Here is a 57,671-nt window from a genome sequence, read left to right as displayed (position 1 = left end):
GATGTTCGACTGCGCGGACTGCTCGCCTTGCTGCAGGACGATCCGCGGGTGCAGACCTTCGCCGAGACGGAACTCAAGAACCTGCTCATCCGTGACGCCGATCACGGCGAGAACGACCTTGCGGTGTTGCGGGGCTTCCTGGAACTGGCAGGCAACAAATCCGCGTTGGCCAAGCGGTTACACATGAGCCGACCGGCCTTGTACAGCCGCTTGGCCGCCATCCAAAGGCGGCTCGACGTGGACCTCGAGGACGGCGAATCGATGACGTCGCTGCACGTGGCACTGTTAATCCTGGATGCTCAACACAGCGCCGAAGCGCGCTGAGTTAGTGTCGTTCGAGGACATTGCTGGGCAACACCGGCACGGCATTGGGAGGCTGGAACACACATGCTGCTCGGCAACGAATCCGCTACTGAATCTGGCGACGTCCCGGCGGAGTTGACGCTGCAGAACTGGCAGTCCGCCGAGCAGCTGCACTGGACCTTCCAGCACGTCGCCGAGTTCCTCCCCACCGCGGTGATCGGACGCGGCACCGGGCCGGTGGCCGACCTGCCCGCCGCCCCCACCGACCTGTCGTCGATCCCGATGTACGACAGCACCAACGCCGTGCAGACGACCGTCGGTGAGGTGATGACCTCGACGGTGACCGACGGCTGGATCGTCACGCAGCGCGGAAAAGTGCTCGAGGAGCACTACTACAGCGGCATGACGCCCGAGTCGAGCCACCTGCTGATGTCGGTCAGCAAGTCGATGGTCGGCATCGTCGCGGGAGCGTTGACGGCCAGCGGTGCGCTCGACGTCGACGCGCCGCTGACCAAATACGTTCCGGCCCTGGAACAATCGGGCTACGCCGGCGCCACGGTGCGCAACCTGCTCGACATGCGTTCGGGCATAGCCTTCTCCGAGACCTACCTGGACCCGATGGCCGAGGTGCGGCTGCTCGAGCAGGCCATCGGCTGGGCGCCGCGCACCGTGCCGGAGCTGCCCTCGACCATGTACGACTTCCTGCTGACCCTGCGGCAGAAGTCGGCCCACGGCGGCCCGTTCGAATACCGGTCGTGCGAAACCGATGTGCTCGGCTGGATCTGCGAGGCCGCCAGCGGCGTCAGGATGCCCGATCTCATGTCACAGCTGCTGTGGAGCAAACTCGGCGCACAGCAGGACGCCACCATCGGCGTCGACTCCGTCGGAACCGGGATGTTCGACGGCGGCATCAACGCATGCCTGCGGGATCTGGTGCGGTTCGGGTCACTCTTCCTGGGCGGCGGCACGTCGCTGACCGGAGAACGGGTGGTACCGCTGTCCTGGATCGCCGACACCTTCGCCGGAGGCATCGACTCGCGGGCGGCGTTCGCCGCCAGCCCGGACGACAACCGCATGCCGGGCGGCATGTACCGCAACCAGTGCTGGTTCCCCGGGCCGGGCAACACCGTGCTGCTCTGCCTGGGCATCCACGGCCAGATGATCTACGTGAACCGTGCGGCGAACATCGTCGCGGCCAAGCTGTCGAGCTGGCCATACCCCCAGGACGCAGCCAAGCTGTTCCCCACCATCGCCGCATTCAACGAGATCGCGGCGCAGCTTTCCTGATCCCACCGCCGCCGGAGACCGCGCCGACGGGCAATACTGGTGGAATGGCTGATCGCAACGTGCTGGGCGGTCCGTTGGACGAATGCGGTACCGATCCCCTGACCGGCTTCTACCGCGACGGCTGCTGCTCGACCGGTGACGGCGACCTCGGCAGGCACACCATCTGTGCGGTGGTGACCTCCGAGTTCCTGGAGCATCAGAAGGTGATCGGCAACGACCTGTCGACACCCGCACCACATTTCCGTTTCCCCGGGTTGATGCCCGGGGATCGCTGGTGTGTCACGGCGAGCAACTGGCTGCGCGCGCACCAGGACGGTTGCGCGGCTCCCGTCGTCCTGGCCGCCACCCATGAAAGCACTCTCGAGCTGGTGCCCCTCGACATCCTGCAGCGCTACGCCGTCGACGTTCCCGACGATCTGGGCAGTCTGTGACGGGCGTGAAGCCGGCTGTCGTCCTCGACAACCGGTTCGCCCGCGAGTTGCCCGAACTGGCCGTCGAATGGCAGGCCGAAGCCGCGCCGTCCCCACGGCTGCTGGTCCTCAACGAGCCTCTTGCCCTCGAATTGGGTCTCGACCCCGCATGGCTGCGCGGCCCGGACGGCGTCGGGCTGCTGCTGGGCACCACGGTCCCCGACGGCGCCAAGCCGGTGGCCCAGGCCTACGCCGGGCACCAGTTCGGCGGCTATGTGCCGCGACTGGGCGACGGACGCGCATTGCTGCTCGGCGAACTCGTCGACACCCGTGGGCAACTGCGCGACCTGCATCTCAAGGGCTCCGGGCGCACCCCGTTCGCGCGCGGGGGTGACGGCCTGGCCGTCGTCGGGCCGATGCTGCGCGAGTACGTCATCAGCGAGGCCATGCACGCCATGGGCATCCCGACCACGCGGTCGCTTGCCGTGACGGCCACCGGCCGCGGTGTGCTGCGCGAAATCCCGCAGCCGGGGGCAGTGTTGGCGCGGGTCGCCGCCAGCCATCTGCGGGTGGGCAGCTTTCAGTACGCGGCGGCGCACCGAGCGGTCACCGGCACGGACCCCCTGGGTCGGCTCGCCGACCACGATCTGCTGCGGCGCCTGGCCGACCACGCCATCGCCCGCCATCACCCCGCTGCCGCCACGGCCGACAATCCGTACCTGGCCTTGTTCGAGGCAGTCGTCAACGTCCAGGCCGAGCTGCTGGCCCGGTGGATGCTCGTCGGCTTCATCCACGGCGTGATGAACACCGACAACATGACCATCTCCGGAGAGACCATCGACTACGGCCCGTGTGCCTTCATGGAGGCCTACGACCCGGCGACGGTGTTCAGCTCGATCGATCACGGCGGGCGCTACGCCTACGGCAACCAGCCCGCGGTGGCGGAATGGAACCTCGCCCGGTTCGCCGAAACCCTGCTGCCCTTGATCGACGAGGACAGCGAACGGGCGGTGGCAGCGGCGACCGATGCCCTCGCCGGGTTCCGCGTCCGCTTCCAGAACGCCTGGTTGGCCGGAATGCGCGCCAAACTCGGCCTGCCCGAAAGTGTTTCGCACGATCAGGCGACAGGCCTGGTCGAGGAACTGCTCAAGCTCCTGCTGGGCGGCCGCGTCGACTACACGTCATTCTTCCGCAGCCTCGCCCACGCCGCACGCGGCGACGCCGGGGCGGTGCGCAACATGTTCGCCGAGCCCGAAGCCTTCGATGACTGGTTGACGCGCTGGCGTGCCCTCGCCCCTGCGCCGGACACCATGGACCACGTCAACCCCGTCTACATCCCCCGCAACCACCTGGTCGAGGAAGCCCTGACCGCCGCGACCGCCGGTGAGCCGGCGCCGCTCGAAGACCTGCTGGAGGCGGTGTCCGCGCCCTATGACGTGCGGCCCGGACTGCAGCGCTACGCCCAACCCGCACCGCCCGACTTCGGCGCCTACCGCACGTTCTGCGGGACCTGAATCGCCCGATTAGGTTGGCAAGGGTGACGACGATCAGTCTCGACACCCCCGACGGCCCCATCGACGCGCTGCTGGACACGCCGGAAGGCGAGGGGCCGTGGCCAGGTGTCGTGGTGGTCCACGACGCCATCGGCTACGCACCCGACAACGAGTTGGTGTCCGAGCGGATCGCCGAGGCCGGCTACCTCGCGCTCACGCCGAATCTGTACGCCCGTGGCGGCCGGGCCCGCTGTGTCACGCGGGTGATGCGTGACCTGTTGAGCCAACACGGTCGTGCACTCGACGACATCCTGGCTGCCCGCGACCATCTGAAGTCCCTGCCGGAGTGCACCGGCACCGTCGGCATCGCCGGCTTCTGCATGGGCGGACAATTCGCACTTGTCATGGGCCCCAAGGGTTTCGCCGCGTCAGCCCCGTTCTACGGCACACCCCTGCCGCGGCGGCTCGACGAGATCCTCGACGCGTCGTGCCCCATCGTCGCGAGCTTCGGACGCCGCGACCCGCTGGGCATCGGCGCCCCGGCGCGGCTGCGCAAGATCGTCGACGCAAAGAACATCCCGTCCGATATCAAGGTCTATCCCGACGCCGGTCACAGCTTCGCGAACCTGTTGCCTGCCCAACCGCTGCTGCGGATCACCGGGTTCGGCTACAACGAGGCCGCCACGGCCGATGCCTGGACACGGGTATTCGCGTTCTTCGGCGAGCACCTGCACGCCGCGGCGCAGTGACGTCCGCTTACTCGGGCAGCCGCAGCTCGGGCTTCTCGACCTCTTCGATGTTGACGTCCTTGAAGGTGATGACCCGCACCTGCTTGACGAACCGTGCCGGCCGGTACATGTCCCACACCCACGCGTCGGCCAACCGCAACTCGAAATAAACCTCACCGTCGGCGTTGCGCGGCACCAGCTCGACGCTGTTGGCCAGGTAGAACCGCCGTTCGGTCTCCACGACGTAGCTGAACTGCCCGACGATGTCCTTGTATTCGCGGTACAGCGAGAGCTCCATCTCGGTTTCGTACTTCTCGAGATCTTCGGCACTCATAAACTCTGCTGTCCTTCGTCTAGGTTGCGTTCCATCATTCCCCACCTGAGCCCATCACGTCGCACCGATCCCGCAACTGCGGGACTCGCCGCATTCCGACAGTCTCCGCGGCCTGCCGCACGTCAGCCGACTGTGCGGCCCGCCGCACGTTCACATACGAGTAGCGGTGCTGCGCACACGGCCCCAGCTTGGCCATGGCCGCCGTGTGCGCGGGCGTGCTGTAGCCCTTGTGCTCGGCGAACCCGTAGCCCGGGTGCTCGCGTTCCATCTCCACCATCAGCCGGTCGCGACTGACCTTGGCCAGCACACTGGCTGCGGCTATGCATGCTGCAGCGGCATCACCACCGATCACCGGAAGGGACGGCACGGCAAGACCGGGTACCCGGAATCCGTCGGACAACACGTAACCAGGCCGCACCGACAACCCGGCGACCGCGCGCCGCATGCCCTCGATGTTGGCGACGTGCACACCGCGGCGATCCACCTCGGTCGACGGGATCATGACCACGTGATAGGCCAGCGCATAGCGGCGGATCAGCGGGAACAGCCGTTCGCGTTCCTTCTCGCCGAGTTTCTTGGAGTCGTCGAGGTCGGCCAGGCTCTCCAACCGGTTGGGGCCGAGCACACATGCCGCCACGACCAGCGGCCCGGCGCACGCACCGCGGCCCACCTCGTCGACGCCGGCGACGGGGCCCAGTCCGTTGCGGTACAGCGCGGATTCAAGGGTCCGCAGGCCTGAGGCCTTCCGGATCACCGTTCGAGGCGGCCACGACATCTTCACCTCTTGAGGCACTGGGGCCTCCGCCTATGAGTCGGTCTGCGGATTCACGCTGCTGACGCCGCCCCAGCGGCCCGGCGGCCAGGCGATGAATCGCGCCTTACCGATCACATTGTCCACCGGTACGGTGCCGGCCATCGGGTCCCCGGTGCAATGCACGCCGCGTTGCACGTCGGCGGGCACATTGGTGCAGTGGATCCGCGAATCGGCCGAATGCGTGCGGTTGTCCCCCATCACCCAGAGCCGGTCCTGCGGCACCGTGACGGGTCCGAACTCATTGCCGAGGCACGGGTAGATCTGTGGGTCGGCGTTCATCGTGGCGGGGTTCAGGTATGGCTCGTTGAGTCGTTTGCCGTCGACCGTCAACCCGGTGTCAGCGCGGCACTCGACCGTCTGACCGCCGACCGCGATCACGCGCTTGACGAGGTCGTTCTCGTCGGGCGGGACGAAGCCGATGAACGAGAGCGCGTTCTGCACCCACCGCACCGCGGTGTTGTCCGACCGGATCGACTTGTATCCGATGTTCCACGACGGCGGTCCCTTGAACACCACCACGTCGCCCGGGCTCGGCTTGCTGAACCGGTAGGTCACCTTGTCGACCATGATCCGGTCACCGACGCAGCCGGTGCAGCCGTGCAGCGTGGGCTCCATCGATTCCGACGGGATCAGGTAGGGACGCGCGACGAACGTGAGCATCACGTAGTACAGGACGATCGCGATGGTCACCAGAATGGCGCCCTCACGCAGCGACGAACGCTTGCGTTTGGGCGCTTCTTCGGTGGCGTCTTCAGATGCGGCGCCGGAATCCGGCTTGGACGTCTCGGAATCGGTGTTGACGATGTCTTCCGATGACGAGTCGGCAGAGTCGGCGGGTCCGGTCACGGCGTCCACAGTAGCGGCGTGTGCCGTCCGGACCGCGCCGGGCAGGACAAGGCGCTCAGCGCTTTTCCTTGATCTTCGCCTTCTTGCCGCGCAGCTCGCGCAGGTAGTACAGCTTGGCGCGACGCACGTCACCGCGGGTCACGACATCGATGTGATCGATGTTGGGCGAATGCACCGGGAAGGTCCGCTCGACGCCGACGCCGTAGCTCTCCTTACGCACGGTGAAGGTCTCGCGGATGCCGCCGCCCTGACGACGGATCACGACGCCCTTGAAGACCTGGATGCGCTCCTTGGAGCCCTCGATGACCTTCACGTGCACGTTGACGGTGTCGCCGGGGCTGAAGGTCGGGATGTCGTCGCGCAGCGACGCCTGATCGACGAAGTCCAGCGTGTTCATCGGTGACACTTCCTTGTTGTTAGCGGCTCCGGGCCGATGCGCGGACGCGCAGCCGAAGCTGGTTTTCGGGTGTATCGGGGCGTATCTGGCAGCGGCCGGGTAGCGATATCCAGCCCTGGGCTGCAGCAGACAACTGCTCAATTGTGCCAGACGAGCCCCGATCCAGTGAAATCCGGGCAGATCCGGCGGTTCGGCTGTGCTGCACACCGTGCGCAACCCCGGAAACGCGGTCACCGACAAGCTACGCGATTTCAGCCGCGAACGGTTAGTCTGAACCCTCCGAAATACGGTTGCTGACGACCGAATCGCACGTGTCGCTCGCTTCCGATGTCCGGATTCCAGCTACCGGGTCTAAGGAGAGGCATGCAACGGCGGCCGTCGAGGCTGATGACCGTAACGGCAGCCGGCGTGATCGGGATGATCTCCATCGCCGGCTGCGAAGCCAGGGTGTACGGAACACCGCCGCCGGTCCCCAATGCTCCGCAGTACACCGTCGTCGTGCCGCAGGGCACCGCCGCGCCGCTGCCTGACGCTCCCCCGGACGAGCCCGCAGCAACCTTCGACGGTCTGCAGAACCGGGCCAGCCTGGCGACCTCGACCGCGTCGAAGGCCGGGGCCGACATCACGGTGCTGGTGCTCGATCGCAGCACCGGCCAGCTGGTCTCCAACGGGAACTCGACGCCGATCCCCATCGCATCGGTGGCCAAGCTGTTCATCGCCGATGATCTGCTGCTGCAGGAGGCGAAGGGCCAGACCACGGTCACGGCCGATGACCGCCAGGCCCTCGACATCATGTTGCGGTCCTCCGATGACGGCGCTGCCGAGAACTTCTGGAACCGCAACGGCGGAAGCGCGATCATCACCCGGGTCACCGCACGCTACGGCCTGAAGTCCACCTCGACGCCGTATGACGGGCACTGGTGGAACACGATGAGCACCGCCGATGATCTGGCGCGCTACTACGACCTGCTCATGAACGGCGGCGGCGGGCTGCCCCAGGAGCAGGCCAACACGATCCTGGCCAACCTCGCCCAGTCCACCGCGAACGGCATCGACGGCTACCCACAACGTTTCGGTATCCCCGACGGGCTGTATGCCGAGCCGGTGGCGGTCAAGCAGGGTTGGATGTGCTGCTGGAACGGCGGCAACTGGATGCACCTGTCCACCGGGGTGATCGGCGCCAACCGTCGCTTCATCATGGTGATCGGCTCCATGCAACCCAGCGACGACGCCACGGCCCGTAAGACCATCACCGATGCGGTCAAGACGATGTTCCCGGGCGGGCGGATCTGACCCACCTTCCCCGCGCGAGCAGAAAACGGGGTACCGCAACACCGGCGTGTCAGGTGCCTAAGTTGGGGGCACCTCCCGCTTGCGGGGGACTGTTGGCGGTGTGTTGTCGAGCAGATCCGGGCGACGTTCCCGGGTGCGCTGCAACGCCTGTTCCCGGCGCCAGGCGGCCACCTTGGCATGATCGCCCGACAGCAGCACGGCAGGCACGTCCAAATCCCGCCAGCTCGGCGGACGGGTGTAGCTGGGCCCTTCGAGCAGCCCATCGGAATGCGAATCCTGTTGGTGTGACGCGGGATTGCCGAGCACCTCGGGCAGCAGGCGTACCACCGCCTCGATCATCACCAGTGCTGCCGACTCGCCACCGGTGAGCACGTAATCGCCGATCGACACCTCTTCGACCCGCATGCGCCGGGCCGCGTCGTCGGCCACCCGCTGGTCGATGCCCTCGTACCGGCCGCACGCGAACACCAGGTGCCGTTCGGCGCTCCACCGCTGGGCCGTGGCCTGGTTGAACAGCCGGCCCGCCGGGGTGGGTACCACCAGAAGTGTTTCGTCAGTGCATATTTCGTCGAGCGCCTGCCCCCACACCGGGGCTTTCATGACCATGCCCGGACCACCGCCGTACGGGGAATCGTCGACCGACCGGTGCACATCGTGGGTCCAGGCCCGCAGATCGTGCACGGCCAGCGTGACGATGCCGGCATCGATGGCCTTGCCCGGCAGCGACTGCCGGATCGGATCCAGGTAGGCCGGAAAAATGGTGACGACGTCAATGCGCACGGCGTCGCCCCGTCAGCTCAAGTCGAGCAGGCCGTCGGGCGGATCGATGACGATCGTCGCGTCCTCTCGAGAGACCGAGGTGACGATAGCGCTGACGAACGGCACCAGCACCTCGCGTCCGTCGGCGTCGGCTTTCACCGCGAGCAACTCCCCTGCCGCGGTGTGCAGCACCTCCGAGACCTTGCCGACGGGCGTGCCGTCGGCGCACACCATCCGCAGCCCTTCGAGCTCGTGGTCATAGAACTCGTCGGGATCGTCGATCGGGGGAAGCTCGGCGGCGTCGACGACAAAAACCGTGCCGCGCAACTCATCTGCCGCATTGCGGTCGGCGACGCCGGTCAGCCTGACGAGCAGTCGGCCGCCGTGCTCGCGCACCGACTCGACCGTGAACGAACGTTCGGCGGCACCGCCCTTGGCCCGGCCCCGCAGTGCGACACCACGGCTGAAGCGGGCGTCCGGGTCATCAGTGCGCACCTCGACGACAACCTCGCCGGTGATCCCGTGCGCCTTGACGACCCGTCCGACAACCAGATCCATATGGAGCCGACGCTACTGGTCGGTGTCCACCACGTCGACGCGGATCCCGCGCCCACCGATGCCTGCGACCAGGGTGCGCAGCGCGGTGGCGGTACGGCCACCGCGGCCGATGACCTTACCCAGGTCATCCGGATGGACGTGGACCTCGACGGTGCGTCCGCGACGGCTGGTCACCATGTCGACCCGCACGTCGTCGGGATTGTCCACGATGCCGCGCACCAGGTGCTCGACGGCGTCGACCACGACAGAACTCACTGCGGCGCTCAGCTCTCGCTGGCGGCGTCAGCAGCCTCGTCGGCCGCGGAATCGGCCGGAGCCTCGGCAGCTTCGTCCTTCTTGGACTTCTTCTTCTTCAGCGTCACGGCCTGGGCGGTGGTGCCGCTCTCGGCCTCGGCGAGGGCGGCGTTGAACAGGTCCAGCTTGGAGGGCTTGGCCTCCTTGACCTTCAGCGTGCCCTCGGCGCCCGGCAGGCCCTTGAACTTCTGCCAGTCACCGGTGACCTTCAGCAGGGCCAGCACCGGCTCGGTGGGCTGGGCGCCGACACCCAGCCAGTACTGAGCGCGCTCCGAATCGATCTCGATCAGGCTCGGCTCTTCCTTGGGGTGGTAGCGGCCGATGATCTCGATGGCGCGGCCGTCACGGCGGGTGCGCGCGTCGGCGACAGCGATGCGGTACTGGGGGTTGCGGATCTTGCCAAGCCGGGTCAGCTTGATCTTGACAGCCACGATGAAACTCCTAAACAGTTGCCACGCTGCAATTCGGCAATCGGGGCGGGTTGCCCGGATCCGGTTTTGCCTTACGTGTGTGACCACCGTGCAGCGCATCGAACGAGTCGCACGGCGGACAGCCGACCATTGTGCCAGAGGCCGTCCGGCCTGCCCAAATCCAGCTGACGGGTCGCCGGAGGCCACTCAGACGACACGTCGCCGGAGGCGACTCAGACCACACGTCGCCCGAGGCGACTCAGACGACCTTGTCGAAGCACTTGGTCTCCACCCGTCGGCTCATCCGCCAGCCGTCGGCGGTGCGGATGAACTCGTCCTCGTACCACAGGCCGCAGAACAGGACCTGTTGCGCCTCACCGGGCAGCACCATCGGGTTGAAACAGATGGTGCGCGAGGACGCCGTGTCACCGGTGATGCGCACGTCGAAGTTGCCGAGCATGTGGGCGTACGCCGGGAAGTTCGGCAGCACCTCCGCCAACCACTGCTTGACCTCCGGGAACTGGCCGTCGATGCCACCCATGGCCCGGTAGTCGATGTAGGCGTCCGGCGTGAAGACGTGGTCGAGGTCGTCGAACTGCCGGCGGTCGATCGCCGACGAGTAGTCGATCAACAGTTGCTGAATCTCCAGTCGGTCCGAAATCTCAGCCAGGCTCAACATGTCTCGATTCAACACGATTAGGCTGACCGGCCATGGTGAGGTTCGTCGCCGCGCTTGCGGTCCTGTTCGCGGCTCTGAGCACAGGTGCGGTCGGTACGCCCGCCGCAAGAGCCGACATGGCCGTGCAGCAGATCGGCTCGGCGCCGATCCCCGAGGGACCTGCCGAAGGCTGGGTGGTTGCCGACCTGGACACCGGCCAAGTGCTGGCGGCGCGTAACGAGAACACCCGCTACGCGCCGGCGAGCACCATCAAGACGCTGCTCGCCCAGGTGGTGCTCGACGAGCTGCCGTTGGACAGCACCATCGTCGCCGACGAGGCCGATTCGAAGGCCGAGTGCACGTGCGTCGGCGTCACCCCCGGCCAGACCTACACCGCGCGCCAGCTGCTGGAGGCGGCGCTGCTGGACTCTGGCAACGATGCGGCAAACACCTTGGCGCACATGCTCGGTGGCCCGGGCGCCGCGGTGGCCAAGATGAACGCCAAGGCCGCGCAGCTCGGGGCTCACGACACCAATGTGGTGACACCGTCGGGTCTGGATGCGCCGGGCATGCCGTTCTGGTCCACGCCGCACGACATGGCGGTGATCTTCCGCGCCGCGATGGCCAACCCGGTCTTCGCCCAGATCACGGCGATGCCGTCGACCGTGTTCCCGACCAAGTCCGGGGATCGGGTGCTGCAGAACCAGGACGAGTTGCTGCAGCGCTATCCCGGTGCGATCGGCGGCAAGACGGGTTTCACCGACATCGCGCGCAAGACGTTCGTCGCGGCGGCCCAGCGCGACGGCCGTCGTCTGGTGATATCGATGATGCACGGGCTGGTCAAAGAAGGCGGCCCGACGTACTGGGATCAGGCCGCCGCCCTGCTCGATTGGGGCTTCCTGCAGGACCACTCCGCGAGTATCGGCACGCTGTGAGCACATTCGCGTCGATACCCGACAGAGATCTGAACGCGCGCTGAACGAGTCCTGCAGACCGTAGCGTCGGCGCACGTGCGCACACTGTTCGCGGCGGCCGCGCTCGCCCTCGGCACGGCGCTGACGGTGCCGATCGCAGCTGCCGACCCGGCAGTGGAACCGGCAGGCGCGCAAGCGTTCGCGAACGGTCCCGCCAAGGCGTGGCTGGTCGCCGACCTCGATACGGGCCGGGTACTGGCGGCCAAAGACCCCAACGGCTCCTACGCCCCGGCCAGCACCATCAAGCCGCTGCTGGCCATGGTCGTGCTGGACAACCTGCGGCCGGACAACTTCGCGCGCGCCAACGACTCTCACACCAAGGTTGAGTGCTCGTGCGTCGGGCTCAAACCCGGTCAGGCCTACACCACCCAGCAACTGCTGGAAGGCCTGCTGATGGTCTCGGGCAACGATGCCGCCAACATGCTGGCCGACATGCTCGGCGGGCAGCGCGCAGCGGTCGCCAAGATGAACGCCAAGGCAGCCGGCCTCGGCGCCCGCAACACCCGCGCGGGCTCACCGTCCGGCCTGGACGGGCCCGGCTGGGAATCGTTGACCACACCACACGATCTGGCGGTGATCTACCGGGCCGCCCTGACCTATCCGTTGATCGCCCAGATCTTCCGGCAGACCACAGCCCAGTTTCCCGGGCGAACCCTGACCAGTCAGAACGAGTTGCTGACCCGCTACCCCGGCGACCTCGCCGGCAAGACGGGCTATACCGACCTGGCCCGCAAGACCTACGTCGGTGCCGCACAACGAGGCAGCCACCGGCTGATCGTCGTCCAGATGTACGGCACCGGCGACCTGTACGGCCAGGCGACCCAGCTGCTGGACTGGGGTTTCAGCCAGTACGGCTGACCGCTAGTAGACGCGGCCGCGCAGGATCACCAGATCGGGGTGGTCGACGCCACCGCTGCGCGGGTCCTCTGCGTAACAGACGAGGTCTGCCGGAGCCCCGTCGGCCAGCCCCGGCCGCCCCAGCCACGCACGCGCATCCCAGCAGCCCGCGCCGAGTGCATCCGTCGGGCTCAGCCCCACGGTTTTGAGGGCCTCGATCTCGTCGCCGATGCGACCGTGCGCGATCATGCCGCCCGCGTCGGTGCCCGCGAAGATGGGAACGCCCGCCTCGTGAGCGGCGCTGACGCGGGCCCGGCACGACGCGTAGAGCTCGCGCATGTGGGCCGCATAGACCGGATACTTGGCCGCGGCGTCGGCGATCCCGGGAAAGTTCTCGATGTTGATCAGGGTCGGCACCAACGCTGTGCCGTTGGCCAGCATCAGCTCGATGATGTCGTCGGTGATCCCGGTGCCGTGCTCGATGCAGTCGATGCCTGCGTTGATCAACCCGGGCAACGCGTCCTCCCCGAACACGTGCGCCGTGACCCGTGCCCCGTTCGCGTGAGCGGCGTCGATGGCAGCCTTGAGGATCTCGTCGGACCACAGCGGGGCCAGGTCGCCGACGCTGCGGTCGATCCAGTCGCCGACGAGTTTGACCCAGCCGTCGCCCCAGCGCGCCTGCTCGGCCACCGCCTCCGGCAATTGCGATTCGTCCTCGATGTCGATCGGCAGACCCGGCGAATACCGCTTGGGCCGGGCCAGGTGTCGGCCGGCCCGGATGATCTTCGGCAGATCCTCGCGGTCGTCCATGCTGCGGGTGTCCACCGGCGACCCGGCGTCGCGCAGCAGCAGCGCCCCTACCCCGCGTTCGGTCTGCGCCTGGGTGACCGCCTCGTCGAATTCGACCGGACCATGCGGTCCGAGGCCGACGTGGCAGTGTGCGTCGACGAGGCCGGGCAGGATCCAGCCACCGTCGAACACCGTCTCGGCCCCGGCGATCGGATCGGCATACAGCACACCGCGTTCGATCCACCATTGCACGACGTCACCGTCGGGCAGTCCCCGACCGCGGACGTGCAAGACCGTCATGGCGGCTACTTCTGGCCCGGGAACTTCAGCTTCGACAGATCGAAATCGGCCAGACCCGGCGGCAATTCGTCCAAGCCCTTGGGCATGTTGGACAGGTCGGGGAACCCGGCGGGCATACCCGGCCCGGCCAGCGGGTTGCGCACCTTCGGCGGCGTCGGGCCCTTGCCCGATTTGCGGCCCTTACCGGCTTGCTTGTTCTTGCCCTTGGCAGCCTTGCGGGTGGCGCTCTTGCGGGCGAACGGCATGCCCATCTGCCCGGCCATCGATGACATCATCTTGCGGGCCTCGAAGAACCGGTCGACCAGCTGGTTGACCTCCGAGACGGTGACGCCCGAACCGTTGGCGATGCGCAGCCGCCGCGAGGCGTTGATGATCTTGGGATCGCTGCGCTCTGCCGGCGTCATGCCGCGGATGATCGCCTGGACCCGGTCCAGCTGCTTGTCGTCGACGGCGGCCAGCGCGTCTTTCATCTGCCCGGCGCCCGGCAGCATGCCGAGCAGGTTGCCGATCGGGCCCATCTTGCGGATGGCCAGCATCTGCTCGAGGAAGTCCTCCAGCGTCAGCTCACCCGAGCCGATCTTCGCCGCGGCCTCCTCGGCCTTCTGCTGGTCGAAGACCTGTTCGGCCTGTTCGATCAGGGTGAGCACATCACCCATGCCGAGGATGCGCGACGCCATCCGGTCGGGGTGGAAGACGTCGAAGTCTTCGAGCTTCTCGCCGGCCGACGCGAAGAGGATCGGCACGCCGGTGACCTCACGCACCGACAGCGCGGCACCACCACGGGCGTCGCCGTCGAGCTTGGTCAGCACGACACCGGTGAAACCGACGCCCTCACGGAACGCGTCGGCGGTGGCGACAGCGTCCTGGCCGATCATGGCGTCGAGCACGAACAGCACTTCGTCGGGGTTGACGGCCTGGCGAATCGCGGCGGCCTGACCCATCAGTTCCTCGTCGATACCGAGGCGGCCTGCGGTGTCGACGATGACGACGTCGAAGTGTTTGGCCTTGGCCTCGGCCAGACCAGCACCGGCGACCGCCACCGGATCACCGTGGCCTGCGTTCTCCAGCCCTTCCACCGACGTGCCCGGATGCGGCGCGAACACCGCAACCCCGGCGCGCTCGCCGACGATCTTGAGCTGGTGCACGGCGCCGGGCCGTTGCAGGTCACAGGCCACCAGCAGCGGCGTATGCCCTTGGCCCTTGAGCCATTTCGCCAGCTTGCCGGCCAGGGTGGTCTTACCGGCACCCTGTAGACCGGCCAGCATGATCACCGTGGGCGGCGTCTTCGCGAACGCCAGCTGCCGGGTCTCCCCGCCGAGGATGCCGATCAGTTCCTCGTTGACGATCTTGACGACCTGCTGCGCCGGGTTCAGGGCAGCCGACACCTCGGCACCCTTGGCCCGGTCCTTGATGCGCGCGACGAAGGCACGCACCACCGGAAGCGAGACGTCGGCCTCCAGCAGGGCCAACCGGATTTCCCGGCTGGTGGCATCGATATCGGCCTCGGTCAACCGCCCCTTGCCGCGCAGCCCCTGCAGGGCACCGGTCAACCGGTCAGACAAGCTCTCAAACACGTCGTAAGCCTAACGGTCCGCGATTGGTGACGTAGTTGCGCGCCGCGAGCCGGCTCCGATGACGTCCAGCGCCCAGCAGATGAGGCATGACAGCACGAAGGAGCTGTACCCGTAATTGGCGCCGTATCCCCCGAATTCGGTCATGTGCCCACGATCGGCCTGCCCCGGTGAACGGTTGCCTGCCCTGGCTCGTGAACAGAACGGGTCGACCCTCTGATCATCACTTCACACATTCAGGAGGTAAGCGGCCATGAACACAACCACTGGGTTCACGCGCCTGCGCAAGTCTGCCGGGTTGACGGTGTTGGCCCTGATGCTGGCCGGTGCCGGACTGGGGCTCGGCGCGGGAATCGCACAAGCCCAACCGACCCATCCTCGGCCACATCCCGTCCTCGTTCGCCATGACCTCGACCGCTTTGTCGACCGTCATTTGCCGAACAGTCCGCTTGACCGGTTCCTCGACCGGCTCTTCCACGACTGACGGGTACCAGGGCAGCCTGCGGCTCAGGGCTCGGCGAGCGTGAGCCGCAGGTAACCGGTCAGCTGGCCTGCTCGGCAGGTTTGGCCGGCTGGGCCGGGGGCGGCGCCGGCAGGATCGCGTACAGATCGCGTTCCAGCTCGTCGCGCAGTGCAATCAGGCTGGAGCCGGTGGAGTCCGGGTCCGGAACGGTGATACCGAACGCGTCGAGCACCGAGGATCCCAGCGTCGTCACCTTCGCCCATGCGATGTCGACGCCGTCGCGCTCGAACACCGCGGTCAATCGGGACAGCAGCCCGGGCCGGTCGGCGCTGCGGATCTGCACGACCAACTCCCCCGGCGCCCCACCGTCCGACCACAGGATGCGCGGTGGCGCGGGGACATGATTGGCCGGCACCGCCGCCAGGATCTCCCCTGCCCGGGTGGTCGGGTACTGAGCGGCCTCGCGCTCGCGCGCCAGCAGCGTGCCGAGCACGTCGAGCTCCCCGTCGAGGGCGAGGATGAACTGCTGCCGCAGCAGCCCGGCCTCCGGCGGCGAGCCGAACAGCGGCGACACCACGAACGTGTTGATCGCCGAGCCCTGATCGCTGTTCACCGAAGCGGAGTGCACCCGAAGGGAATTCAGTGCCAGCACGCCTGCAGCCTTGGATAGCAGACCGCGCCGGTCCGGAGCGATCATCGTGACGTTGTAGATGTGCTGCCCGTCGCCCGCGGCCAGTTCGACATGCACGCCGCCATCGGCGGCCAGCGCAACGAACCGCGGCTCGATCGGATCCGGTTGCGGCAGTGGCTCACCGACCATCACCAGCCGGCAGCGACGCACGAGATCGCCGATGAGCGACGCCTTCCAGTCGCCCCAGACCCCGGGTCCGGTGGCCAGCGAATCGGCCTCGGCCAAGGCGGCGAGCAGCTCCAACAGCACCAGGTCACCGCCGAGCGTCTCGGCGACGGCATCAATTGTCTTGGGATCCTGGAGATCTCGCCGGGTGGCGGTGTGCGGCAGCAGCAGGTGGTGGCGCACCAGCTTCGCGAGCACGTCGATGTCGGATGGCCACAGGCCCAGCCGGGTGCCGATCTGCGTGGCTAGTTCGGCGCCGATCACGCTGTGGTCGCCGCCGCGTCCCTTGCCGATGTCGTGGCACAGCGCCCCGAGCAGCAGCAGGTCGGGTCGCGACACTCTGGTGGTGAAAGCGCTTGCCCGCGAGACGGTTTCGACAAGATGCCGGTCGACGGTCCAGATGTGCACGACATCTCGGGGCGGCAGGTCGCGCACGGCGCCCCACTCGGGAAAGAGCCTGCCCCACAAGCCGGTCCGGTCCAGTGCCTCGATGGTCGCGACCGCGGCGGGGCCCGATGCCAGCAGAACCAGCAGATCCTTGAGCGCCTGCCGGGGCCACGGCGTGCGCAGTTCGGGTGCCCGCTCCCCCAGTCGCCCCAGCGTCGATACGGCCATCGGCAGCCCCGTGGTGGCCGAGGCGGCGGCGACGCGCAAGATCAGGCCGGGGTCACGTTCCGGCCGGGCGTCGCGGGCCAGGATCACCTCACCGGCGTATTCGATGACGCCCTCGTCGAGCGGTCGGCGCACCGGCCTGCGTAAGGCGGCAAAGCCCCGCCGCGGTAATGCGTTGGCGGCAGTGCGAATCCCCGCGTCCACGTAGTAGCTGACCGTACGGGCGGCGTCGGAGAGCACCCGGGCCAGGTCGAATCGGTCCCCGATGCGCAGCGCCGCAGCGATCTCGTCGGCGTGCTGGGCCAGCAGCAGCTCCCGGCCGCGACCGGACACCCGGTGCAGTTCCGTGCGCACATTGAGCAACGCCAGGTGGGCGTCGCCCAGCGTTCCGATCGGCGACGCCAGTGCCTTGCTGGGGTACACATCGGCCAGCTGCGCGATGGCCAGGGCGTTGAGCAGCTGGACGTCGCGCAGCCCACCGCGGCCGGACTTGAGATCAGGCTCGGCGCGGTGCGCGATCTGGCCGCTGCGCTCCCAACGGGCCTGCGCATGCGTGACGAGTTCGTCGAACCGCGATGCGACGCCGATGCGCCACTGCCTGCGGGCGCCGCCGACCAGCAGCGAGGACAGGTCCGCGTCGCCGGCGATGTGGCGGACCTCGAGCATCGCCAGGCCCACCGAGATGTCGTCATTGGCCACCCGCAATGCCTCGGGCACCGTGCGCACGCTGTGATCGAGACGAATGTTCGCGTCCCACAACGGATACCACAACTTCTCGGCGACCTCGCTGACCACTTCGGTCGGCATGTTGTTGTGCAACAGCATCAGATCCAGGTCCGAGTACGGCAGCATCTCGCCGCGCCCGAGCCCACCGGAGGCCACGATGGCGAACCCGCTGTCGGCCGTGACACCGATCTCGGTTGCCTTTGTGACGAGCCAGAATTCGTACAGATCGAGCAGGGCGTCGCGCAGTGCCGACGCGTCGAGTTGATGTGCACCTGACAGCAATTGCGCGGTGGCCGCCGCCAGATCAGTGGCCGGCCGCACCGAATACGGCTCGTCGCGCGCGTGCCCGTAGGCCGACTCTGGTTGCTGCTCAGACATTTTCGACTCCCTCCCCCGGCCAATTACCTACCAGCGCTGCGACGGTGCCTGGCCGGGAGAGTCGGTCGATCGCGCCCTCGACCGCCCGCGGCTACAGCGCGTCGGCGCCGCGTTCCCCGGTGCGCACGCGGACGACGGTGTCCACCGGGCTGACCCACACCTTGCCGTCGCCGATCTTGCCGGTGCGGGCGGCCTGCACGATGACGTCGACGACCTTGTCCACCGCGGAGTCCTCGACGACGACCTCGACCCGGACCTTGGGCACGAAGTCCACCGAGTACTCAGCGCCCCGGTAGACCTCGGTGTGCCCCTTCTGCCTGCCGTACCCCTGGACCTCGCTGACCGTCATGCCGAGAATGCCCGTCTGCTCCAGACCGGTCTTGACGTCTTCCAGAGTGAACGGCTTGACGATCGCAGTGATCAGCTTCATATTTCCTTATTCCTCCCCGCCGCGACGACCGAGAACAGATCCGGTTCCGACTGCAACGAAGTCGTACGCGCTTTCCGCATGTTCGGCCTCGTCAATGCCGGACGCCTCCTGTTCTTTGTCCAGGCGCAGGCCCACGGTGTATTTGACAATCAACGCCAAGATAGCGGTACCTACCGCCGAATAGAGTAGAACCGCACCGGCCCCGACCGCCTGTCGCCACAGCTGGTCGAACCCGCCACCGTAGAACAGGCCGGCAACTCCGGCAGGGGCTTCCTTGGTGGCCACCAGGCCGACCAGAAGCGTGCCGACGATGCCTCCCACCAGGTGGACGCCGACGACGTCGAGCGAATCGTCGAAACCGAACTTGAACTTCAGTCCCACCGCCAGCGCGCACAGCACGCCCGCGGACACCCCGATGACGAGTGCGCCCACGACGTTCACCGATGAGCACGACGGCGTGATGGCAACCAGCCCGGCCACGATGCCCGAGGCCGCACCCAGCGAGGTCGCATGGCCGTCCCGGATGCGTTCGGTGAGCAGCCAGGCGAGCATGGCCGCCGCGGTCGCCACCGTGGTGGTGATGAAGGTCGCGCCCGCAGCCCCGTTGGCGGACACCGCGGAGCCGGCGTTGAACCCGTACCAGCCGAACCACAGCAGACCCGCGCCGAGCATCACGAACGGCAGGTTGTGCGGACGCATCGGAGTGGTCGGCCAGCCGAGCCGCTTGCCCAGGATGATGGCAAGGACAAGGCCTGCGGTACCTGCGTTGATGTGCACCGCCGTGCCACCGGCGAAGTCAATTGCCTTGAGCTGGTTGGCGATCCAGCCGCCGTGGTGAACGATGGCGTCGGTCTTGGGATCCTTGACGTCGAAGTCGAACACCCAGTGCGCGACCGGGAAATACACGACCGTTGCCCACAGTCCGGCGAACAGCAGCCAGCCGCCGAACTTGAGCCGGTCGGCGACCGCGCCGGAGATCAGCGCAACGGTGATGATCGCGAACATCAACTGGAAGCCGACGAACACGGTGGCGGGGATGGTGCCGGCGAGCGCGATGGGCGCGTCGGCCGATCCGTTCGTGCCGATCAGCCCCTTGAGGCCGAAGAACTGGGCCGGGTCACCGATCACCCCGGCGGTGTTGTTACCGAAGGCAACCGAGTAGCCGTACAGCACCCACAGCACGGTCACCACGCCCATGGCGCTGACGCTCATCATGATCATGTTGAGCACACCTTTGGCGCGCACCATGCCGCCGTAGAAGAAGGCCAAGCCCGGCGTCATCAACAACACAAGCGCCGCACTGGCCAGCATCCACGCCGTGTCACCGGTATCCGGTGCGCCCATCAACGGGAATTGCTCCACTCGCAGTTTCCTCCTTCACCACGCCACGGCCGCAAGGATTTACGAACCGTTGACCTGGTTCAAGACAATGCTGAGTGGATGTTTCCGCGACGACGCCGTCGTGTTTCGCTCGCGTGAACGGATGGCCGGGTCGCGTTTCGCCGGTGTTACACCGTGCGCTTTTGACGCCGAGAGCTCAGCCGAGGAGGGCGTCGACGAACGCGCCCGGCTCGAAGGGGGCCAGATCGTCGGGCCCCTCACCGAGACCGACGAGCTTGACGGGAACGCCGAGTTCCTGCTGCACGCGGAACACGATGCCGCCCTTGGCCGTGCCGTCGAGCTTGGTCAACACCACGCCGGTGATGTCGACGACTTCGGCGAACACCTTGGCCTGAGGCAGGCTGTTCTGCCCGATGGTGGCGTCAAGGACGAGCAGCACCTCGTCGACGGCGGCGCGCTTCTCCACCACCCGCTTGACCTTCCCGAGCTCGTCCATCAGACCGGTCTTGGTGTGCAACCGGCCTGCGGTGTCGACGACGACGACATCGGCACCGGTGGAGATGCCCTCATCGACCGCATCGAAGGCGACCGACGCGGGATCGGCACCCTCCGGGCCACGCACCACATCGGCACCCACGCGCGCCGCCCAGGTCTCGAGTTGGTCGGCGGCAGCCGCTCGGAAGGTGTCGGCGGCACCCAGCACCACGCGGCGGCCGTCGGCCACCAGCACGCGTGCGAGCTTGCCGACAGTGGTGGTCTTGCCGGTGCCGTTGACACCGACCACGAGCAACACCGACGGCTTGTCGGCGTGCGGCAGGGCACGAATCGAGCGGTCCAGCTCGGGCCGCAGTTCGGAGATGAGCACATCGCGCAGCACCGTACGGGCTTGCGCCTCGGTGCGCACCCCCTTACTGGCCATCTGTGACCGCAGCGCGGCGACAACGGATTCGGTGACGACCGGTCCGAGGTCGGCGATCAGCAGCGTGTCCTCGACCTCTTCCCAGGAGTCCTCGTCGAGGTCACCACCACCGAGCAGCCCGAGCATGCTGCGGCCGAGCGCGTTCTGAGACTTCGACAATCGGCCACGCAGCCGGTCCAGCCGACCTTCGGTCGGGGCGATCTCCTCCAGCGCGGGCGCGGCGGGCGCCTCGGGTTCGACGGGGGCGGCAGGCGCCTCGGGCTCGACGGGCGCTTCCGGCGCCTCCGGTTCGGCAGCGGGCGCCGGGGCTTCTTCGACGACCGGTTCGGCCTCGGGCGCCGGTGCCTCTTCTACGGGGGGTGCTACCGGGGGTGCGGCCTCCTCGACGGGAGGTTCGGGCAACCGCACGTCGGAGATGGGACGCTTCGGAGCGTCGCGCGGGATCGTGGCATCGTCACCGACCGCGGGCAGTCCGCTGGTGTCGATGCGCTCCACTTTCGGCGGCGCCGCCTTGGGAGGCGCAGGTGGAGCGGTCGTCGATTGGCTGAACGTTATGCCCGAGGACGCCGTGTACCCGCCCGAGCGGTCGATCGGCTTCGCGGCGGTGTCCGGGCCCGACAGGCTGATCCGCCGCCGCCGGTAGCGAACCAATCCGACGACGAGCGCAGTTACCAGCAGAACAGCAATGACCGCTATCGCGATCCACAGACCTTCCGACACGGCAGCCATTGTCTCAGGGGTGCCGCGGCCCGACGATCCGCCCCGCACCAGCGGCCAGGGACCCGTCGCTCAGCCGGAGTTCGACACCAGCTCCTGGCCGCGCATCCGCTGGGAGATCACCGTGGTGATGCCGTCGCCGCGCATCGTGACGCCGTAGAGGGCGTCGGCGACCTCCATGGTCGGCTTCTGGTGCGTGATCACGATCAGCTGCGACTTCTCCCGCAGCTGCTCGAAAAGGCTGATGAGCCTGCGCAAGTTGACGTCGTCGAGGGCGGCCTCGACCTCGTCCATCACGTAGAAGGGCGAGGGACGGGCCCGGAAGATCGCCACGAGCATCGCCACCGCGGTCAGCGACTTCTCGCCACCCGAGAGCAGCGAGAGCCGTTTGATCTTCTTTCCGGGCGGCCGGGCCTCGACCTCGATGCCGGTGGTGAGCATGTCGTCGGGATTGGTCAGCAGCAGCCGGCCCTCCCCGCCCGGGAACAGAGTGGAGAACACCTGCTCGAACTCACGCTCGACATCGGTGTAGGCCTCGGTGAACACCTGCAGGATGCGGGTGTCGACGTCGGCGATGACGTCGAGCAGGTCCTGACGGGCCGCCTTGACGTCTTCGAGCTGGGTCGACAGGAAGTTGTAGCGCTCCTCCAGCGCGGCGAACTCCTCCAACGCCAGCGGGTTGACGCGGCCCAGCTCGTTGAGTTCGCGTTCGGCCTTCTTGGCCCGGCGTTCCTGGGTGGGCCGGTCGAACGGCATGGGCGCCGGTGCGGTGACCTGCTCGCCGCGTTCCTTGGCCTGCTCGTACTCGGCCATCTCCAGCTCGGTGGGCGGCAGCGGCACCTGCGGACCGTACTCGGCGATCAGATCGGCCGTCGGCATCCCGAACTGGTCGAGAACCTGGGCCTCCAGTTGCTCGATGCGAAGGGACGCTTGGGCTTTGGCCACTTCGTCACGGTGCAACGCGTCGGTCAACTGGTTGATCTTCGCGCCGAGCTCGTTGACCTCGTCGCGCGATTTCGCGAGCGCGGCCGCGCGCATCTGGCGCTCGGTGGCCAACCCGTCCCGCGCCCGCCCTGCCACTGCCACCACGGTGCTCAAGCGTTGCGCCACAAGGCGTCCCGATTCAGCGACGGCCGCGGCGACCTTGGCGGCCTGCTCGCGGGCCTCCCGGGCCCGCAGTGCCCGCAGCCTGGCCTCACGCTCGGCCGCGGCTGCCCGGCGCAGTGAATCCGCCCGTCCGCGAACGGCATTCGCACGCTCCTCGGCGGTGCGGACCGCCAACCGGGCTTCCACCTCGACCGACCGGGCGGCGTCGGCCGCGGCCACCGACTCCTGCCGGTCGACCGGTTCGGCCTCGAACATCGGCGCCTGTTCGGCCCCGTGCAACCGGGCCTCGAGTTCGACGAGCTCTTCGACGGTCTTGGTCCGGCCGGCTTCGAGCTCATCGCGTTGTTTGATCAACCGCTTCCACTCGTCCTCGGCGACGCGGGCGTCCTGACCGAGGCGCCCCAGCTGCTCGTAGATCGACGAGATCGCGGCGTCGGACTCGTTGAGGGCGGCCAGCGCCTGCTCGGCGGCGATCTGACGCGCGGATTGCTCGGCCAGGGCGCCGGACAGGGCTGCGGCCAATTCCCCCGTCTGCTTCTCGGCAGCTTCGAGTTCGGTGCGGGCCTTGTCGATCTCGGCAGCGATTTCCAGAGTGCTGGGCTTGCGGTCGGATCCACCGCTGACCCAGCCGGCGCCGACCAGGTCGCCGTCGGCGGTGACCGCACGCAGCTCGGGGCGCTGCGAGACCAACCGCAGACCGGCGGTCATGTCGGACACCACCGCGACCCCGGACAGCATCGCGGCGATGGCACCGCGCAGCCGGTCGGGAACGGTGACGACCTCGGCCGCCCAGATCGCGCCGTCGGGCAGGGCTGCGGCCGGCGACGATCCGTTGACGGGCCAGTCGCCGAGCAGGATGGCGGCCCGACCGCCGTCGGACTCCTTGAGGGCGGCCACGGCTGACGCGGCGGCACCGAAGTCCTCGGCCGCCAGGGCGTCGGCAGCCGCTCCGAGCACCGCCGCGACCGCGACCTCGTACCCGCCGCGGACCTTCAGGAAATCCCCGATGGAGCCGAAAAGACCTGAGCCACTACGGTTTTTCTGCAACCACGCGGCGCCGTCGCGGCGATCAAGACCGACCGAGAGCGCCTCGATACGGGCCCGCAGCGAGGCCACCTGACGTTCGGCGCTGCGTTCGGCGGCCTGCAGCTCGGCGACGCGTTCGTCGGCCAGCCGCAGCGCGGTCACGGTGCGGTCGTGGTGGTCGTCGAGGCCCACTTCCCCGGCGTCGAGTTCCCCGACGCGGCCCTGCACGGTCTCGAATTCGGCCTTGGTCTGCTCTACGCGGTTGGCGGCTTCCTCGATGCTGACCGAGATCCGCATGACGCTTTCGTCGATCGACTCGACCCGCGTGCGCATGGTGTCGACCTGCCCGGACAGCCGGGCCAGCCCTTCCCGGCGGTCGGCCTCGGCGCGGGCCGCGGCCAGATGCGCGCGCTCGGCCTCGGCCGCCAGGCGTTCGCGCTCGGCCAGTTCGGCGCGCGCGGTCTCCAGCGTGATGCGGGACATCTCCAGCTCGCCGAGCAATTCCATTTCGAGTTCGGCGACCTCTTCGGCCTCGGCCTCCAGTTCCTCGGGGTCACGCCCCGAGGAGGCTTCGGGCTCCGCCTCCAGCAGCTGGGCGCGGTCGGTGGCGATGCGCACGGTGGCGCTGACCCGCTCGGCCAGTGCGGAGGCGCGGAACCAGGTCTGTTGCGCGGCCTCGGCGCGCCGGGTCAGGTCCGCGACTGCCGCCTCGTGCGTGTCGTGCTCGACCGTCGCGGCCGCCAACCGGGCGGAGACCACCTCGTGCTCGCGGCGCAGTGTGCTCTCGGCCTGGTTGGTGTTCTCGAACTCGGTGCGCCGCGTGACCAGGTCATCGGCCGCGAGCCGCAACCGCGCGTCGCGCAGATCGGCCTGGATGGTCGCCGCCCGGCGCGCCATCTCGGCCTGGCGGCCCAGTGGCTTGAGCTGACGGCGCAGTTCGGTGGTCAGGTCGGTGAGCCTGGCCAGGTTGGCGGCCATCGAGTCGAGCTTGCGGACCGCTTTTTCCTTGCGTTTGCGGTGCTTGAGCACGCCCGCGGCTTCCTCGATGAACGCGCGGCGGTCCTCGGGGCGCGATTCCAGGATTTCGGCGAGCTTGCCCTGCCCGACGATGACGTGCATTTCCCGGCCGATACCGGAGTCACTGAGCAGTTCCTGCACGTCCATCAGCCGGCAGCTGCTGCCGTTGATCTCGTATTCGCCCGCGCCGTCACGGAACATCCGGCGGGTGATCGACACCTCGGAGTACTCGATGGGCAGCGCGTTGTCAGAGTTGTCGATGGTCAGGGTGACCTCGGCACGGCCCAGTGGCGCGCGCGAACTGGTGCCGGCGAAGATGACGTCTTCCATCTTGCCGCCACGCAGCGTCTTGGCGCCCTGTTCGCCCATCACCCAGGTCAGCGCGTCGACGACGTTGGATTTACCCGACCCGTTGGGCCCGACGACGCAGGTGATGCCCGGTTCGAAGCGCAGAGTCGTCGGCGAGGCGAAGGACTTGAAGCCCTTCAGCGTCAGACTCTTGAGGTGCACGGCGACTTACCCTACCGCCGAGTCGGCTACCGCTCGTGAAAGCCCGTCATCGGTGCGCCCGCATCGGCCCAATCGACGACGACGTTGTCCACTGCACCTGGGGTTTTGCCGCTCTGCAGCAGGTCAAGCAGACGCTCACAGGCGGCACGCGGGCCCTGCGCCACGACGTGGACGCGGCCGTCGGGCCGGTTGGAGGCAAACCCCGTCAACCCCAGTTCCAGGGCCCGGGCCCGGGTCCACCAGCGGAACCCCACGCCCTGGACGTGGCCGTGCACCCAGGCACTGAGCCGCACCGGCTGCTGCGGGGGTTCCGGACCGGTCACGGGGTTGTGACCTTGTCCACAACCTCGAACGTCACCTCGGTGCCCGATTTCAGGGTCCGCCCGACGGTGCAGACCTGGTCGATGGCGCGCTCGACAACCGTCAGCAACCTGGCCCTTTCGTCCTCGGAGAGCCCGGACAGGTCGACCTCGAGCTTCTCGGCCAGCAGCGGATACCGCTCCTGTTCGCGGTCGGGCGGCCCGGTCACCCGGATGGTGGTGGAGTAGTCGTCGCCGAGACGACGCCGCAGCGGGGCGTCGCTGCTCATCCCGCTGCACGCCGCCAAGGCGATCTTCATCAGCTCTCCGGGGGTGAACACGCCCTCGACGTCTTCACTGCCGACGAGCACCTCTGCACCCCGGGAGCTGCGCCCGGTGTAGCGGCGGACGCCGGTACGTTCCACCCACAGTTCAGTCATGCGGTATTTCTACACGCCGCGACGATCCGCTATTCCCCGAGGGGAAGGCCCTTCATACCCATGTCGCGCCCCACGTCCGCGCGACCGCCGCGGCCGTGTGATAGGCCGGACGGACGATAAACTCGACGTACCGCCGTTCTGCTGAGGAGCACGATGACATTTCCGTCCGGACCGCACGACCCGTGGGCACAGCAGCAGCCGCCCCAGCCGTACGGGCCGCCGCAACAGTACGGAGGTCCTCAGCAGTACCCCGGGCCGCCCCAGTTCGGTGCGCCTCAATACGGCGGTCAGCAGTACGGCGCTCCGCAGTACGGTCAGCCGCCCTATGGCTACGGCATGCCGCCGCAGCACACCGGTGGCAGTCGCAAAGGATTGATCATCGGTGGCGCCGTCGCGGCCGTGGTAGCTGTCGCGGCGATCATCGGCGTGGTGATCGTGATGATGATGCCGTCGAGTGACGAGCGCGCAATCGGCCAGCTGCTCAAGAACATCGGGAATTCCGGCAACAGCATCTCGGACATGAAGAAGTATGTCTGCGCCGGTGACCGCAAGATTCTCGACGCCATCGACACCAGCGGCTTGGAGAAGTACGGCATCAACGTGCCCAAGCCCACCATCAAGGCGCCGTCCGGGTCGGCCAAGATCAGCGACATCAAGGTCAACGGCGACCGGGCCACCGCCAAGGTCGAAGCCGGCGGCAGCACCAACAGCATCTATTTCCGCAAGGAGAGCGGCGACTGGAAGCTGTGCACCACCGACTCGCCGGGCCTGGCGAACCTGCCGTCGCTGCCGTGATGTCCGGGCACGGGCCAGTCACATCCGATCCGGGTGCGTACTGATTGTTGGATTCGCGGGATCATGACGTGTGCCTTCTGATCTCGGTGATGAGGCGCTGTGCGAGGAAGATGCTTCCACACGGCCGAACCGTGCTCTGTGGCGCCGAAAGCCGCGGCGGATAAACGCTGCGGGTCTTTGTCCAGGTCGAGAATCGCTATTGCCACTGTCGCTGGATTACTGGCTGTCTGCCCAGCAGCCAGCCCGGCTCGTCACTGAGCTCGTCGATGACCATCTGGATCTGTTCCCGCGTTCATGCCGTCTGCACCGACGATCGCGGCGAGCGGCAATACGATCCGCGGCTTATGGACCCTGCACTACGGCTACATCGCCGGGGTCCTTACCCGCAGGCAATCGCCCGGTTCTGCAAATGCCATCTGTCGGTCCTCAGGAAAGTTGACCGCGTCCTGATCCATCGTGCCGACCACACCGCTTTCCCAATGATGGCTCTCGGCCAACCCCCGCACTCCGCTGCTTCCTGGGAAAAGAAACGGTTCAAGTTCGAGTAGGCCCGCGCTACGGCGAGCCTGCTGCAGACATGAGCGCGCTAACGCAGTCGGCAGTCAGCTTGCTGAATTGCTTGGCGTTTTCATGATGAGCCAGGTGGCCAGCCCCAGTGACGACCGTCAGTCGTGCTTCCGCAATCTGCGAGCGCAACAATTCAAGCTCTGCCACCGATGACATCGGATCTGAATTCCCGGCGAGAATCTCAACGGGACAACGAACGTGAGCGGCGAAATCAATACAGCCGTGACCTCCAGCCATGCGCAGATGGTCACCTACTGAACGCGGATCGGCGCACAGGCCGTGTTCGATGTTGGACCGCATGATGATCTGACGCGCACCATTGAACTTGCTTCTGGCATATAGGAGGTTCGTCGCGTACTCGACAAGGCGCGAGCGGATGTACGCGTCTGCGACCACCCGCGGGCAATCCCTGAGCAGGCTTCCGCTGGCATCAACAACGAGTTGCGCAAGACGACCACGAATCCCAGACTGAGATGCCTGCGCTCTAACTACAGGAGACACCAACGCGAGGCCGTGCAACCAAGGTGGTCGCTTGGCCGCTAGAGAGATAGCGACAGTAGCGCCGAACGAGTGCCCCAGTAGGACTGCTGAATTTTGGATCTCGGGCAGAGTTTCCAACGTTTCAAGTATGACCTCGGTAAGTTCGGCGAGCGTCTCCACGCGCGCTGGCGCGCTGGGCGATACGCCATTGCCTGGCGGATTCACTACGATGACCCCGAACCCGGCTTCTACAGTGTTGCGGAGCAATCCCCTTAGTCCCAGGTCTGTGCCTTTCCACCCCGGAAGCGCAATCACGGTCCCGGCCCGACCCCCTTCACCCATCGCCGAGACGACGACTTCTGCGCCCATCCGAAGCCTCACAGTCGAGTACGTGAACGCCATCAGTTCTCTCTTTGCATGGGTATGTGTACCGTCCGCCGTAGGGCTAGCCAAACGCCAGTAGGCTGGCACTAACGATATAGGAGGCTAGGAGCTACTGATGGCGTCGCAAGTTGGCCCTAACTAATGAAGATCGTTTTGGCGTGTGACACGTTTACTCCTGACATTAACGGTGCCGCGGTATTTACTCAGCGTCTAGCAGCCGGCTTGGCGGAACGGGGACACGAACTACACGTAATTGCGCCATCACCAACGGGTTATTCGTATCAGCACATATATGATAACGCGCGAATCTATCGCATTCCTTCGTTTCATTACCCATGGCATTCAACATTCCATATCGCGGACTTTCGACGTACACCGCGCGGCGTCTACCAGTTACTGCATGATATAGAACCCGACGTCGTGCACATCCAATCTCACTTCGTGATAAGTCGTGCCGCAGCCCGAGCATCGTCACAGCTCGGGATACCTTGGGTAGCTACAAATCATTTCATGCCTGAAAACTTGCGAAGTCAGTCGCCAATTGCTATACCGGACATCATATATAGGGTCCTAGCCAGATGTGCATGGAAAGACGCGGCGCGTGTATTGAATCACGCCGGCGCGGTCACAGCTCCTACGTATCATGCTGCCGAGATACTCCGGCGCCGGGCCGGCGTCGCAAACGCGATACCCATCTCGTGCGGCGTCGACATCTCAGCATTCACCCCGAACGATGAGCGCATTTCATCCCAGCCGAGTGTCCTGTTCGTGGGGCGACTCGAACTTGAGAAGCACGTCGATCAAATCATCCGTGCATTACCAATCATGACGTGTCCGGCGGAGCTGCGCATCGTTGGCACGGGTTCCCAGGAACGTTCGCTGCGCGACCTCACCACGGCGCTAGGATTGCACGACCGCATACGCTTTCTCGGCTACCTAAACGACGATCAGCTGATAGCCGAGTTCAATTGTGCGGGCGCATTTTGCATGCCTGGTACGGCAGAGCTACAGAGTATTGCGACCCTAGAGGCGATGGCAGCGGGCCTGCCCGTCGTCGCGGCAGACGCTCACGCGCTACCGGAACTTGTGTCACCAGGCGTAAACGGCGAACTGTTTCCGCCAGGCGATGTGAAGCGACTCGCCTGGGCACTCGATCAGGTCCTTCTTGATGAGCAACGTCGCACCGCTTACGCCAAGTCCAGTCGAGAATTAGTAACTCGACATGAGCTCTCACGAACCGTTGAAGAATTCGAAAAGCTATACGCCAATACGTCAATTACTTGAGAGGAATCTTCTCTTAATAGCGCCCGCCGATATTCCGGAGCCGACCGTCGGCGAGATGCAGGAACGTGGCGACGAACAACCAAACTATCCCGATGAATATAATTGAATAGCTGATAACAACCGCGGTATACCAGCAGTCATGAAGGAAACCTCGATGAGCTGCATGGAGGCATACGACCGTAAGGACGGCGGCTAAGATGTAGGGTGCCGGATAGGCGACTATCGCAATAAACTTCATGGGTAGATTGGATTTTATAAAGTCAGTCCAATCTGTTTCCGCCCGCGATCCGATATGTGATGGCTTGCGCCCCCAGGACTGACTTATCGTGTCAGGTGCTGACTTCATTAACTCTGCTTCGATCTCTTCGATCGACCTGGAGCGCACCAATCCAATGCCGAAGAGAATCATATGGTATCCCGCGAATGCCCAGGCCGGATACGGTAAGGCATACAGGACCGGAGACGGTGGCGGGCCTTTGTCACTAAGTACATGCAGCGCACTGAAAGCAAATGTGATGTAGGTTGTGGCGGCGAACCACAGACCGAATGTATTCGTCAGGACACTACTGCCTGCAAGTCGCTCGGCTCCGTACAGTGCGAGTAGCGCATCCTGGTCAGACTTCGCCGGTGACGGAGCGTTCCATACGAACACACTGCGTCGTCGAAAGGACAACCGGACCCCCAAATGTGACGTCGGCTCTTGGATCAGACGGCACGCACAACCTACCTCAACTGCGCTTCTTCGGTGACCACACGGAAGTTCCGCTATCACTCGCTACAGATCGGAGGGAAACGGTGTCCATTGATCCGCGACACTTCAGTAGCCCTAAGCCGCGGATGGTGCAATATGACCGGGGTGTGGGTCGCTGAGACACTGGCCCGATCGACCTAGTCTGACTGACCACCCGACTTGCGGATGATTGCGCGCAACGAAACGCCTACCGCCGCGCCCGCGGGCGTGGCTGGCATTTCGGGCAGTAGAACGACGACCGGTTCATGAACTTGTCGCGCTGCATCACCGCGCCGCACCGCCGGCACGGCTCCCCTTCGCGGCCGTAGGCGTCCAATGACCGCTCGAAGTACCCGGATTCACCGTTGACGTTGACGTAGAGCGAATCGAACGACGTACCGCCCTGCGCCAGTGCTTGGGTCATCACGTCGGCGGCCGCGTCGAGCAGCTCCCCCAGCCGGGAACGTGGCAGCGCCGAGGCCAGCCGGGCTCCGTTCAGTTTTGTGCGCCACAACGCCTCGTCGGCATAGATGTTGCCGATGCCCGACACCACGGTCTGGTCCAGCAGCTGGCGTTTGATCTCGGAATGCTTGCGCCGCAACACCGTGACGACGCCGTCGCGGTCGAAGCGGGGATCGAGCGGGTCACGCGCGATATGCGCGACGGGCTGCGGAACCTCCGAGCCGTCGACCTCGACGAGGTCGGTCAGCTGCCAGCCGCCGAACGTCCTCTGGTCCACGAAACTCAGTGCGGTGCCGTCGTCGAGCAGCGCTGCGATCCGCAGATGACGGTCATCGGCGATGGGGCCCAACAGCATCTGGCCGCTCATGCCGAGGTGCACCACCAGCGCCGACCCGTCAGAAAGGGTCAGCCACAAGTACTTTCCGCGCCGACCCGTGCCGGTGACCTGCACGTCGAGCAGTCGGGCGGTCAGATCGGCAGGCCCTGCCTCGTGCCGGCGCACCGCGCGCGGATGATGCACGCGTACCGCGGTGATGGTCTTGCCCGCGACATGCTCCTGCAGGCCCCGCCGAACAACCTCTACCTCGGGGAGTTCGGGCACTTCTCACCCATCGTCGAGCGCCTGCCAGGCCGCTGCGGCGGCCTTCAGTTCGGCTTCTTTCTTGGTGCGGCCCACTCCCCTGCCGTACTCGACCTCGGCTACCACCACCGTCGCGGTGAACTCCTTGTCGTGGTCGGGGCCGGTCGAGCTGACCAGGTAGACGGGCGCTCCCATGCCGCGGGCGGCGGTCAGCTCTTGCAGGCTGCTCTTCCAGTCCAGACCCGCGCCCAAAGTCGGTGCGGTGTCGAGAAGTTCACTGAACAATCGCAGGATCACCTCGCGGGCGGTACCCAGGCCATGCTCCAAATAGATTGCGCCGAGCAAGGATTCAACGCCGTCGGCGAGAATGCTGGATTTGTCTGCGCCACCGGAGTTTTCCTCACCCTTACCGAGCAACAGGTGGGCACCGAGGCCACCGTCGCTGAGTCCGCGGCCGACATCGGCCAGCGCCTGGGTGTTGACGATGCTGGCCCGCAGCTTGGCCAGGTCTCCCTCGGATCGGTCCGGGTGGCGGTGATACAGCTCCTCGGTGATGGTGAGCCCGAGCACGGCATCGCCGAGGAATTCCAGCCGCTCGTTGGTGGGCAGCCCGCCGTGTTCATACGAGTAGCTGCGGTGGGTCAGCGCAATGGTCAGCAACTCACTGGGAAGCACGACCCCGAGTGCCTCCAGCAGCTGTGCATGCGCTTCGCTCATGCCTGGTGTTGGTCCCCGTCATCCGGCGGCAGCAGCGTGGCCAACTTCGCCCACCGCGGATCGAGCTGCTCATGGTGGTGCCCGGGTTCGGCGGTGGCCAGCGGGACGCCGCACTGCTGGCACAGTCCCGCGCAGTCCGGCCCGCACAGCGGAGAGAAGGGCAGCGCCAGGCCGACGGCGTCGATGATGGGCTGTTCAAGGTCGACGGTGTCATCGATGACCCGACCCATCTCGTCTGATTCCGTGGTCTCGTCGGTGGCGCTGTCGGGATAGGCGAACAGTTCGGTCAGGTCGATTTCGATGTCGCCGGTGACCGGCGTCAGGCATCGTGCGCACTCACCGACCGTCGGCGCGGCAACCGTTCCGGTCACCAGCACCCCCTCGGAGACAGATTCCAGCCGCAGGTCCAGCTCAAGCGGTGCACCCGCCTCGATGGCGATGAGTTCCACACCGATACGTACCGGGCTCGGCACCGTTTCGCGGTGAGTAATCATCGAGCCGGGTCGCCGGCCGAGTCGGGAGATGTTGATGACCAGCGGCGACCGTGTATCGCGGTGCCTTCCCGCGTTTGCGTGCGTCGCCATGCAGCAATCCTACGGCGGCCCTGTCAGCTGAAAATAACGCCTCCGGCGCCCGCGGCGATCACCGCGTGGCGTAGTCGTGCGTTCCGGCCGCGGTGCGTAGCTGGTGGCGGCCCCGGCCGACCGAGCGCAGCGTTCCGTTGAGGAATTCCTCGAACTCGGCCAGTTTGCTGTCGACGTAGATGTCGCACTCACCGCGCAGCCGGTCGGCTTCGGCGTGCGCGGCGTCGACCAGCCGGGTCGCCTCCGCGGTCGCCGTCGCGACGATCTCGGTCTGCGACACCAGTCGCTGCTGCTCCTTGATGCCTTCCTGGACGGCCTTCTCGTAGGAGAGGTTGCCGCTTTCGATGAGGCGGTCGGCCTCGGCCTTGGCCCGCCCGGTGCTGGCCTCGTATTCCCGCTTCGCTGCCGCACTGAGCCGCGCGGCCTCCTCGCGGGCCTCACCGACCATGCGCTCGCTGTGCTGGCGGGCCTCGGCAACCATCCGGTCGGCCTGCGACTTGGCATCGGCCAGCAGCCGGTCCGCTTCACCTCTGGCGTGGTTGATCATGCCGTCGGCGTCGGCGTTGACCTTCGCCATCACGGATTCGGAGTGCTCCTTGGCCTCGCGCAGCAGCGAATCCCGGGCATCGAGCACATCCTGCGCGTCGTCGAGTTCGCCGGGAATGGCGTCCTTGATGTCGTCGATCAGTTCCAGGACGTCGCCGCGCGGAACCACGCAGCCCGCGGTCATCGGTACGCCACGCGCTTCTTCGACGATGGCGCCCAGCTCGTCGAGCGCTTCAAAAACTCGGTACACGGCTATACCCTCCAGGCGTCGTTGTTAGTGACCAGTGTGCCTGGTGTTACGCCTGTGACTCGGGAGGATTGTCGGTGTGTCGCTACCGACAGCGTGTTGTCAGGCGTTGCTCGCACTGCACGCAGCCGCCGGCGATCAGCGCGTGGACAGCTTGGCCTGCAACCGCCGGTTGACCGGTTCGGGCAGCAGAGCCGAGACGTCACCGCCCAGCGACGCGACCTCCTTGGCCAGCGACGACGATACGAACGAGTACCGCGGAGTGGTCGCGACGAAGAAGGTGTCCACCCCCGCCACATGCTTGTTCATCTGCGCCATCTGCAGCTCGTACTCGAAGTCGGTCCCCGTTCGCAGACCTTTGACGATAGCGGTCAGCCCCCGCGATTTGACGAAGTCGACCACCAGCCCCTGCCCGGACTCGACGCGCAGGTTCGGCAGGTGTTCGGTCGATTCGACGATCATCGCGATGCGCTCGTCGAGGTCGAACATCCCTTTCTTGTTGGGGTTCACCAGAACCGCGACGACCACCTCGTCGAACTGCGCGGCGGCCCGTTCGAAGATGTCGACATGACCGAGGGTCACGGGGTCGAAGGATCCTGGGCATACGGCGCCACTCATGAGGCAGCACGCTACGCGAGTTCGGCGAACTCCACGCGGGTGTCCCCGTAGCGACGCTCCCGCCACGGCTCCCAGCCCTCGGGCCACCGCACCGACGGTCCCGACGCCGCGCGTTCGATGACCATCACCGCGCCCGGCCGCACCCAGCCCGCGGCGGCCAGCCCGGTGACCAGCGCCTCGACGTCCGCGACAGCGACCTCGTAGGGCGGATCGGCGAACACCAGATCGACCGGACGGGCTGCGGCGCCTGCCACCACGGTGGCCACCGGCGCACACCGCACCGTGGCTCCCCTCGCGCCGAGCGCGGTGATGTTGTCGGCGATGACGGCGGCTGCCCGCCGATCGGACTCGACGAACAGTGCCGAGGCCGCACCGCGCGAAAGCGCTTCCAGCCCAAGGGCACCCGAACCCGCATACAGATCGAGCACAGCGGCACCCTCGAGGTCGAGACGGGCCGCGAGCACGTTGAACAGCGACTCGCGCACGCGGTCCGTGGTCGGCCGGGTGCCGCGGGCGGGCACCGCGATACGGCGCCCTCCGTAGCTGCCGGAGACGATGCGGGTCAGTCTGATCCCCCAGTCGCCTCGCCGCGACCCGCCGAGCCGATCACCACCAGCAGATCCCCGCCTTCCACCTGACCAGTGGGTGCGACGGCCACGCGGGATACGGTGCCCCCCTTGGGCGCAGTGATCGCCGCCTCCATCTTCATGGCTTCGATGGTGGCGATGGTGGCACCGGCTTCGACGGCGTCGCCGACTTTGACGTTGACGGTGACCACACCGGCGAACGGGGCCGCGACATGGTCGGGGTTGTTGCGGTCGGCCTTCTCGGCGGCCGGGACGTCAGTGGCGATGCTGCGGTCGCGCACCAGCACAGGACGCAGTTGGCCGTTGAGAATGCACAGCACCGTACGCATCCCGCGCTCGTCGGCATCGGAGATGGCTTCGAGCCCGATCAGCAGCTGAACGCCCTTCTCCAGCTCGACACGGTGCTCCTCGCCTTGGCGCAACCCGTAGAAGAACTGGTTGGCACTCAATTGCGAAGTGTCCCCGTACTCTTCGCGGTGCGCCTCGAATTCCTTTGTGGGCCCGGGGAACAGCAGACGATTCAGGGCAGCCTGACGTTTCGGGCCGGGCGTGGCCAGCAGCGCCTCGTCCTCGGCCGACAGCGGCTGCTCAGGCTTGGCGGGACCACGCCCCGCCAGAGCCTTGGTGCGCAACGGTTCCGGCCACCCACCCGCCGGGTCACCGAGTTCGCCACGCAGGAAACCGATGACACTGTCGGGGATGTCGTAGCGGGCCGGGTCGGCGGCGAATTCGTCGGCCGTCACACCCGCGCCGACCAGGGCCAGCGCCAGATCGCCGACCACCTTGCTCGACGGGGTCACCTTGATCAGCCGGCCCAGCACGCGGTCGGCGCCGGCGTAGGCGTTCTCGACATCCTCGAACCGGTCCCCCAGGCCCAATGCGATGGCCTGTTGCCGCAGATTGCTCAGCTGTCCACCCGGGATCTCGTGGTGATAGACCCGCCCGGTCGGGCCCGGCAGCCCGGACTCGAACGGCGCGTACACCTTTCGCAGCGCCTCCCAGTACGGCTCCAGGTCGCACACCGCACGCAGTGACAGGCCCGTGTCGTATGGGGTGTGCGCAGTCGCTGCCACGATCGCCGACAGCGCCGGCTGCGACGTCGTGCCGGCCAGCGGGGCAGCCGCCCCGTCGACGGCCGACGCGCCGGCCTGCCAGGCGGCCAGATACGTCGCCAACTGGCCACCCGGGGTGTCGTGGGTGTGCACGTGCACCGGCAGATCGAAGCGCGAACGCAACGCCGACACCAAGGCGGCCGCGGCCTGCGGACGCAGCAGCCCGGCCATGTCTTTGATCGCCAGCACGTGAGCGCCTGCGGCGACGATCTGCTCGGCCAGCTTCAGGTAGTAGTCCAGGGTGTAGAGCTGCTCGCCCGGATCACTAAGGTCACCCGTGTAGGACATCGCGACTTCGGCGATGGCCGTTCCGGTCTCGCGGACCGCGTCGATCGCCGGACGCATCGACTCCACGTTGTTGAGCGCGTCGAAGATCCGGAAGATGTCGATCCCGGTCGCCGTCGCCTCTTCGACGAACGCGGAGGTGACCAGCTCCGGATACGGGGTGTAGCCGACAGTGTTACGGCCCCGCAGCAGCATCTGCAGACAGATGTTCGGCACCGCTTCCCGCAGGGCGGCCAGCCGCTCCCACGGATCTTCCTTCAAGAAGCGAAGCGCCACATCGTAAGTCGCTCCACCCCAGCACTCGATCGAGAGCAGCTGCGGCATCGACCGAGCCACATACGGCGCCACCTTGAGCAGTCCCGTGCTGCGCAACCGGGTCGCCAACAGCGACTGGTGTGCGTCGCGGAACGTCGTATCCGTCACACCAAGGGCGGGGCTGTCCCGCATCCACCGCGCGAAGCCCTCGGGCCCGAGTTCGACCAGCCGCTGCTTGGAACCGGCCTGCGGTGCCGCCGCGAGATCCACGGCAGGCAACTTGTCCTGCGGGTAGACCGTCGACGGACGCTGTCCGTGCGGCTTGTTGACCGTCACGTCGGCCAGGTAGTTGAGGATCTTGGTGCCGCGGTCGGCCGGCGTGTGGGCGGTCAGCAGCTGTGGCCGCTCGTCGATGAACGACGTGTTGATCCGGCCTGCCCGGAAATCGGGATCGTCGAGCACCGCCATGAGGAACGGGATGTTGGTCGACACCCCGCGGATCCGGAACTCCGCCAAGGCGCGCCGCGCTCGTACCACGGCCGTCGCGAAGTCCCTTCCGCGGCAGGTCAACTTGACCAGCATCGAGTCGAAATGCGCGCCGATCTCCGCGCCGGTGTGGGTGCCGCCGTCGAGCCGGATGCCTGCGCCGCCCGGCGAGCGGTACGCCGTGATGCGCCCGGTGTCGGGGCGGAAACCGTTGGCCGGATCCTCCGTGGTGATCCGGCACTGCAGCGCCGCCCCGCGGATCTTCACCGAATCCTGGCTCAGGCCAAGGTCTTCCAGCGATTCTCCGGACGCGATGCGCAACTGGGAGGACACCAGGTCCACATCGGTGATCTCCTCGGTCACCGTGTGCTCCACCTGGATTCGCGGATTGCACTCGATGAACACGTGATGTCCACGCTCGTCGAGCAGGAACTCGATGGTGCCCGCGCACGAATAGTTGATCTGCCGAGCCAGCGCCACTGCATCGGCACAGATGCGCTCGCGCACCTCGGGGTCCAGATTCGGCGCGGGGGCCAGCTCGATCACCTTCTGGTGCCGCCGCTGCACGCTGCAGTCGCGCTCGAACAGATGGATCACGTCGCCCTGGGTGTCGGCCAGGATCTGGACCTCGATGTGGCGGGGATTGATCACCGCCTGCTCCAGGTAGACCATCGGGTCGCCGAAGGCCGATTCGGCCTCGCGGCTGGCCGCCTCGATGGCCTCGGGAAGCGCGGCGGGATCGCTCACCCGGCGCATGCCGCGGCCGCCACCACCGGAGACCGCCTTGACGAACAACGGGAACTGCATCCCGGCCGCCACGGCGACGAGCTCGTCCACCGAGGCCGAGGGCTCCGAGGACGCCAGCACCGGCAGACCCGCCGCGCGCGCCGCCGCGATCGCGCGGGCCTTGTTACCGGTGAGCTCCAGCACCTCGGCCGACGGGCCGACGAACGTGATGCCTGCCTCGGCGCACGCCGAGGCCAGCTCAGGATTCTCCGAGAGGAACCCGTAGCCCGGGTAGATCGCGTCGGCTCCGGCGTGCCGGGCCACCCGGATGATCTCCTCGACCGACAGGTACGCCCGCACCGGATGGCCTGCCTCACCGATCTGATACGACTCGTCGGCCTTGAGGCGGTGCAACGAATTGCGGTCCTCATAGGGATAGACCGCCACGGTCGCGATGTTCATCTCGGTCGCCGCACGGAACGCACGGATGGCGATCTCGCCACGGTTGGCCACCAGCAGTTTGGAAATCACGCGGGTAACCCTAGCCGCAGCACTGTGACGCGGTGTTACATCGGCGGTGTTACAGCAGCGTCGACCAGTAGTTCCAGAACCGCGCAAGGATCAACAGGATCAGCGCGGTGAACCACAGCGCCACCAGCGACCATCGCCACTGGTGGATGACTCGCAGCACCGCGTTGCCGTGCAACGGCTCCAGAGCGATCGACGAGGCAACCACCAGCAGCGGAATGGTGACCGCCCAGACCCCCATGCAGTACGGGCACAGCGCGCCGATGCGGTAGAGGCTCTGGAAGATCAGCCAGTGCACGAACACCGCCCCGAGCAGCGTGCCGACCGCCAGACCCGCCCAGTACCACCGCGGCAGACGGATATTCGCGACCGCGAGGACACCGGTGACCACGACGACGGTGAACGCGACGATGCCGATCAGCGGGTTCGGGAAGCCGAACGCCGATGCCTGGGGCGTGACCATCACGGAGCCGCACGACAGCACCGGGTTGATGCTGCAGGACGGGACGTACTTGGGGTTGATCAGTATTTCGATCTTCTCGTACGTCAGCGTCAGCGCGGCGGCCAAGCCGACCACTCCGGCGATCAGCACCCAAACGGCGCTGGCCTTGGCGACCTCGACACCCGGCTGTTCGACGGACTGCGCAGCTTCTGCCTGCGACTCCGTGGTCACGGTCACGAACCCGGTTTGGCCGGGGCCGGCGAACCCGCGGGAGCCGGTTGCTGCGGCGCGGCCGGAGCGTTGCCTGCGGGAGCGCCTGCGGCGGGAGCGGCAGGCGCACCGGCGGCGGGGGCCTGCGGCGTGACGGCGGTCAGCCCGGGCACGTCACCCACGATTTCCTTGACCTTGGCGACCATCGCGTCCGGCGTGCTGGGCTGGTAGTCCTCGCCGTTGATGCGGATGGTGGGCGTGGAGTTGATGCCCCCGGCGGCGGCCATGCCCTTGACCATGTCCACGTACGTGCCCTTGGTGATGCAGTCGGGCGCCTTGCCCGCGGCACCGGCCTGGCGGGCGAGTTCGATGAGCCGCGCGTTGTCCGGGTAGATGCCGCCACCTTCTTGGGGCTGCAGCTCCTTGGTGTACAGCGCAGTGTGGAAGCGGCGGAACGCTTCGATGGACTCGTCGGCGACGCAGTAGGCGGCGGCACCGGCGCGCGACGAGTACCCGTCGCCGGACCGGTCCAGGATGGCCACCATGTGGTAGTCGGCGGCCACCGCACCCGAGTCGATCATCTTGCTGATGGTCGGGCCGAAAGCCCGCTCGAAGTTACCGCAGGCCGGGCAGAGGAAGTCTTCGTAGAACGACAGCACCACCTTGGGTTCGCTGCTGCCTTCCTTCGTCATCACATTGCTCGCAGCCACCCGGACGGCCTTGGCTTCACCGGAAGCGGGCTTCTTGTTCCCGGTCATGACGATGTAGAGCACCAGCGCCGCGGCGAATATCACCACAACAGCGGTCAGGCCGATCTGGATCAGCAAATTCCGTTTGCGATCCGCTGCCTTCAGGTCGTACTTGGCGGTCTTCTTGGGTTTGGCCACGGCGCCAAGCGTACCGGCGCTTCAGCGTGGGCCTCAGGCGTGGCTGAGGTGCGCCCGCAGGGCCGAGATCATCGCCGTGGTTGCCGTGGCACTGCCGCCGCCCAGCGGGAAGAAGTTGCCGAAGGCGTGGATCAACGAGCGTTCCTCGCGAAGATCGACCAGCACTCCGGCCTCCTTCAGAGCCGCCGCGTAGCGATTGCCCTCGTCGCGCAGAGGGTCGAAGCCTGCCGTGAACACCAGGGCAGGCGGCAATCCCGACAGGTCCTCGGTGAGCAGCGGGGATACCACCGGGTCCTCGGGGCTGACGTCCGAGCCCCCAAGGTAGTGCTCGAAGCACCAGTCGATATCGCGCTTGGTCAAGAAGAATCCATCGGCGAACAGCGTCCGCGAGCGCGTCTGGCTGGAGAAATCCGTGACCGGGTAGAGCAGGAGTTGCAGGTCGGGCAGGGGCAGACCGTCGGCGCGGGCCAGCTGGCTGACCACGGCGGCCAGATTGCCGCCCGCGCTGTCCCCGCCGACCACGATGCGCGTCGCACCCAGGCCTGCGGCGTGCTGCAAAGCCCACTGGTAGGCCGCATAGGCGTCCTCGGCGGCGGCCGGGGCCTTGTGTTCCGGAGCCAGCCGGTAGTCCACCGACAGCACCTGGATTCCGCCGTCACGGCAGATCAGCCGGCACAGGCTGTCGTGGGTGTCCAAGTCGCCCAGCACGAACCCGCCGCCGTGAAAGAACACCAGCAGCGCCGAGGTCGGGGCCGGTCCTGATCCGTCCGGCACATAGTGCCGTGCCGGAATCGGCCCTGCCGGCCCGGGAATCGACATCTCGGAGACGTCGGCGCGGATCGGCGGGCTCAACAGGGCGGCCTGTGCCCGCAGCTGAGCGCGTGATGCTTCGACGCCGCCTGGCCGGAAGTCGCCGACCAGACCACCCAGTCCGGCAGCGCGCTGCGCCAAGAGCAGCATCTGCAGCGTGGAGTCCAGGGTGTTGCCGTCCAGTTCGACCGGGTGGCGGCCGAGCAGAACCCGTTTGCTCCGTTCGGGGATACGTGGCAACGCAGCGAACGTGAGCTTCGTCGCCCGGTGGATCAGGACCTGCTTGGCAGTGCCCCGGCCTGGCAGACTTTCACTCATGGCAGCTCCCTCTGTGAACCCACGCGTCGCACTCAACGACGGTAATTCCATACCCCAGGTCGGCCTGGGTGTCTGGCAGACCCCTCCAGACGAGACCGAACGCGCGGTCACCGCTGCTCTGCAGTCCGGCTACCGCCACATCGATACTGCCGCGGCCTATCAGAACGAGGTCGAGACGGGTAGGGCGCTGGCGTCCGCGGGCGTGCCGCGCGACGAGGTGTTCCTGGTCACCAAGCTGTGGAACAGCGACCAGGGCTACGACGCCACCCTGGCCGCATTCGAGGCAAGTCTGGGCCGGCTCGGCGTCGACTACCTGGACCTTTACCTGATCCACTGGCCGGTGCCCGCCAAGAACGCCTACGTCGACACCTTCAAGGCGTTCGCCCATCTGCGGGATCAGGGCCGCATCCGCTCGATCGGTGTGAGCAACTTCGAACCGGAGCACCTGAAGATCCTGATCGACTCCACCGGCATCGTGCCCGCGGTCAACCAGATCGAACTGCACCCGCTGCTGCCGCAGCGGGAACTGCGCGAGGTTCATGCCCAGCTCGGGATCGCCACCGAGGCGTGGAGCCCGCTGGGCCAGGGCTCGCTGCTGGCCGATTCCGTCATCACCGAGATCGCCGCCGCACATGGGAAAACGCCGGCCCAGGTGCTTATCAGGTGGCATATCCAGCTGGGTAATATCGTCATCCCCAAGTCGGTGAACCCCGAACGGATTGCGAGCAATTTCGACGTGTTTGATTTCGAGCTCAGCGAGCAGGACATCGCGTCCATCGCGACGCTGGAAAACGGCACCCGCTTGGGACCCGATCCTCGAACCTTCAATTTCACAGGGTAGGTGACATGACCCCATCGGGCGGGGCGGCGATTCCCACCATCACTCTCAATGACGGCAACACGATTCCGGTCGTCGGTCTGGGAGTGGGAGCGCTGTCGGATTCCGAAGCCGAGCAGGCGGTTTCGGACGCGTTGCAGGCGGGCTACCGGTTGATCGACACCGCGGCCTCCTACGGCAACGAGGCCGGGGTCGGTCGCGCGATCGCCGCGTCGGGAATCCCGCGCGAGGAGATATACGTCACCACCAAACTGGCGACCGTCGACCAGGGGTTCCAGTCGTCGCAGAACGCCGCCCGGGCCAGCCTCGAACGGCTGGGCCTGGACTACGTCGACCTCTACCTCATCCACTGGCCCGCCGGTGACACCAGCAAGTACGTCGACAGCTGGGGCGGCCTGATGAAGATCAAGGAAGACGGTGTCTCGCGCTCGGTGGGGGTCGCGAACTTCAGCCCTGAAGATCTGTCGACCATCATCGGCCTGACCTTCTACACGCCGGCGGTGAACCAGATCGAGCTGCACCCGCTGCTCAATCAGAGCGCCTGGCGCGCGGCCAACGCCGAGAACAACGTCGCCACCGAGGCCTACAGCCCGCTCGGCGTCGGCAATCTCCTGGACAACCCCGCCATCACCGCCGTCGCCGAAGCGCATGGCAAGACCGCGGCCCAGGTGCTGATCCGCTGGAGCGTGCAACTCGGCAACATCGTCATCTCCCGGTCGACCAATCCCGACCGGATCGCCTCCAACCTCGGCGTGTTCGACTTCGAACTCACCGACGACGAGATGAGCACCCTCAACGGGCTCGACGACGGCACCCGCTTCCGGCCCGACCCCGCGACCTACACCGGCTAGCCCCGGCGCGACTATCTCCGGCGCGACTTTTCTCCGGCGAGCAGACGCTCAGGTCCGCGACACGCCGCTGTTGCGGTGCCGCCATGTCTGCTCGCCGTCAGTCGGTGCCCAATGTCGCCAGGTGGACACGGACCGCTCGGTTGACCCGGTCCTTGTCACCGGTGGCCAGGAGATCGAGCAGGCCGCCGCGCAGCACGGCCAGCGCCAGGGTGCGACGCGCGATCCCGTCGGCACTGCGCTTCTCTTGCGGCGCTTGATATTCCGCCAAGACTGCCAGCCAGTCCTCGACCGTGTCACGCGCGAAACCCGCCCACGCTCCGTCAGGTTCCACCAGTGAGCGCGCATAGGCCTCGGCCCACAGTTTGAGCAGCGGCTGATGCTCGTCGGCGGCGAGCCACCCCCAGATCTGTTCGACGGCCGCGCCGAATCCGACGCGATCGGAGTCAGCGGCGTTGCGTAGGCGGTCCATCAGGGCCAGCTCGTCGGCGCGGGCCCGCGCCAGCAGCGCGCGTACCAGGCCGTCCTTGCTGCCGAACAGGAACAGCAGCACCCGTGGGCTGGACCCGATCGCCGTCGCCAACGGCCGCAACGACATCTCGGCCAGACCATGGGTCAGCGCGTACCGATAAGCGCTCTCGAGAAGTTCGATCTGCCGAGCGGACGGGGTTGTCGGATCCGTGGCCACGTTGGTAGCCTAGCGCTACTGAAACGAGTGTGTCAGTGATTTGTTCCACGATCGGAGGTGCGGCGATGTCGTTGAGTGTCGAGCAGTCACGGATCGTGGTGCGCCGCGTGGACCGCCCGGGTGATCTCGGACGGGTCGTGATGGCCCACGGCGAGATCTACCACGAACAGTTCGGCTGGAACATCGATTTCGAGGCCTTGGTCGCCAGGATCGTGGCCGACTTTGCCGCACAACATAATCCGGCACGAGAAGCGGGCTGGATCGCCGAGGTGGACGGCGAGCGGGCGGGGTGCATCTTCTGCGTGGCAGGCGACGAGCCCGGGGTTGCGAAGCTACGGATCTTGCTGGTCGCGCCGCGCGCTCGGGGGCTGGGACTGGGTGGGCGCCTGGTCGACGAGTGCTTGCGGTTCGCGCGCGACGCGGGCTACCGCCAGGTCACGCTGTGGACCAACGACGTACTGACCTCAGCTCGAAAGATCTACCAGGGGTTCGGTTTTCGACTCATCGATGAAGAACCTCACCACAGCTTCGGGCAGGACCTCAACGGCCAGAACTGGCTGCTCGACCTCTAGTACACGCGGATTCGGGCAAACGGGTGCGCAAGTGGCCATTCGCCACTACTGCTAGCCCGTCGGGCAGGTCCCGGCGGCTTCGCGCAGAACGGCCGCCGAGGGCGCATCGACGGGCAGGCCGTAACCCCGCAACACCGCGACGAATGCCACCGCGTACTGACACCAGAACGCGTGGTTGGGCGGCATCCACCGCGCAGGTTCCTGGTCGCCCTTGTCCTGATTCGCCTGCCCTTGTACCGCAAGGAGATTGGCGGGGTCGTTGGCGAACCGCAGTCGCAGGTCGTCGGGCCAGGCACGAGCCCCCAGATCCCAGGCCAGTGCCAGCGGCACGATGTGGTCGATCTGGACCGCTGCACCGACCTGGTTGCCACGGACGAACGCCACCACCGCGTTGGTATACGGGTCGTGCAGTGTCCCGCTCGCCACGGCGGTCGGGCACCGCTTGATGGCGACGTAGGTCTTGTCCACCAGGTCGCGGTTGAGGATGTCGTTGCGGGTGTCGCAGCCGTTGTGCCCGCCCGGGGCGCTGTTGTCGTCATCCCAGGCCTCACCGAAGGCGGCGCGGCGATAGTCGTTGCCCCGCACCCGAACCGGAATCTCGGGTATCCCGGCCAGCACGTCGGTGCCCGCCGCCACCGTCGGCGCATCGGCCTCGGCGACGAACCGGCTGGACCGCTGCGCCGACAACACCACCTGAATCGCGACGATCACGGTCAACGCGACCGCGACGGCCAGCCACGCCAGCCGGTTCATGACTTGTCCAGATACTCGACCCGGTCGGTCTCGACGAACTGCGCTGCCAGCAAGGCCATCCCCGCGTTGTTCGGATCCGTCTCGTAGAGCGATTCGCAGTACTCCCGGGCGTCGGTGATCACCCCGAGGTGTTCGCGCAGCGACAGGAAGCGCAGATTAATGGTTCGCCCGGACTGGTTGAGCCCCAACACATCTCCCTCGCGCCGCTCGTCGAGGTCGAGGTCGGCGAGAGCGAAGCCGTCGAGCGTGCCCGCGACCGCCTTGATGCGCTCCCCCGCCTTGGACGTCTCGGGCAGCCGAGTTGCCAGCAGGCACAGGCTGGGATGCTGGCCGCGACCGATGCGGCCACGGAGCTGATGCAGCTGGCTGATGCCGAACCGGTCGGCGTCCATCACCACCATCACCGTGGCATTGGGCACGTCGACGCCCACCTCGATGACGGTGGTGCACACCAGGATGTCGAGATCGCCTGCGCGGAACGCCGCCATCACCGCGTCCTTCTCCTCGCCGGACAACCGGCCGTGCATGAGGCCCAGCCGCAGCCCCGCCAAAGGCCCACGCTGCAGCCCCTCGAACAGCTCGATGACGGTGACCGGCGGCGGGCCGGCCTGCCTACCGTCCTTGCCGCCCTTGGTGTCCTTGTCGGATTCGTCGATGCGCGACGCCACCACGTAGGCCTGGCGGCCGGTGGCCACCTCCTCGCGGATCCGCGCCCACGCCCGGTCCAGCCAGGCCGGCTTCTGCGACACGAAGATGGTGTTGCTGGTGATGGGCTGGCGGCCACGTGGCAGTTCCCGAAGCGTCGACGTCTCCAGGTCGCCGTACACGGTCAGGGCGACCGTACGCGGGATCGGGGTCGCCGTCATCACCAGCAGGTGCGGGGTCAAGCCCTCACGGGCTTTGGCGCGCAAGGCATCTCGCTGCTCGACGCCGAACCGGTGCTGCTCGTCGACCACCACCATGCCGAGATTCGCGAACTCGACCGCGTCCTGCAGCAGCGCGTGGGTGCCGATCACGATGCCTGCCGCACCCGAAGCGACCTCCTCGCGCACCTGGCGCTTCTGCTGCGCCGACATCGATCCGGTCAGCAGCGCGACCCGCGTGCCGTGCTCGGCCCCGCCGAGCTCGCCCGCCATCGCCAGCGGCCCCAACGCGTCGCGCACCGACCGGGCATGTTGGGCGGCAAGGACTTCCGTCGGTGCCAGCAGTGCACATTGGTAGCCCGCATCGACCATCTGCAGCATCGCCAGCACCGACACGATGGTCTTGCCGGAGCCGACCTCGCCCTGCAGCATCCGGTTCATCGGACGGGTCGAAGCGAGTTCTTCCGACACCACGTCGAGCACCTCGCGCTGGCCCACCGTGAGCTCGAACGGCAGCGTCCGCAACAACTCGGCGGCCAGCCCGTCGTCGGTCCGCGGCGCGGGCGGACCCGACTCGCTCAACTCACCGTGGCGCCGGGCCACCAGACCCCATTGCAGTCCGATGGCCTCGTCATAGGTCAGCCGTTCGGCCGCCCGATCGCGCTGCGCCGCATTCTCGGCCAGGTGAACCGCGCGTAGCGCCTCGTCTTCGGTCATCAGATTCCGTTGCCGAACAAAGGATTCCGGCAACGGATCGGGAACCGGGTCGAGTACGTCGAGCACCTGCCGCACGCAGGAGTAGATGTCCCAGCTCTGCACCTTGGCGCAGGCCGGGTAGATCGGGAAGAACTCCCGCTCGAACGCCGCCAGCATGTCCTCGCCGCTGGCCCCGGAGGCGGTCGCAATGGTTTTCAGCGACTTGGTACCGAACTGCTTGCCCAACGGCGAGTCGAGCACCAGGAACGCCGGATGGTCCAGCTGCAGGGTGTTGCGGAAGTACTTGACCTCACCGGAGAGCATGAGCCTGGTATCGACCGGAAGCTTGCCGACCATCCACCCCGCATTGAAAAACGTTGCGGTGACTGCCGGCCGGTGCTTGCCGAGCGTGATGCGCATCCATTTGCGGGTCTTCTGTCGTCCGGTCTTCTTGTCGAAGACCGGCTTCATGGTCCCCTCTTTGGTCTCCGTGACGACCTCGATGAAGGTGACGTGTTCACCCTCTTCCAGATCGAGTGCCTCACCTTCGCCGCGAACCGTCATGCCGTCGCTGTACTTGCGGGGGTAATGCCGCAACAGATCGTTGACGGTGCGGATACCGAAGTGCTCCTCGAGTGGCTTGGCCGACTTGGCCCCGATCACGAGATCCAGCCGGTCGGCGAGGGTGGCCACTACTCGACTCCGATCAGCAGGGCGTCGCCACGGTGGCCGGTGTGGTAGGTCACCAATTCGGCTCCGAGATGTTCACGGTGCACGTGCTCCTGCAGCGCCCTGCCCACCTCGGGGGGCACACCGTCACCCGTCAGCACCGTGATCAACTCGCCGCCGGCGAGAAGGAGCAGATCGATGAGGCCGGCCGCCGCAGTGGTGATGTCGGGGCCGACGATCAGCACCTCGTCGCCGGCAATCCCGAGGCCGTCGCCCGGCTTACACGTGCCTGCCCACGTCAGCGCCTCCTCGGTGGCCACGCGGACCGAACCGTGCCGGGCGCCTGCGGCCGCGCGGGCCATGGTGTAACCATCGTCGACGGCCTGCCGATCGCCGTCGTGGACGGCCAGCGCTGCCAGCCCCTGCACCATCGAGCCGGTCGGCACCGGCACCACGTCGATACCCCAGCCGATGGCGGCCGTGCAGCCCGCGACGAGTTCCTCGGCGGCGACATACCCGTTGGGCAGCACCATCACCTGTGCGGCTCCGGCGTCGACCAGGGCCCGCAGGAGTTGCTTGGCACTGATCGCCTCACCCGCCTGGGGCCGCAGCACGGCCGCGCCCTCGCCGGCGAACAGTTCGGCTCCGCCGTCTCCGTCGACAACGGCCAGCACCGCCCGCGCTTTGGCCCAGCCGCCCGCGGGACGCGTGTCCGGGCCGCCGAGCAACGCTGTGATCTGGATGCGGCTCAGCGTGCCCACTGCCAAACCCGCCTCGACGGCAGCACCGGCGTCGTCGACGTGCACGTGGACCGAGAACTCGTTACTGCCGGAGGTGGCGATGGTCACCGACTCGCCCAGCTGGTCCAGAGCTGCCCGTAATCCTTCGACGGCGTCGGCACCGCATCCGCTGAGCAGATACATCACCTCGAACTGCGGCGGAGCCGAGGTGCCTGCGGCCGGAAGCGCCGGCTCGGCCGACGGTTGGTACGTCGGGCGCCGCGCCGTGTGCCCGGCGATCGTGGCTGCCATCGCGTCCAGCAGTACCAGCAGGCCGCGGCCACCAGAATCGACCACGCCTGCCTCGGCGAGCACGTCGAGCTGATGCGGTGTCCGGTCCAGTGCCGCGGCAGCGGCATCCGCGGCGGCCACGGTGACCGCGCCGAGTTCGGCGCCATCGGCGGCGCAGTGCTCGGCAGCACCCGCAGCGGCCTGCAGCACCGAGACGATGGTGCCCGGCACCGGCTCGCCCATCGACGCGACGACGAGCGCGACGGCATGCCGCAGCGCCGCGCCGTAGAGCACACCGTCGATGTCGTAGAGATCACCGTCGCGCTGCGCCGCGGCAGACGCGACCACCTCGGCGACCGCGAGCAAGATCTGCGACAGGATCACCCCGGAGTTCCCGCGGGCGCCCTGCAGCGCACCCGCAGCCAGTGCGGCGGCCACTTGCGCGACGTCGCCTGCCGGTTGGGCATCCACCTGCGCCCACGCCGAGCGCATCGTGAACAGCATGTTGGTGCCGGTGTCGGCGTCGGGCACCGGGAACACGTTGAGCCGATTGATCTCGTCGGTGTGCGCGATCAGGTCACCGACGGCGGTGTGCGCCCACGCCCGCAGAGCGGAGGCATCGAGCCGTCCAGCAGCCACCGAACCCCCTCCAGATCCCGAGCCGTTCCCCTGAGAACACATGCCGTGCGGCATGGCCGCCGTGCGCGTCAGCCTAGCCAGTGCCTGCGACAATGCTGATCAGACCATCGGGTCCTGTGCATAACCTGACACGCCGCTCACCGGCGATTTTGGCGATACCCAGGCCTCTCGGTATCCTGGTCAGGTTGTCGGGTCGAGCCGCGCAGTTTTGCGGCGACCAAACCCAGACCCCCAAGAACTGATTTCAAGGAGTTGTTGATATGGCTGCCGTGTGCGATATCTGCGGGAAGGCGCCGGGCTTCGGCAAGTCGGTGTCGCATTCGCATCGGCGGACCAACCGACGCTGGGACCCGAACATTCAGTCGGTCCGTGCCGTGGCACGCCCGGGCGGTAACAAGCAGCGCGTGAACGCCTGCACCTCCTGCATCAAGGCCGGCAAGGTCTCGCGCGGCTGAGCGCTCGCGCGAAGGCGAAACCAGCACGGCTGAGCGCCTACGCGAAGACGACGACCAAAATCGCTGACCGCTCGCGCGAAAGCGCGGGCGGTCGCGCGTTCGGTCGTCGTTTAACCGTCGGGGCGGCAGGGTACCTCCTGCCATCATGAGCCCTCTTCGCTTCTCCGGTCGGTTCCTGTACGGATGCGCCTGCATGCTAGCCGCCGCTTTGGCGCTGTCGGCGTGCGGGAGCAACAAGTCCGGCGATCAGCCGACCACAGAAACCACGACGTCGACGACCTCAAGCACCACGTCGAGCCCTGCCGTCGCGCCGCCCGAGCAGACCACGGTCTCGCTCGCGCCGACGGCACCCCCGGAGGAGACCACCACGGGTGGTGGCAACGGAACTGTCATGATCCCGTCACCTCCGGCCATCCCAGCTCCGCCGGCGATCCCGTCGCCACCTGCCATCCCGGCACCTCCGGCGATCCCGGCACCTCCGGCGATCCCGTCGCCACCCGGCGTGCCGATGCCGTGAGCGGCGGCACCCGTCAGGGCAGATGCCAGTCGATGGGTTCGGCACCCTTCTGCCGCAGCAGTTCGTTGGCTCGGCTGAAGGGCCTCGACCCGAAGAATCCTCGCGATGCCGACAACGGTGACGGGTGCGCGGACTCGATGATCGCGCAATCGCCCTCGGCCAGCATCGGTTTCAGGGTCGACGCATCACGTCCCCACAGCACCGCCACCATCGGCTGATCCCGCGCCACCAAAGCCCGGATGGCGCATTCGGTGACCGCTTCCCAACCCTTGCCGCGGTGCGACGCCGGAGTGCCCGGCCGCACGGTCAGTACGCGGTTGAGCAGCAGCACACCACGCTCGGCCCACGGGGTCAGGTCGCCGGTACTGGGCTGCGGAAAGCCGAGATCCTCGGTGTACTCAGTGAATATGTTGGTCAGGCTGCGCGGCAACGGCCGCACGTCGGGAGCGACCGAGAAGCTCAGACCCACCGCGTGTCCTGGCGTCGGGTAGGGATCCTGCCCGACGATCAGCACCCGCACCTGGTCGAACGGAAAGCTGAAGGCGCGCAAGACATTCTGTCCGGCAGGCAGATACCTTCTGCCCGCGCTGAGTTCTTCGCGCAGGAACTCCCCCATCTGCGCCACCTGCGGACCGACGGGCTCCAGCGCCCGCGCCCACCCGTCCTCGACGAGTTCACTCATAGGTCGCGCAGTTCTCGAATTGCTCCTCGCGTCCGCCACCTTGGAATTGCTCCTCGCGTCCGCCACCGTCGAATCGCCCCTCGCACCCGCAGTCACGACAAACCAACTTAGCGTCAGCCGTCAATCAAACGACTGCCATCCCGCGTTTCCCGCCCACGCGTCGCCGTCGAGCAGCACCGCCGCCGGACCGTCGAGCACCCGCCCGATCACGCGCCAGCCGTCCGGCGGGGAGCCGCGGAAGGTGGCAGCCAGGGCGTGGTCCTCGCCGCCGCCGAGCACCCACTCCAATGGATCGTCGCCGGTCGCCTCGGCAGCACCCGCGACCGCGGCCCGGTCGGTGTCGAGCGCCGCGGCAGACAGGTCGATGACGACCCCGGACGCGGTGGCGATATGGCCCAGATCGGCGAGCAAACCGTCGGACACATCGGTCATCGCGGTGGCGCCCGCACGCGCTGCGACCGCCCCCTGACCGTACGGCGGCTCCGGCACCAGATGCCTACGACGCAACTCGGGATAATCGCTGATTCCGTTGTGCCACAGTGCATATCCCGCCGCCGATCGCCCCAGCTCACCGATCACGGCAACGGTGTCACCGGGCCGGGCGGTGCTGCGCAGCACCGGAGGCCTGCCGTCGAGATCGCCCAGGACCGTAACCGATATGACCCACTGCGGGGCCCGCACCAGATCACCGCCGACGATGCCTGCCCCCAGCCGGCGCGCCTCGTCCCACAGCCCGTCGGCGAGTTCGACCGCTGCGGCACTTGGGGTGTCGGCGGGTGCGCCGAACGCGACCACGAACGCCGTGGCCCGCCCGCCCATGGCCTCGATGTCGGCGGCGTTCTGCGCGATGGCCTTGCGACCGATGTCGTGCGGGGTCGACCAGTCCAGCCGGAAGTGCCGGTCCTGCACCAACATGTCGACCGATATGGCGGTGCGACCGTCACCGGCGAGCACCAGCGCGGCGTCGTCGCCCGGCCCGAGCACCACTGACTCGGGCTGTACCCGTCCTGCCACCAGGCGATCGATGACTGCGAACTCACCGACGCCGGCCAGAGTGTCCGGGTCGTGCCCGCCCGATTTTGCGCCGGCCATAGCCCCCTCCTACCGGTCGCGGCCGTGCTCTGAACACCGGGCGGACCTGCGGTAGTTTGTTTGTCTGCGGCGAGTGAGTCTATGCAGCGACACGGAGGAGAGAGCAGGTGGTGGAGGCTTACATGCTGATCCAGACCGAGGTGGGCCGCGCCGAGGTCGTCGCCAAGGCACTGGCGGTCCTGCCCGGTGTGCTGTCGGCGGAGTATGTCACCGGCCCCTACGACGTGGTCTTGCGCGTCGGCGCCGACACGCTGGCGGTCCTGCAGTCCGACGTGGTCCCGAGTGTGCAGCAGGTCACCGGGATCACCCGGACGCTCACCTGCCCGATCGCCAACGGAGCTCAGCCATAGAGTTGGCGGCGTGACCGACCCGCACACCTCCGACGGCCCACCCCGCGCGCTGCTCATAGCGGCGGTTGTGGTGGCGGTGTCGGTGTTGATCACCGTGCTGGGCATCGCGGCGGCGCGCCAGCAGTCCCCGGACCACCCGCCGGTGGCCATCTCCTCGGTTCCGGCCCCGCAGGCGCAAAGCCCTGAATGCAGCGCCCTGCTCAACGGCCTGCCTGAGCAGCTGGGCGATTTCCTGCGCGCGCCCACGGTCGAGCCCACCCCGCCGGGGACCGCGGCGTGGCAGGGCGAATCCGGTACCGAACCGGTCATCCTGCGCTGCGGCCTGGAACGCCCCGCCGATTTCGTCGTGGGCACGCCCCTGCAGCTGGTCGACGATGTGCAGTGGTTTCGGGTGGCCGACGAGGGAGCGGCGCCGGGCGCAGCGCCCGCCGGCACGCCCGACCAGGCGCGGAGCACCTGGTACGCCGTCGACCGGCCCGTCTACGTCGCGCTGACGCTGCCAGCAGGGTCCGGGCCAACACCCATTCAGCTGATCTCGGCGCAGATCACCCGCACCATGTCTGCCCGCCCGCTGGATCCGGCTCCGGCGCGCTGAGAACTGAATGTGCTCCTCGCGTGCGCTGAACGTCAGCGCAGGCCAGTGCCGCGGGCGAGCGCCGTATCGACCATTGCCGCGAGCAGGGTCGGATAGTCGACGCCGCTGGCCGCCCACATGCGCGGGAACATCGAGATGGTGGTGAACCCGGGCATGGTGTTGATCTCGTTGATCACCGGACCGTCGTCGGTGAGGAAGAAGTCGACACGGGCCAGACCTTGGCCGTCGAGCGCGGTGAATGCACGCACCGCGAGGCTACGGATCTCCTCGGCGGTGTCGTCGTCGATCTTGGCGGGTACGTCCAGCTCGGCGGCATCGACCAGATATTTGGTGGCGAAGTCGTAGAAGCCGTCCTCGCGACCCCGCACGCCGGCCACCCGGATCTCTCCCACGGTGCTGGCTTCGACTGAGCCGTCGGGGAATTCGAGCACGCCGCATTCCAGCTCGCGGCCGGGGATCGCGGCTTCGACGATGACCTTCGGGTCATGGCGGCGGGCCAGCTCGATGGCGGCGGGCAGTTCGTCCCACGCCGTCACACGGCTCACCCCGATCGACGATCCGCCGCGGGAGGGCTTGACGAACACCGGCAGCCCCAGCCGCTCGCGCTCCTCGAGATCGAGGGTGGCGTCCTTGGGCCGCAGCACGACGTGGTCGCCGATGGGCAGGCCCTCGGCCGCCAGCAGCTTCTTGGTGAATTCCTTGTCCATACCGGCGGCACTGGAGAACACCCCGGAGCCGACATACGGCACGCCGGCCAGCTCGAGAAGGCCCTGGATGGTGCCGTCCTCGCCGTAGGGCCCGTGCAGCACGGGGAACACGACGTCGACGGACGCCAGGACCTGTCCGGGCCCGGAACCCAGCGACAGCAGCTGGCCGCTGTGCCGGGGGTCGGCCGGCAGCGCCAGCGCGGTGCCGGACGTGTCGGTGACGCCGGGCAGCTGACCGTCGGTGATCGCCAGGGTCTCCGGCCTGCCGTCGGTGAGCATCCAGGAGCCCTCGGGCGTGATTCCGACGGCGACCACCTCGAACCGCTCCGGGTCGAGGTTGCGCAGGATACTGCCCGCCGAGACGCAGGAAATCGCATGTTCGGAGCTGCGTCCGCCGTACACGACGGCGACGCGGATCCGGGATCCGGGCTGATTGCGGACAGTCACAACCTAGAGAGGCTACCGCCCTGGGCAGACCTCAAACCTCAGCGCGTCCTGACCTGCGGTTTCTACCGCAGGGCCTGACTGACGTCGGCGATCAGGTCGTCGGTGTCCTCGATGCCTGCCGATATCCGGGCGAACCCGGCCGGCACCGGATCTCCCCAGCGGGCACGCCGGTCCACCGAGGTGTGGATCCCGCCGAAACTGGTCGAGGCGATCAGCAGTGCGCTGCGCTCGACCAGCGCATGCACCGCCGCGGCGTCGGCCAGTTCGATCGACACCAGGCCCCCGAAGCGCTGCATCTGCGCGGCAGCCAGATCGTGCGAGGGGTCGTCGGGCAGCCCCGGGTAGCGCACCGATCGCACGCTCGGGTGGTTGCGCAGCATCACCGCGAGCGCTTGCGCGTTCTGGCACTGCCGCTCGAAGCGCAGCCCGGCGCTGCCCAGGCTGCGCAGCACCAGCCAGGCCTCGAACGCTCCCAGGATCGGCCCGGCCAGTAGCCGGTCGCGTTCCACCGCGGCCATCAGCTCGGGCTGGCTGCCCGCGACGTACCCGGCGATGAGATCGCTGTGGCCGGACAGTGATTTGGTGGCGCTGGCGACGACCAGGTCCGCGCCCAGCGACAACGGTTGCTGGCCCAGCGGGGTCGCGGTGGTGTTGTCGACGACGAGCGTGGCGCCGCGGCCCCGGCAGGTCAGCGCCAGCCGGTGCAGATCGACGACGTCCAGCGCGGGATTGGCCGGTGTCTCGGCCAGCACCACATCCGCCTTCGCGGCGGCTTGGCAGATCTCGCCCGCATCGGCTTCGATGACGGTAACTCCTTGCGGGGCAAGATATTCCGATGCGTACCGGCGAACCTGGTAGTAGCCGTCAGCGGGCACGACGAGCGTCGAACCCGGCTTGGCCAGGACCCGAAGCACCGAAGTGATGGCCGCCATACCGGACCCGAAAGTCAGCGCCGCGGACGCTCCTTCCAGTTCGGCCAGCGCCGTTTCCAGTTGCCGCCAGGACGGATTGGAACTGCGCCCATAGCTGTCCAACGGCTCGGTCTCGTCGGGCGACAGGTGGTAGGTCGACGCCGGAACGGGCATCGGCGCCACCGGTACGCCCGGGATCGATTCGGACCCAACGGCTTTGACGCTGCGGGTGGAATCGCCGTAGGTGCCTTCGATCATCTCTACTCCGGTTTGGTGCTGCGTCCCAGGAGGTGTGCAACGGCCTCGTGTACCGACAAGCCCTTGTGACAGACCCGGTGGACGGCTTCGGTCAGCGGCATCTCGACGTCGTAGCTGGACGCCAGGGCCAACACCGATTCACACGACGACACCCCTTCGGCGACGTGTCCGCCCGCCGCGAGCAGTGCCGACTCCATGGTGCCCCCCTTGCCCAGCCGCTCGCCGAACGTGCGGTTGCGCGAGCGCGGTGAGGTGCAGGTTGCGACGAGATCGCCGACTCCCGCCAATCCTGACAACGTTGCGGGCTTGGCGCCCAGCGCGATGCCCAGGCGCATGATCTCGGCCAGCCCGCGGGTGATGATCGCGGCGATCGTGTTCTCCCCCAGGCCGACACCGACTGCCATCCCGCAGGCCAGCGCGATGACGTTCTTGCAGGCCCCGCCAATCTCGGCGCCGACGACGTCGGAGTTGGTGTATGGCCTGAAGTACCCGGTGGCCATCGCCCGCTGCAAGGCGACTGCGCGCCCCGAGTCGCTGCAGGCGATCACCGTCGCGGCCGGCTGCATGGCGGCGATCTCGCTGGCCAGGTTCGGCCCGGTGACGACGCCGATCCGGGACGGATCGGCGCCGGTGACCTGGACGATGACCTGACTCATCCGCATCAGCGAATCCAGTTCGATGCCCTTGGCCAGGCTCACGAGCGTGACGTCGTCACCGATCAGGTGCTTCCAGCCCTCGAGGTTGGCCCGCAGCTGCTGCGCAGGCACCGCCAGGAACACTGTGCAGGCGCCTGCCAGCGCCTCCGCCGGATCGCTGGTGGCCCGTATCGCCTGCGGCAGGACGACGTCGCCGAGGTACTCCCCGTTGCGATGCTGGGTGTTGATCTCTTCGGCGACTTCCGGACGTCGTGTCCACATTGTCACCGGGTTACCCGCGTCCGCCAGTACCTTCGCAATCGCCGTGCCCCACCCGCCGGCGCCCATTACCGCAGCCTCCACCACGGCATCACCCTAGCCGCTGCGCGCGGGTACGCGGCGGCAGCGGCCCGGCTGGCAGGATGGCTGGCATGAGCGGTACCCACTCCGCCGGCACCACGCCGGACGCCGAGGTCGCGCTGGTGATCGCTGTCAAGCGGCTGACGGCGGCCAAGACCCGTCTGGCTCCGATCTTTTCCGCGTCCACCCGGGAAGCGGTGGTGCTGGCCATGCTCGTCGACACCATCACCGCGGCGTCGGCGGTCGCCGCTGTCACCGTCGTCACACCCGACGAGGACGCCGCAGACGCCGCGCTGCAACTGGGCGCGCGGGTGATCTCCGACCCGACGCCCGCCGGGCACCACAACCCGCTGAACAACGCGATCACCGCAGCAGAGCGTGAACTCCGCGGGACCTCACCGAATATCGTTGTGCTGCAAGGCGATCTACCCGCATTGCAACCGCAGGAACTGGCCGGCGCGCTCGCCGTGGCGCAGGCGCACCCACGCAGCTTCGTCGGCGATCGGCACGGCACGGGAACCTCCGCGCTGTTCGCCTTCGGGGTGCCCCTGCGACCGGAGTTCGGCGCCGATTCCGCTGCGCGCCACCGGCACTCCGGCGCCATCGAACTCACCGGCGCCTGGCCGGGGCTGCGGTGCGACATAGACACACCTGACGATCTGTCTGCAGCGCGGCGGCTGGGGGTGGGACCGGCCACGGCGAAAACCCTCGCGCGACATCACTAGCGCGGGTAGCCGGACGGCTGGCCGATAGGGAATGATCGGACAGGTGAGCGAAGCCACCGAAGCCGAGCCGACCGTACGGGCCGACGACACCGATCGCGGCGACACCTCGAACGGGTCGGAACCGTCAGCCGGTGCCGACTCGACACCCGAGGCGCCCCCGGCGGCCACCTCCCCCGCCGTCGACAACGCGCTGCCCGAGGACCGTTATCTCAACCGCGAGCTGAGCTGGCTGGACTTCAACGCCCGCGTGCTCGCGCTGGCGGCCGACCAATCGCTGCCCCTGCTGGAACGTTTGAAGTTCCTCGCCATCTTCGCGTCGAACCTCGATGAGTTCTACATGGTCCGGGTCGCCGGTCTGAAACGCCGTGACGAGATGGGATTGTCGGTGCGGTCGGCCGACGGGTTGTCCCCGCGCGAGCAGCTGCGCCGGATCAACGAGCGCACCCAGCAGATCGCCAGCAGGCACGCCGCGGTCTTCCTCAACTCGGTTCGCCCGCAGCTCGCCGAAGAAGGCGTCGTCATCGTCACGTGGGCCGAACTCACCGCGGCCGAACGCGACAAGCTCTCCACCTACTTCCACGAGCAGGTGTTCCCGGTCCTGACGCCGCTCGCGGTGGATCCCGCGCACCCCTTCCCGTTCGTCAGCGGGCTGAGCCTCAACCTGGCGATCACCGTCCGCCATCCCGACGACGGCGGTCAGCACTTCGCCCGAATCAAGGTGCCCGACAACGTCGACCGCTTCGTGCAACTGCCCCCGCCTGCCGACGCGCCGCAGGTGGTGCGGTTCCTGCCGATGGAGGCGCTCATCGCCGCATTCCTCCCGGTGTTGTTCCCGGGCCTGGAAGTCGTGGAGCACCATGCCTTCCGGATCACCCGCAACGCGGACTTCGAGGTCGAAGAAGACCGCGACGAGGATCTGCTGCAGGCGCTGGAACGCGAATTGGCCCGCCGTCGCTTCGGCAAGCCGGTCCGTCTCGAGGTTGCCGACGACATGACAGACAACATGCTGGAGCTGTTGTTGCGTGAGCTCGACGTCGATCCGGGCGACGTGATCCAGGTGCCGGGACTGCTCGACATGTCGACCATGTGGCAGATCTACGGTGTCGACCGTCCCGATCTCAAGGACCCGCCGTTCGTGCCTGCGACGCCACCGGCTTTCGGCGAGCGAGAGACGCCCAAGAGTATCTTCTCGACGCTGCGCGACGGCGATGTCCTGGTCCACCATCCGTACGACTCGTTCTCAACGACCGTGCAGCGCTTCATCGAACAGGCCGCCGCCGATCCGAATGTGCTGGCCATCAAGCAGACGCTGTACCGCACGTCGGGCGACTCGCCGATCGTCAACGCACTCATCGACGCGGCCGAGGCGGGCAAACAGGTCGTCGCGCTGGTGGAGATCAAGGCCCGGTTCGACGAGCAGGCCAACATCAAGTGGGCGCGCGCACTGGAACAGGCGGGCGTGCATGTGGTCTACGGCCTCATCGGACTCAAGACGCACTGCAAGACCTGCCTGGTGGTGCGCCGGGAAGGCTCGACCATTCGCCGCTACTGCCATATCGGCACCGGCAACTACAACCCCAAAACCGCTCGCCTGTATGAGGATGTGGGCCTGTTGACGGCCGACCCCGACATCGGCGCCGACCTGACGGATCTGTTCAACTCGCTGACCGGCTACTCCCGCAAGGATTCGTACCGCAACCTGTTGGTGGCTCCGCGCGGCGTGCGCAAGGGCATCATCGAGCGGATCGACCGCGAGATCGCGGCTCACCTGGACGGTGCGCCTTCCGGAATTCGCATGAAGGCCAATGCATTGGTCGACGAGCAG

58 protein-coding genes (2 of these 58 only partly in view) are annotated in these 57,671 nt (G+C 67.2%); 20 read left to right on the top strand and 38 right to left on the bottom strand.

Going from position 1 to position 57,671, the window contains the following annotated elements; translation table 11 throughout:
* From BST13_RS07740 to BST13_RS07720, 5 genes are all read left to right on the top strand, one after another.
* Nucleotides 1-324 carry the 3' portion of a PucR family transcriptional regulator gene (locus BST13_RS07740; RefSeq protein ID WP_083162269.1) on the top strand. Its footprint begins 1,272 nt before the window's first position, so the window shows 324 of its 1,596 coding nt (coding positions 1,273-1,596); the start codon falls outside the window, past its left edge; the stop codon is at nt 322-324.
* Between the two features lie 63 nt (nt 325-387).
* Nucleotides 388-1,590, top strand: coding sequence for a serine hydrolase domain-containing protein (locus BST13_RS07735; protein ID WP_083162267.1), 1,203 nt, complete (start codon nt 388-390; stop codon nt 1,588-1,590).
* Nucleotides 1,591-1,634: 44 nt separating this feature from the next.
* On the top strand, nt 1,635-2,021 hold the full coding sequence (locus tag BST13_RS07730; protein WP_083162265.1) for a DUF2237 family protein: 387 nt from the start codon (nt 1,635-1,637) through the stop codon (nt 2,019-2,021).
* Nucleotides 2,018-3,514 (top strand): protein adenylyltransferase SelO, encoded by a 1,497-nt coding sequence (locus tag BST13_RS07725; protein ID WP_083162263.1) that lies wholly within the window; start codon nt 2,018-2,020, stop codon nt 3,512-3,514. Before BST13_RS07730 ends, BST13_RS07725 begins: the two co-directional genes overlap by 4 nt.
* Nucleotides 3,515-3,537: 23 nt before the next feature.
* Nucleotides 3,538-4,242, top strand: coding sequence for a dienelactone hydrolase family protein (locus BST13_RS07720; protein WP_083162261.1), 705 nt, complete (start codon nt 3,538-3,540; stop codon nt 4,240-4,242).
* A gap of 7 nt (nt 4,243-4,249) precedes the next feature.
* Here the strand turns inward: BST13_RS07720 and BST13_RS07715 are convergent, their stop codons facing one another.
* From BST13_RS07715 to rplS, 4 genes are read right to left on the bottom strand one after another with little or no spacing between them, the layout of a single operon-like run.
* A complete protein-coding gene (locus BST13_RS07715; protein WP_018600763.1) occupies nt 4,250-4,555 on the bottom strand; it encodes a DUF2469 domain-containing protein in 306 nt (101 codons plus the stop codon).
* 34 nt (nt 4,556-4,589) lie between these two features.
* Nucleotides 4,590-5,336, bottom strand: coding sequence for a ribonuclease HII (locus BST13_RS07710; RefSeq protein ID WP_095533443.1), 747 nt, complete (start codon nt 5,334-5,336; stop codon nt 4,590-4,592).
* A gap of 24 nt (nt 5,337-5,360) precedes the next feature.
* Nucleotides 5,361-6,215, bottom strand: a complete 855-nt coding sequence (gene lepB / locus BST13_RS07705; protein ID WP_095533452.1) for a signal peptidase I — start codon at nt 6,213-6,215, stop codon at nt 5,361-5,363.
* Between the two features lie 55 nt (nt 6,216-6,270).
* On the bottom strand, nt 6,271-6,612 hold the full coding sequence (gene rplS, locus BST13_RS07700; protein WP_029372100.1) for a 50S ribosomal protein L19: 342 nt from the start codon (nt 6,610-6,612) through the stop codon (nt 6,271-6,273).
* Between the two features lie 363 nt (nt 6,613-6,975).
* Here rplS and BST13_RS07695 point away from each other — a divergent pair, with 363 nt between their 5' ends.
* A complete protein-coding gene (locus BST13_RS07695) occupies nt 6,976-7,905 on the top strand; it encodes a serine hydrolase (RefSeq protein WP_083162257.1) in 930 nt (309 codons plus the stop codon).
* A 57-nt stretch (nt 7,906-7,962) separates the two neighbouring features.
* Here the strand turns inward: BST13_RS07695 and trmD are convergent, their stop codons facing one another.
* The 5 genes from trmD to BST13_RS07670 form a co-directional block, all read right to left on the bottom strand.
* Nucleotides 7,963-8,685, bottom strand: a complete 723-nt coding sequence (trmD, locus tag BST13_RS07690; RefSeq protein ID WP_083162255.1) for a tRNA (guanosine(37)-N1)-methyltransferase TrmD — start codon at nt 8,683-8,685, stop codon at nt 7,963-7,965.
* A 12-nt stretch (nt 8,686-8,697) separates the two neighbouring features.
* Nucleotides 8,698-9,222, bottom strand: a complete 525-nt coding sequence (rimM, locus tag BST13_RS07685; protein ID WP_083162253.1) for a ribosome maturation factor RimM — start codon at nt 9,220-9,222, stop codon at nt 8,698-8,700.
* Between the two features lie 12 nt (nt 9,223-9,234).
* Nucleotides 9,235-9,477, bottom strand: coding sequence for an RNA-binding protein (locus tag BST13_RS07680; protein ID WP_003881089.1), 243 nt, complete (start codon nt 9,475-9,477; stop codon nt 9,235-9,237).
* Nucleotides 9,478-9,485: 8 nt separating this feature from the next.
* The gene (gene rpsP / locus BST13_RS07675) at nt 9,486-9,947 is read right to left on the bottom strand and encodes a 30S ribosomal protein S16 (protein ID WP_083162251.1); all 462 of its coding nucleotides are present in this window, start codon (nt 9,945-9,947) and stop codon (nt 9,486-9,488) included.
* A gap of 238 nt (nt 9,948-10,185) precedes the next feature.
* Nucleotides 10,186-10,605 carry a nuclear transport factor 2 family protein gene (locus BST13_RS07670; RefSeq protein WP_083162249.1) on the bottom strand — a complete coding sequence of 140 codons (420 nt, stop codon included), beginning with the start codon at nt 10,603-10,605 and terminating at the stop codon, nt 10,186-10,188.
* 32 nt (nt 10,606-10,637) lie between these two features.
* On the opposite strand from BST13_RS07670, the gene BST13_RS07665 reads away from it, so the two are divergent.
* Together BST13_RS07665 and BST13_RS07660 are read left to right on the top strand one after the other, a co-directional pair.
* Entirely contained in the window at nt 10,638-11,519 is an 882-nt protein-coding gene (locus BST13_RS07665) for a D-alanyl-D-alanine carboxypeptidase family protein (protein WP_083162247.1), read from the top strand.
* A gap of 75 nt (nt 11,520-11,594) precedes the next feature.
* Nucleotides 11,595-12,416: a D-alanyl-D-alanine carboxypeptidase gene (locus BST13_RS07660; RefSeq protein ID WP_083162245.1), complete on the top strand. Its 822-nt coding sequence runs from the start codon at nt 11,595-11,597 to the stop codon at nt 12,414-12,416.
* Nucleotides 12,417-12,419: 3 nt separating this feature from the next.
* On the opposite strand, the gene BST13_RS07655 is transcribed toward BST13_RS07660, so the two are convergent.
* Entirely contained in the window at nt 12,420-13,484 is a 1,065-nt protein-coding gene (locus BST13_RS07655) for an amidohydrolase family protein (protein WP_083162243.1), read from the bottom strand.
* Between the two features lie 5 nt (nt 13,485-13,489).
* On the bottom strand, nt 13,490-15,058 hold the full coding sequence (gene ffh, locus BST13_RS07650) for a signal recognition particle protein (RefSeq protein ID WP_083162241.1): 1,569 nt from the start codon (nt 15,056-15,058) through the stop codon (nt 13,490-13,492).
* Nucleotides 15,059-15,308: 250 nt separating this feature from the next.
* Here ffh and BST13_RS07645 point away from each other — a divergent pair, with 250 nt between their 5' ends.
* Nucleotides 15,309-15,539 carry a hypothetical protein gene (locus tag BST13_RS07645; RefSeq protein ID WP_083162239.1) on the top strand — a complete coding sequence of 77 codons (231 nt, stop codon included), beginning with the start codon at nt 15,309-15,311 and terminating at the stop codon, nt 15,537-15,539.
* Between the two features lie 58 nt (nt 15,540-15,597).
* Here BST13_RS07645 and BST13_RS07640 read toward each other — a convergent pair whose 3' ends face one another.
* The 7 genes from BST13_RS07640 to BST13_RS07610 all read right to left on the bottom strand — a co-directional run bounded on the left by BST13_RS07640 (nt 15,598) and on the right by BST13_RS07610 (nt 25,896).
* Nucleotides 15,598-18,090 carry a [protein-PII] uridylyltransferase gene (locus BST13_RS07640; RefSeq protein ID WP_083162237.1) on the bottom strand — a complete coding sequence of 831 codons (2,493 nt, stop codon included), beginning with the start codon at nt 18,088-18,090 and terminating at the stop codon, nt 15,598-15,600.
* Between the two features lie 91 nt (nt 18,091-18,181).
* Entirely contained in the window at nt 18,182-18,520 is a 339-nt protein-coding gene (locus BST13_RS07635) for a P-II family nitrogen regulator (RefSeq protein ID WP_018600748.1), read from the bottom strand.
* A 6-nt stretch (nt 18,521-18,526) separates the two neighbouring features.
* Entirely contained in the window at nt 18,527-19,882 is a 1,356-nt protein-coding gene (locus BST13_RS07630) for an ammonium transporter (protein WP_170064266.1), read from the bottom strand.
* A 175-nt stretch (nt 19,883-20,057) separates the two neighbouring features.
* Nucleotides 20,058-21,500 carry a signal recognition particle-docking protein FtsY gene (gene ftsY / locus BST13_RS07625; RefSeq protein ID WP_425436991.1) on the bottom strand — a complete coding sequence of 481 codons (1,443 nt, stop codon included), beginning with the start codon at nt 21,498-21,500 and terminating at the stop codon, nt 20,058-20,060.
* 69 nt (nt 21,501-21,569) lie between these two features.
* Nucleotides 21,570-25,157: a chromosome segregation protein SMC gene (gene smc / locus BST13_RS07620; RefSeq protein WP_083162233.1), complete on the bottom strand. Its 3,588-nt coding sequence runs from the start codon at nt 25,155-25,157 to the stop codon at nt 21,570-21,572.
* A 26-nt stretch (nt 25,158-25,183) separates the two neighbouring features.
* Nucleotides 25,184-25,480, bottom strand: coding sequence for an acylphosphatase (locus BST13_RS07615; protein WP_083162231.1), 297 nt, complete (start codon nt 25,478-25,480; stop codon nt 25,184-25,186).
* Entirely contained in the window at nt 25,477-25,896 is a 420-nt protein-coding gene (locus BST13_RS07610) for an OsmC family protein (RefSeq protein WP_083162229.1), read from the bottom strand. The genes BST13_RS07615 and BST13_RS07610 overlap by 4 nt, the downstream gene beginning before the upstream one ends.
* A 153-nt stretch (nt 25,897-26,049) precedes the next feature.
* On the opposite strand from BST13_RS07610, the gene BST13_RS07605 reads away from it, so the two are divergent.
* Nucleotides 26,050-26,691: an Rv0361 family membrane protein gene (locus tag BST13_RS07605; RefSeq protein ID WP_245839435.1), complete on the top strand. Its 642-nt coding sequence runs from the start codon at nt 26,050-26,052 to the stop codon at nt 26,689-26,691.
* Between the two features lie 555 nt (nt 26,692-27,246).
* On the opposite strand, the gene BST13_RS07600 is transcribed toward BST13_RS07605, so the two are convergent.
* Nucleotides 27,247-28,080, bottom strand: a complete 834-nt coding sequence (locus BST13_RS07600; RefSeq protein WP_245839440.1) for an alpha/beta fold hydrolase — start codon at nt 28,078-28,080, stop codon at nt 27,247-27,249.
* Between the two features lie 183 nt (nt 28,081-28,263).
* On the opposite strand from BST13_RS07600, the gene BST13_RS39680 reads away from it, so the two are divergent.
* A complete protein-coding gene (locus BST13_RS39680; RefSeq protein WP_083162225.1) occupies nt 28,264-29,406 on the top strand; it encodes a glycosyltransferase in 1,143 nt (380 codons plus the stop codon).
* A gap of 938 nt (nt 29,407-30,344) precedes the next feature.
* Here the strand turns inward: BST13_RS39680 and mutM are convergent.
* The 10 genes from mutM to BST13_RS07540 all read right to left on the bottom strand — a co-directional run bounded on the left by mutM (nt 30,345) and on the right by BST13_RS07540 (nt 40,536).
* Nucleotides 30,345-31,199: a bifunctional DNA-formamidopyrimidine glycosylase/DNA-(apurinic or apyrimidinic site) lyase gene (gene mutM / locus BST13_RS07585; protein ID WP_083162221.1), complete on the bottom strand. Its 855-nt coding sequence runs from the start codon at nt 31,197-31,199 to the stop codon at nt 30,345-30,347.
* A gap of 3 nt (nt 31,200-31,202) precedes the next feature.
* Nucleotides 31,203-31,895 carry a ribonuclease III gene (gene rnc / locus BST13_RS07580; RefSeq protein ID WP_083162219.1) on the bottom strand — a complete coding sequence of 231 codons (693 nt, stop codon included), beginning with the start codon at nt 31,893-31,895 and terminating at the stop codon, nt 31,203-31,205.
* A complete protein-coding gene (locus BST13_RS07575; protein ID WP_083162217.1) occupies nt 31,892-32,479 on the bottom strand; it encodes a YceD family protein in 588 nt (195 codons plus the stop codon). The genes rnc and BST13_RS07575 overlap by 4 nt, the downstream gene beginning before the upstream one ends.
* Before the next feature lie 58 nt (nt 32,480-32,537).
* Nucleotides 32,538-33,275, bottom strand: coding sequence for a cell division protein SepIVA (gene sepIVA / locus BST13_RS07570; protein WP_083162215.1), 738 nt, complete (start codon nt 33,273-33,275; stop codon nt 32,538-32,540).
* 135 nt (nt 33,276-33,410) lie between these two features.
* On the bottom strand, nt 33,411-33,890 hold the full coding sequence (coaD, locus tag BST13_RS07565) for a pantetheine-phosphate adenylyltransferase (protein WP_083162213.1): 480 nt from the start codon (nt 33,888-33,890) through the stop codon (nt 33,411-33,413).
* An 11-nt stretch (nt 33,891-33,901) separates the two neighbouring features.
* Nucleotides 33,902-34,456 carry a 16S rRNA (guanine(966)-N(2))-methyltransferase RsmD gene (gene rsmD / locus BST13_RS07560; RefSeq protein ID WP_083162211.1) on the bottom strand — a complete coding sequence of 185 codons (555 nt, stop codon included), beginning with the start codon at nt 34,454-34,456 and terminating at the stop codon, nt 33,902-33,904.
* Entirely contained in the window at nt 34,453-37,872 is a 3,420-nt protein-coding gene (locus tag BST13_RS07555; protein WP_083162209.1) for a pyruvate carboxylase, read from the bottom strand. Before BST13_RS07555 ends, rsmD begins: the two co-directional genes overlap by 4 nt.
* Before the next feature lie 49 nt (nt 37,873-37,921).
* Nucleotides 37,922-38,548 carry a vitamin K epoxide reductase family protein gene (locus BST13_RS07550; RefSeq protein WP_083162207.1) on the bottom strand — a complete coding sequence of 209 codons (627 nt, stop codon included), beginning with the start codon at nt 38,546-38,548 and terminating at the stop codon, nt 37,922-37,924.
* On the bottom strand, nt 38,545-39,408 hold the full coding sequence (locus BST13_RS07545; protein WP_083162205.1) for a DsbA family protein: 864 nt from the start codon (nt 39,406-39,408) through the stop codon (nt 38,545-38,547). Before BST13_RS07545 ends, BST13_RS07550 begins: the two co-directional genes overlap by 4 nt.
* 33 nt (nt 39,409-39,441) lie before the next feature.
* The gene (locus BST13_RS07540) at nt 39,442-40,536 is read right to left on the bottom strand and encodes an alpha/beta hydrolase (RefSeq protein ID WP_083162203.1); all 1,095 of its coding nucleotides are present in this window, start codon (nt 40,534-40,536) and stop codon (nt 39,442-39,444) included.
* Nucleotides 40,537-40,549: 13 nt separating this feature from the next.
* Between BST13_RS07540 and BST13_RS07535 the strand changes: the two genes are divergently transcribed.
* Both BST13_RS07535 and BST13_RS07530 read left to right on the top strand, forming a co-directional pair.
* A complete protein-coding gene (locus tag BST13_RS07535) occupies nt 40,550-41,377 on the top strand; it encodes an aldo/keto reductase (RefSeq protein ID WP_083162201.1) in 828 nt (275 codons plus the stop codon).
* 5 nt (nt 41,378-41,382) lie between these two features.
* Nucleotides 41,383-42,225, top strand: a complete 843-nt coding sequence (locus BST13_RS07530; protein ID WP_083162199.1) for an aldo/keto reductase — start codon at nt 41,383-41,385, stop codon at nt 42,223-42,225.
* Nucleotides 42,226-42,322: 97 nt separating this feature from the next.
* Here BST13_RS07530 and BST13_RS07525 read toward each other — a convergent pair whose 3' ends face one another.
* On the bottom strand, nt 42,323-42,910 hold the full coding sequence (locus tag BST13_RS07525) for a TetR/AcrR family transcriptional regulator (RefSeq protein ID WP_083162197.1): 588 nt from the start codon (nt 42,908-42,910) through the stop codon (nt 42,323-42,325).
* 65 nt (nt 42,911-42,975) lie between these two features.
* Between BST13_RS07525 and BST13_RS07520 the strand changes: the two genes are divergently transcribed.
* A complete protein-coding gene (locus BST13_RS07520) occupies nt 42,976-43,482 on the top strand; it encodes a GNAT family N-acetyltransferase (protein WP_083162195.1) in 507 nt (168 codons plus the stop codon).
* A 51-nt stretch (nt 43,483-43,533) separates the two neighbouring features.
* On the opposite strand, the gene BST13_RS07515 is transcribed toward BST13_RS07520, so the two are convergent.
* The 3 genes from BST13_RS07515 to BST13_RS07505 are packed head-to-tail and all read right to left on the bottom strand — an operon-like array spanning nt 43,534 to nt 48,112.
* Nucleotides 43,534-44,235, bottom strand: coding sequence for an HNH endonuclease family protein (locus BST13_RS07515; RefSeq protein WP_083162193.1), 702 nt, complete (start codon nt 44,233-44,235; stop codon nt 43,534-43,536).
* Complete coding sequence (gene recG / locus BST13_RS07510) at nt 44,232-46,487, bottom strand: ATP-dependent DNA helicase RecG (RefSeq protein WP_083162191.1); 2,256 nt, start codon at nt 46,485-46,487, stop codon at nt 44,232-44,234. Before recG ends, BST13_RS07515 begins: the two co-directional genes overlap by 4 nt.
* Nucleotides 46,487-48,112: a DAK2 domain-containing protein gene (locus BST13_RS07505; RefSeq protein WP_083162189.1), complete on the bottom strand. Its 1,626-nt coding sequence runs from the start codon at nt 48,110-48,112 to the stop codon at nt 46,487-46,489. The genes recG and BST13_RS07505 overlap by 1 nt, the downstream gene beginning before the upstream one ends.
* 260 nt (nt 48,113-48,372) lie before the next feature.
* Between BST13_RS07505 and rpmB the strand changes: the two genes are divergently transcribed.
* On the top strand, nt 48,373-48,567 hold the full coding sequence (rpmB, locus tag BST13_RS07500; RefSeq protein ID WP_019969600.1) for a 50S ribosomal protein L28: 195 nt from the start codon (nt 48,373-48,375) through the stop codon (nt 48,565-48,567).
* Between the two features lie 193 nt (nt 48,568-48,760).
* Entirely contained in the window at nt 48,761-49,084 is a 324-nt protein-coding gene (locus BST13_RS39025) for a hypothetical protein (protein ID WP_158087120.1), read from the top strand.
* 13 nt (nt 49,085-49,097) lie between these two features.
* Here BST13_RS39025 and BST13_RS07490 read toward each other — a convergent pair whose 3' ends face one another.
* Together BST13_RS07490 and BST13_RS07485 are read right to left on the bottom strand one after the other, a co-directional pair.
* Entirely contained in the window at nt 49,098-49,766 is a 669-nt protein-coding gene (locus BST13_RS07490; RefSeq protein WP_083162185.1) for a uracil-DNA glycosylase, read from the bottom strand.
* 120 nt (nt 49,767-49,886) lie between these two features.
* Nucleotides 49,887-50,858, bottom strand: coding sequence for a thiamine-phosphate kinase (locus tag BST13_RS07485; RefSeq protein ID WP_083162183.1), 972 nt, complete (start codon nt 50,856-50,858; stop codon nt 49,887-49,889).
* A gap of 107 nt (nt 50,859-50,965) precedes the next feature.
* On the opposite strand from BST13_RS07485, the gene BST13_RS07480 reads away from it, so the two are divergent.
* Both BST13_RS07480 and BST13_RS07475 read left to right on the top strand, forming a co-directional pair.
* Nucleotides 50,966-51,208, top strand: a complete 243-nt coding sequence (locus BST13_RS07480; protein WP_083162182.1) for an Lrp/AsnC ligand binding domain-containing protein — start codon at nt 50,966-50,968, stop codon at nt 51,206-51,208.
* A gap of 10 nt (nt 51,209-51,218) precedes the next feature.
* Nucleotides 51,219-51,803: a DUF3515 domain-containing protein gene (locus BST13_RS07475; RefSeq protein ID WP_083162180.1), complete on the top strand. Its 585-nt coding sequence runs from the start codon at nt 51,219-51,221 to the stop codon at nt 51,801-51,803.
* Between the two features lie 32 nt (nt 51,804-51,835).
* Here BST13_RS07475 and BST13_RS07470 read toward each other — a convergent pair whose 3' ends face one another.
* From BST13_RS07470 to BST13_RS07460, 3 genes are all read right to left on the bottom strand, one after another.
* Entirely contained in the window at nt 51,836-52,957 is a 1,122-nt protein-coding gene (locus BST13_RS07470; protein ID WP_083162178.1) for a D-alanine--D-alanine ligase family protein, read from the bottom strand.
* Between the two features lie 62 nt (nt 52,958-53,019).
* Nucleotides 53,020-54,123 (bottom strand): cystathionine gamma-lyase, encoded by a 1,104-nt coding sequence (locus BST13_RS07465; protein ID WP_083162518.1) that lies wholly within the window; start codon nt 54,121-54,123, stop codon nt 53,020-53,022.
* Between the two features lie 5 nt (nt 54,124-54,128).
* Nucleotides 54,129-55,109: an NAD(P)H-dependent glycerol-3-phosphate dehydrogenase gene (locus tag BST13_RS07460; RefSeq protein WP_083162176.1), complete on the bottom strand. Its 981-nt coding sequence runs from the start codon at nt 55,107-55,109 to the stop codon at nt 54,129-54,131.
* Nucleotides 55,110-55,192: 83 nt separating this feature from the next.
* Here BST13_RS07460 and cofC point away from each other — a divergent pair, with 83 nt between their 5' ends.
* Nucleotides 55,193-55,846: a 2-phospho-L-lactate guanylyltransferase gene (cofC, locus tag BST13_RS07455; protein ID WP_083162174.1), complete on the top strand. Its 654-nt coding sequence runs from the start codon at nt 55,193-55,195 to the stop codon at nt 55,844-55,846.
* A 31-nt stretch (nt 55,847-55,877) separates the two neighbouring features.
* Nucleotides 55,878-57,671 carry the 5' portion of an RNA degradosome polyphosphate kinase gene (locus BST13_RS07450; protein WP_083162173.1) on the top strand. The gene runs 417 nt beyond the window's last position, so 1,794 of the gene's 2,211 nt are visible here — the first part of the coding sequence; its start codon is at nt 55,878-55,880; its stop codon lies beyond the right edge, outside the window.

Origin of the sequence: Mycobacterium aquaticum, assembly GCF_002086485.1 — a bacterium.
GTDB classification, from domain to species: Bacteria; Actinomycetota; Actinomycetes; order Mycobacteriales; family Mycobacteriaceae; genus Mycobacterium; species Mycobacterium aquaticum.
This window is presented reverse-complemented; position numbering and strand designations above follow the sequence as displayed.

Bases quoted from the DNA above. Each gene is read 5' to 3' on its own strand.
- BST13_RS07605 (WP_245839435.1), top strand. From the start codon at position 26,050: ATGACATTTCCGTCCGGACCGCACGACCCGTGGGCACAGCAGCAGCCG.
- BST13_RS39025 (WP_158087120.1), top strand. From the start codon at position 48,761: ATGCTAGCCGCCGCTTTGGCGCTGTCGGCGTGCGGGAGCAACAAGTCC.
- BST13_RS07575 (WP_083162217.1), bottom strand. From the start codon at position 32,479: ATGGCGACGCACGCAAACGCGGGAAGGCACCGCGATACACGGTCGCCG.
- rplS (WP_029372100.1), bottom strand. From the start codon at position 6,612: ATGAACACGCTGGACTTCGTCGATCAGGCGTCGCTGCGCGACGACATC.
- BST13_RS07640 (WP_083162237.1), bottom strand. From the start codon at position 18,090: ATGTCTGAGCAGCAACCAGAGTCGGCCTACGGGCACGCGCGCGACGAG.
- BST13_RS07695 (WP_083162257.1), top strand. From the start codon at position 6,976: ATGCAACGGCGGCCGTCGAGGCTGATGACCGTAACGGCAGCCGGCGTG.
- rimM (WP_083162253.1), bottom strand. From the start codon at position 9,222: ATGGATCTGGTTGTCGGACGGGTCGTCAAGGCGCACGGGATCACCGGC.
- BST13_RS07670 (WP_083162249.1), bottom strand. From the start codon at position 10,605: ATGTTGAGCCTGGCTGAGATTTCGGACCGACTGGAGATTCAGCAACTG.
- BST13_RS07520 (WP_083162195.1), top strand. From the start codon at position 42,976: ATGTCGTTGAGTGTCGAGCAGTCACGGATCGTGGTGCGCCGCGTGGAC.
- BST13_RS07645 (WP_083162239.1), top strand. From the start codon at position 15,309: ATGAACACAACCACTGGGTTCACGCGCCTGCGCAAGTCTGCCGGGTTG.
- BST13_RS07485 (WP_083162183.1), bottom strand. From the start codon at position 50,858: ATGGCCGGCGCAAAATCGGGCGGGCACGACCCGGACACTCTGGCCGGC.
- BST13_RS07655 (WP_083162243.1), bottom strand. From the start codon at position 13,484: ATGACGGTCTTGCACGTCCGCGGTCGGGGACTGCCCGACGGTGACGTC.
- BST13_RS07735 (WP_083162267.1), top strand. From the start codon at position 388: ATGCTGCTCGGCAACGAATCCGCTACTGAATCTGGCGACGTCCCGGCG.
- cofC (WP_083162174.1), top strand. From the start codon at position 55,193: ATGAGCGGTACCCACTCCGCCGGCACCACGCCGGACGCCGAGGTCGCG.
- BST13_RS07600 (WP_245839440.1), bottom strand. From the start codon at position 28,080: ATGGGTGAAGGGGGTCGGGCCGGGACCGTGATTGCGCTTCCGGGGTGG.
- BST13_RS07515 (WP_083162193.1), bottom strand. From the start codon at position 44,235: ATGAACCGGCTGGCGTGGCTGGCCGTCGCGGTCGCGTTGACCGTGATC.
- BST13_RS07540 (WP_083162203.1), bottom strand. From the start codon at position 40,536: ATGAGTGAAAGTCTGCCAGGCCGGGGCACTGCCAAGCAGGTCCTGATC.
- rpmB (WP_019969600.1), top strand. From the start codon at position 48,373: ATGGCTGCCGTGTGCGATATCTGCGGGAAGGCGCCGGGCTTCGGCAAG.
- BST13_RS07610 (WP_083162229.1), bottom strand. From the start codon at position 25,896: ATGACTGAACTGTGGGTGGAACGTACCGGCGTCCGCCGCTACACCGGG.
- rnc (WP_083162219.1), bottom strand. From the start codon at position 31,895: ATGAGCGAAGCGCATGCACAGCTGCTGGAGGCACTCGGGGTCGTGCTT.
- BST13_RS07530 (WP_083162199.1), top strand. From the start codon at position 41,383: ATGACCCCATCGGGCGGGGCGGCGATTCCCACCATCACTCTCAATGAC.
- BST13_RS07490 (WP_083162185.1), bottom strand. From the start codon at position 49,766: ATGAGTGAACTCGTCGAGGACGGGTGGGCGCGGGCGCTGGAGCCCGTC.
- BST13_RS07715 (WP_018600763.1), bottom strand. From the start codon at position 4,555: ATGAGTGCCGAAGATCTCGAGAAGTACGAAACCGAGATGGAGCTCTCG.
- BST13_RS07730 (WP_083162265.1), top strand. From the start codon at position 1,635: ATGGCTGATCGCAACGTGCTGGGCGGTCCGTTGGACGAATGCGGTACC.
- BST13_RS39680 (WP_083162225.1), top strand. From the start codon at position 28,264: ATGAAGATCGTTTTGGCGTGTGACACGTTTACTCCTGACATTAACGGT.
- BST13_RS07665 (WP_083162247.1), top strand. From the start codon at position 10,638: ATGGTGAGGTTCGTCGCCGCGCTTGCGGTCCTGTTCGCGGCTCTGAGC.
- BST13_RS07460 (WP_083162176.1), bottom strand. From the start codon at position 55,109: ATGGGCGCCGGCGGGTGGGGCACGGCGATTGCGAAGGTACTGGCGGAC.
- coaD (WP_083162213.1), bottom strand. From the start codon at position 33,890: ATGAGTGGCGCCGTATGCCCAGGATCCTTCGACCCCGTGACCCTCGGT.
- BST13_RS07635 (WP_018600748.1), bottom strand. From the start codon at position 18,520: ATGAAGCTGATCACTGCGATCGTCAAGCCGTTCACTCTGGAAGACGTC.